Source organism: Aeromonas sp. sif2433 (genome assembly GCF_019218705.1).
Lineage (GTDB): Bacteria > Pseudomonadota > Gammaproteobacteria > Enterobacterales > Aeromonadaceae > Aeromonas > Aeromonas encheleia.
In genome coordinates this window covers 57,672-115,342 of record NZ_JAHUXD010000011.1, presented here as the reverse complement: position 1 = coordinate 115,342, position 57,671 = coordinate 57,672, and the positions used below count along the sequence as shown (strand labels likewise).

Annotated in this window: 46 protein-coding genes, 12 tRNA genes and 1 riboswitch (2 of these 59 cut by a window edge); of the genes, 19 read left to right on the top strand and 39 right to left on the bottom strand. The window is 62.8% G+C overall.

Translation table 11 applies throughout. From position 1 onward, the window contains the following. Together KW825_RS16775 and KW825_RS16770 are read left to right on the top strand one after the other, a co-directional pair. Window positions 1-405 carry the final stretch of a methyltransferase gene (locus KW825_RS16775; protein ID WP_218290507.1) on the top strand. Its footprint begins 678 nt before the window's first position, so 405 of the gene's 1,083 nt are visible here — the last part of the coding sequence; its start codon lies beyond the left edge, outside the window; its stop codon occupies window positions 403-405. Window positions 406-451: 46 nt separating this feature from the next. Then, window positions 452-667, top strand: a complete 216-nt coding sequence (locus tag KW825_RS16770; protein ID WP_218329850.1) for a hypothetical protein — start codon at window positions 452-454, stop codon at window positions 665-667. 43 nt (window positions 668-710) lie between these two features. On the opposite strand, the gene KW825_RS16765 is transcribed toward KW825_RS16770, so the two are convergent. The 12 genes from KW825_RS16765 to KW825_RS16710 all read right to left on the bottom strand — a co-directional run bounded on the left by KW825_RS16765 (window position 711) and on the right by KW825_RS16710 (window position 16,249). Continuing rightward, the gene (locus KW825_RS16765) at window positions 711-1,460 is read right to left on the bottom strand and encodes a DNA/RNA non-specific endonuclease (protein WP_218329849.1); all 750 of its coding nucleotides are present in this window, start codon (window positions 1,458-1,460) and stop codon (window positions 711-713) included. A 240-nt stretch (window positions 1,461-1,700) separates the two neighbouring features. Continuing rightward, complete coding sequence (locus KW825_RS16760) at window positions 1,701-2,678, bottom strand: cytochrome-c peroxidase (RefSeq protein ID WP_218329848.1); 978 nt, start codon at window positions 2,676-2,678, stop codon at window positions 1,701-1,703. 520 nt (window positions 2,679-3,198) lie between these two features. Continuing rightward, a complete protein-coding gene (locus tag KW825_RS16755) occupies window positions 3,199-4,107 on the bottom strand; it encodes a pseudouridine-5'-phosphate glycosidase (RefSeq protein WP_218329847.1) in 909 nt (302 codons plus the stop codon). Continuing rightward, window positions 4,101-5,192, bottom strand: coding sequence for a PfkB family carbohydrate kinase (locus KW825_RS16750; RefSeq protein WP_218290503.1), 1,092 nt, complete (start codon window positions 5,190-5,192; stop codon window positions 4,101-4,103). Before KW825_RS16750 ends, KW825_RS16755 begins: the two co-directional genes overlap by 7 nt. Window positions 5,193-5,335: 143 nt before the next feature. Beyond that, entirely contained in the window at window positions 5,336-5,758 is a 423-nt protein-coding gene (gene nirD / locus KW825_RS16745) for a nitrite reductase small subunit NirD (protein WP_242377288.1), read from the bottom strand. Beyond that, complete coding sequence (gene nirB / locus KW825_RS16740; RefSeq protein WP_371315821.1) at window positions 5,755-8,289, bottom strand: nitrite reductase large subunit NirB; 2,535 nt, start codon at window positions 8,287-8,289, stop codon at window positions 5,755-5,757. Before nirB ends, nirD begins: the two co-directional genes overlap by 4 nt. 152 nt (window positions 8,290-8,441) lie before the next feature. Continuing rightward, a complete protein-coding gene (locus KW825_RS16735) occupies window positions 8,442-9,263 on the bottom strand; it encodes an ABC transporter ATP-binding protein (protein ID WP_218329846.1) in 822 nt (273 codons plus the stop codon). A gap of 219 nt (window positions 9,264-9,482) precedes the next feature. Next, window positions 9,483-10,442, bottom strand: a complete 960-nt coding sequence (locus tag KW825_RS16730; RefSeq protein ID WP_218329845.1) for an ABC transporter permease — start codon at window positions 10,440-10,442, stop codon at window positions 9,483-9,485. A 14-nt stretch (window positions 10,443-10,456) separates the two neighbouring features. After that, window positions 10,457-11,812 (bottom strand): CmpA/NrtA family ABC transporter substrate-binding protein, encoded by a 1,356-nt coding sequence (locus tag KW825_RS16725; RefSeq protein WP_256353905.1) that lies wholly within the window; start codon window positions 11,810-11,812, stop codon window positions 10,457-10,459. A gap of 288 nt (window positions 11,813-12,100) precedes the next feature. Continuing rightward, complete coding sequence (locus tag KW825_RS16720; protein WP_218329844.1) at window positions 12,101-12,685, bottom strand: ANTAR domain-containing response regulator; 585 nt, start codon at window positions 12,683-12,685, stop codon at window positions 12,101-12,103. A gap of 140 nt (window positions 12,686-12,825) precedes the next feature. Beyond that, window positions 12,826-13,584: a uroporphyrinogen-III C-methyltransferase gene (gene cobA, locus KW825_RS16715; protein WP_218329843.1), complete on the bottom strand. Its 759-nt coding sequence runs from the start codon at window positions 13,582-13,584 to the stop codon at window positions 12,826-12,828. Between the two features lie 22 nt (window positions 13,585-13,606). Next, window positions 13,607-16,249: a molybdopterin-dependent oxidoreductase gene (locus KW825_RS16710; RefSeq protein WP_218329842.1), complete on the bottom strand. Its 2,643-nt coding sequence runs from the start codon at window positions 16,247-16,249 to the stop codon at window positions 13,607-13,609. 318 nt (window positions 16,250-16,567) lie between these two features. On the opposite strand from KW825_RS16710, the gene KW825_RS16705 reads away from it, so the two are divergent. After that, window positions 16,568-17,083, top strand: coding sequence for an RNA methyltransferase (locus KW825_RS16705; RefSeq protein WP_218329841.1), 516 nt, complete (start codon window positions 16,568-16,570; stop codon window positions 17,081-17,083). A gap of 166 nt (window positions 17,084-17,249) precedes the next feature. On the opposite strand, the gene KW825_RS16700 is transcribed toward KW825_RS16705, so the two are convergent. Continuing rightward, window positions 17,250-17,990, bottom strand: coding sequence for a hypothetical protein (locus KW825_RS16700; RefSeq protein WP_218290497.1), 741 nt, complete (start codon window positions 17,988-17,990; stop codon window positions 17,250-17,252). A 203-nt stretch (window positions 17,991-18,193) separates the two neighbouring features. Between KW825_RS16700 and KW825_RS16695 the strand changes: the two genes are divergently transcribed. After that, window positions 18,194-18,625 (top strand): universal stress protein, encoded by a 432-nt coding sequence (locus KW825_RS16695; protein ID WP_218329840.1) that lies wholly within the window; start codon window positions 18,194-18,196, stop codon window positions 18,623-18,625. Window positions 18,626-18,686: 61 nt separating this feature from the next. Here the strand turns inward: KW825_RS16695 and KW825_RS16690 are convergent, their stop codons facing one another. The 6 genes from KW825_RS16690 to gpt form a co-directional block, all read right to left on the bottom strand. Next, a complete protein-coding gene (locus KW825_RS16690; protein WP_218329839.1) occupies window positions 18,687-19,322 on the bottom strand; it encodes a murein L,D-transpeptidase catalytic domain family protein in 636 nt (211 codons plus the stop codon). A 155-nt stretch (window positions 19,323-19,477) separates the two neighbouring features. After that, a complete protein-coding gene (locus KW825_RS16685) occupies window positions 19,478-20,731 on the bottom strand; it encodes a glutamate-5-semialdehyde dehydrogenase (RefSeq protein WP_218329838.1) in 1,254 nt (417 codons plus the stop codon). Window positions 20,732-20,842: 111 nt separating this feature from the next. Beyond that, a complete protein-coding gene (proB, locus tag KW825_RS16680; protein WP_042651702.1) occupies window positions 20,843-21,946 on the bottom strand; it encodes a glutamate 5-kinase in 1,104 nt (367 codons plus the stop codon). Between the two features lie 125 nt (window positions 21,947-22,071). After that, entirely contained in the window at window positions 22,072-22,464 is a 393-nt protein-coding gene (gene crl / locus KW825_RS16675; RefSeq protein WP_042651701.1) for a sigma factor-binding protein Crl, read from the bottom strand. A 62-nt stretch (window positions 22,465-22,526) separates the two neighbouring features. Beyond that, window positions 22,527-23,795 (bottom strand): esterase FrsA, encoded by a 1,269-nt coding sequence (gene frsA, locus KW825_RS16670; RefSeq protein WP_218329837.1) that lies wholly within the window; start codon window positions 23,793-23,795, stop codon window positions 22,527-22,529. A 172-nt stretch (window positions 23,796-23,967) separates the two neighbouring features. Then, the gene (gene gpt, locus KW825_RS16665; RefSeq protein ID WP_042651699.1) at window positions 23,968-24,435 is read right to left on the bottom strand and encodes a xanthine phosphoribosyltransferase; all 468 of its coding nucleotides are present in this window, start codon (window positions 24,433-24,435) and stop codon (window positions 23,968-23,970) included. 939 nt (window positions 24,436-25,374) lie between these two features. Here gpt and KW825_RS16660 point away from each other — a divergent pair. Continuing rightward, a complete protein-coding gene (locus KW825_RS16660; RefSeq protein ID WP_218329836.1) occupies window positions 25,375-26,826 on the top strand; it encodes an aminoacyl-histidine dipeptidase in 1,452 nt (483 codons plus the stop codon). A 600-nt stretch (window positions 26,827-27,426) separates the two neighbouring features. Here the strand turns inward: KW825_RS16660 and KW825_RS16655 are convergent. The 5 genes from KW825_RS16655 to KW825_RS16635 form a co-directional block, all read right to left on the bottom strand. Next, complete coding sequence (locus KW825_RS16655) at window positions 27,427-28,428, bottom strand: ABC transporter ATP-binding protein (protein ID WP_218329835.1); 1,002 nt, start codon at window positions 28,426-28,428, stop codon at window positions 27,427-27,429. After that, window positions 28,425-29,444: an ABC transporter ATP-binding protein gene (locus tag KW825_RS16650; protein WP_218329834.1), complete on the bottom strand. Its 1,020-nt coding sequence runs from the start codon at window positions 29,442-29,444 to the stop codon at window positions 28,425-28,427. The genes KW825_RS16655 and KW825_RS16650 overlap by 4 nt, the downstream gene beginning before the upstream one ends. Next, window positions 29,431-31,248 (bottom strand): extracellular solute-binding protein, encoded by a 1,818-nt coding sequence (locus tag KW825_RS16645; RefSeq protein WP_218329833.1) that lies wholly within the window; start codon window positions 31,246-31,248, stop codon window positions 29,431-29,433. The genes KW825_RS16650 and KW825_RS16645 overlap by 14 nt, the downstream gene beginning before the upstream one ends. Window positions 31,249-31,341: 93 nt before the next feature. Next, a complete protein-coding gene (locus KW825_RS16640) occupies window positions 31,342-32,385 on the bottom strand; it encodes an ABC transporter permease (protein WP_218329832.1) in 1,044 nt (347 codons plus the stop codon). 106 nt (window positions 32,386-32,491) lie between these two features. Then, entirely contained in the window at window positions 32,492-33,517 is a 1,026-nt protein-coding gene (locus KW825_RS16635) for an ABC transporter permease subunit (protein ID WP_218329831.1), read from the bottom strand. Between the two features lie 741 nt (window positions 33,518-34,258). On the opposite strand from KW825_RS16635, the gene KW825_RS16630 reads away from it, so the two are divergent. The 7 genes from KW825_RS16630 (at window position 34,259) to KW825_RS16600 (ending at window position 42,014) form a co-directional block, all read left to right on the top strand. Next, window positions 34,259-36,865 carry a TonB-dependent siderophore receptor gene (locus KW825_RS16630; RefSeq protein ID WP_218329830.1) on the top strand — a complete coding sequence of 869 codons (2,607 nt, stop codon included), beginning with the start codon at window positions 34,259-34,261 and terminating at the stop codon, window positions 36,863-36,865. Window positions 36,866-36,969: 104 nt separating this feature from the next. Further along, complete coding sequence (locus KW825_RS16625; RefSeq protein WP_042651693.1) at window positions 36,970-37,734, top strand: DUF3450 domain-containing protein; 765 nt, start codon at window positions 36,970-36,972, stop codon at window positions 37,732-37,734. Then, window positions 37,731-39,104, top strand: a complete 1,374-nt coding sequence (locus tag KW825_RS16620) for a MotA/TolQ/ExbB proton channel family protein (RefSeq protein ID WP_218329829.1) — start codon at window positions 37,731-37,733, stop codon at window positions 39,102-39,104. Before KW825_RS16625 ends, KW825_RS16620 begins: the two co-directional genes overlap by 4 nt. 10 nt (window positions 39,105-39,114) lie before the next feature. Next, window positions 39,115-39,642, top strand: a complete 528-nt coding sequence (locus KW825_RS16615) for a MotA/TolQ/ExbB proton channel family protein (RefSeq protein WP_042651691.1) — start codon at window positions 39,115-39,117, stop codon at window positions 39,640-39,642. Between the two features lie 65 nt (window positions 39,643-39,707). Further along, window positions 39,708-40,115: a biopolymer transporter ExbD gene (locus KW825_RS16610; RefSeq protein WP_042651690.1), complete on the top strand. Its 408-nt coding sequence runs from the start codon at window positions 39,708-39,710 to the stop codon at window positions 40,113-40,115. Window positions 40,116-40,131: 16 nt separating this feature from the next. Further along, window positions 40,132-40,767, top strand: coding sequence for an energy transducer TonB (locus KW825_RS16605; protein WP_042651689.1), 636 nt, complete (start codon window positions 40,132-40,134; stop codon window positions 40,765-40,767). An 11-nt stretch (window positions 40,768-40,778) separates the two neighbouring features. Further along, complete coding sequence (locus KW825_RS16600; RefSeq protein ID WP_218329828.1) at window positions 40,779-42,014, top strand: lipopolysaccharide assembly protein LapB; 1,236 nt, start codon at window positions 40,779-40,781, stop codon at window positions 42,012-42,014. A gap of 241 nt (window positions 42,015-42,255) precedes the next feature. Here KW825_RS16600 and KW825_RS16595 read toward each other — a convergent pair whose 3' ends face one another. Next, on the bottom strand, window positions 42,256-45,258 hold the full coding sequence (locus KW825_RS16595) for a glycosyl hydrolase family 18 protein (protein WP_218329865.1): 3,003 nt from the start codon (window positions 45,256-45,258) through the stop codon (window positions 42,256-42,258). Between the two features lie 147 nt (window positions 45,259-45,405). Then, a riboswitch (cyclic di-GMP riboswitch) is annotated at window positions 45,406-45,489 on the bottom strand. A gap of 294 nt (window positions 45,490-45,783) precedes the next feature. Between KW825_RS16595 and KW825_RS16590 the strand changes: the two genes are divergently transcribed. Beyond that, complete coding sequence (locus KW825_RS16590; protein ID WP_218329827.1) at window positions 45,784-47,922, top strand: ExeM/NucH family extracellular endonuclease; 2,139 nt, start codon at window positions 45,784-45,786, stop codon at window positions 47,920-47,922. A 125-nt stretch (window positions 47,923-48,047) separates the two neighbouring features. Here KW825_RS16590 and KW825_RS16585 read toward each other — a convergent pair. The 6 genes from KW825_RS16585 to gltX form a co-directional block, all read right to left on the bottom strand. Further along, a tRNA-Ala gene (locus KW825_RS16585) sits at window positions 48,048-48,123 on the bottom strand. Between the two features lie 60 nt (window positions 48,124-48,183). Beyond that, window positions 48,184-48,259 (bottom strand) — tRNA-Ala (locus KW825_RS16580). A 72-nt stretch (window positions 48,260-48,331) separates the two neighbouring features. Next, a tRNA-Ala gene (locus tag KW825_RS16575) sits at window positions 48,332-48,407 on the bottom strand. A 66-nt stretch (window positions 48,408-48,473) separates the two neighbouring features. Beyond that, window positions 48,474-48,549: transfer RNA gene (locus tag KW825_RS16570), tRNA-Ala, on the bottom strand. A gap of 28 nt (window positions 48,550-48,577) precedes the next feature. After that, window positions 48,578-48,653 (bottom strand) — tRNA-Ala (locus KW825_RS16565). Between the two features lie 235 nt (window positions 48,654-48,888). Continuing rightward, a complete protein-coding gene (gene gltX / locus KW825_RS16560; protein ID WP_218329826.1) occupies window positions 48,889-50,304 on the bottom strand; it encodes a glutamate--tRNA ligase in 1,416 nt (471 codons plus the stop codon). Window positions 50,305-50,555: 251 nt separating this feature from the next. On the opposite strand from gltX, the gene KW825_RS16555 reads away from it, so the two are divergent. The 3 genes from KW825_RS16555 to KW825_RS16545 all read left to right on the top strand — a co-directional run bounded on the left by KW825_RS16555 (window position 50,556) and on the right by KW825_RS16545 (window position 53,909). Beyond that, on the top strand, window positions 50,556-52,658 hold the full coding sequence (locus tag KW825_RS16555) for a methyl-accepting chemotaxis protein (protein WP_218329825.1): 2,103 nt from the start codon (window positions 50,556-50,558) through the stop codon (window positions 52,656-52,658). Window positions 52,659-52,757: 99 nt separating this feature from the next. Continuing rightward, the gene (locus KW825_RS16550; protein WP_218329824.1) at window positions 52,758-53,426 is read left to right on the top strand and encodes a LysM-like peptidoglycan-binding domain-containing protein; all 669 of its coding nucleotides are present in this window, start codon (window positions 52,758-52,760) and stop codon (window positions 53,424-53,426) included. A gap of 273 nt (window positions 53,427-53,699) precedes the next feature. Beyond that, complete coding sequence (locus KW825_RS16545; protein ID WP_042651683.1) at window positions 53,700-53,909, top strand: cold-shock protein; 210 nt, start codon at window positions 53,700-53,702, stop codon at window positions 53,907-53,909. A 304-nt stretch (window positions 53,910-54,213) separates the two neighbouring features. Here KW825_RS16545 and KW825_RS16540 read toward each other — a convergent pair. The 8 genes from KW825_RS16540 to orn all read right to left on the bottom strand — a co-directional run bounded on the left by KW825_RS16540 (window position 54,214) and on the right by orn (window position 55,634). After that, window positions 54,214-54,289, bottom strand: a tRNA-Gly gene (locus tag KW825_RS16540). Window positions 54,290-54,313: 24 nt separating this feature from the next. Beyond that, window positions 54,314-54,389 (bottom strand) — tRNA-Gly (locus KW825_RS16535). A 24-nt stretch (window positions 54,390-54,413) separates the two neighbouring features. Next, window positions 54,414-54,489 (bottom strand) — tRNA-Gly (locus KW825_RS16530). A gap of 24 nt (window positions 54,490-54,513) precedes the next feature. Then, a tRNA-Gly gene (locus KW825_RS16525) sits at window positions 54,514-54,589 on the bottom strand. A 37-nt stretch (window positions 54,590-54,626) separates the two neighbouring features. Beyond that, window positions 54,627-54,702 (bottom strand) — tRNA-Gly (locus KW825_RS16520). Window positions 54,703-54,735: 33 nt separating this feature from the next. Continuing rightward, window positions 54,736-54,811: transfer RNA gene (locus KW825_RS16515), tRNA-Gly, on the bottom strand. Window positions 54,812-54,835: 24 nt separating this feature from the next. Further along, window positions 54,836-54,911, bottom strand: a tRNA-Gly gene (locus KW825_RS16510). Between the two features lie 177 nt (window positions 54,912-55,088). Continuing rightward, window positions 55,089-55,634 carry an oligoribonuclease gene (gene orn, locus KW825_RS16505; RefSeq protein WP_042651682.1) on the bottom strand — a complete coding sequence of 182 codons (546 nt, stop codon included), beginning with the start codon at window positions 55,632-55,634 and terminating at the stop codon, window positions 55,089-55,091. A 91-nt stretch (window positions 55,635-55,725) separates the two neighbouring features. Between orn and rsgA the strand changes: the two genes are divergently transcribed. The 3 genes in view from rsgA to KW825_RS16490 are tightly spaced (at most 27 nt apart) and all read left to right on the top strand, a layout consistent with a single transcriptional unit that may run on beyond the window. Then, on the top strand, window positions 55,726-56,760 hold the full coding sequence (gene rsgA, locus KW825_RS16500) for a small ribosomal subunit biogenesis GTPase RsgA (protein ID WP_218329823.1): 1,035 nt from the start codon (window positions 55,726-55,728) through the stop codon (window positions 56,758-56,760). A gap of 27 nt (window positions 56,761-56,787) precedes the next feature. Continuing rightward, complete coding sequence (asd, locus tag KW825_RS16495; protein ID WP_218329822.1) at window positions 56,788-57,660, top strand: archaetidylserine decarboxylase; 873 nt, start codon at window positions 56,788-56,790, stop codon at window positions 57,658-57,660. Then, window positions 57,657-57,671, top strand: the beginning of a protein-coding gene (locus KW825_RS16490; protein ID WP_042651680.1) for a VF530 family DNA-binding protein. Its footprint extends 255 nt past the window's final position; 15 of the gene's 270 nt are visible here — the first part of the coding sequence; its start codon is at window positions 57,657-57,659; the stop codon falls past the right edge of the window. The genes asd and KW825_RS16490 overlap by 4 nt, the downstream gene beginning before the upstream one ends.

Sequence of the window (57,671 nt, the reverse complement as noted above, 5' to 3'; positions counted from 1 at the left end):
GGGCTGGCGGAGCGGGTCGACGGCCATGCCGTCAACATGCTCGACGCCGACGGGCCGCTGCCGGGTGAGGCAGACATCTGGTGGATGAGCCAGTTCCTCGACTGCTTCAGCCACCCGCAGATAGTCGCCATCCTCAAACGCATTCGCCGCCACATGAAGCCAGGGGCCAGGGTCTGCATCCTCGAGCTGTTCTGGGACAGGCAGAGCTTCGAGGCCGCCAGTTTCTGTCTCAACGCCACCTCCCTCTACTTCACCGCCATCGCCAACGGCGACAGCCGCTTCTACCACTCCAAGCAGATGTACCAGTGCCTGCGCGAGGCGGGTTTCCACGTGGAGGCCGAGCACGAGATCCCGGGGCCCGGCCACACCCTGCTGGTTGCCCATCCGCTGCCCAGCTGGCCATAATGTCCCATCGGAATGGCAGCATCGATGACACGAGAAGGAGTACGGCATGATGCGTAACTGGATGGCACCGCTGGCACTTTGCCTGGCCCTTGGCGCCCTGACCGGCGGCTGTGCCGACATCAAGGAGGCGGGCCGGACTGTGGGGCACACCACCCGCGATGTGACCCGCGAGATTGGCCACACCACCCGGGACGTGACCCGGGAGATCGGCCACGGCACCCGGGACACCGTCAAGAAGGTGGGCGATGAGATCAGTAAATGACAACAGGGGCCTTGGCCCCTGTTGTGTTAGCTGCGACTGACCATCACCACATCGCCATCAGCTGGGATTCCATGGCCTCCTCCGGCTCATCCGGCAGCTCGGCGAAGAGGTCCAGCCCGGTCTGCTCCTCCACCGCGTCCACCGTCACTATGTAGTCCGCAAGCCGGCTGGCCGACACGTTCTCCTGGGGCAGGATGAAGGCGATGGCCTCCCGATTGGCCACGTCCATCACCACCCGGTAATAGGCATGGGGCACGGCGACGCCGTTGCCGATGGCGGCATCCGAGTTGGTGAAGATGGGACCGGTGATCACCTGGACCTCCTCATAGGCGATGGCCCACTGGCGGGTCTTCTCCTCCAGGATGCGCCAGGCCCCCTGATTGAGCGCCGGCAACTGCGGCGTCATGTTGGTCAGCAGGAAGCTCTGCTTCATGGTGGTGGCGCTGGTGCGCATGTCCGCCGCCGGCGCCTGATGACCCCTGTCATAGCCGGAACCCTTGTAGTCCGCCAGGGTGGCGCGGAACTGCACCGGCACCTCCTTATCTTCGGCGAAGGCATCCTTGCGCGGCACCTGACCCTGGGCGCTGGCCGCCGTCATCCGATAAGAGACCCAGTCAGAGACCTTGGTGTCGTAGTTGTAGCCAGCGGCATAGCCTTCCCGGCACAGCAGCTGACTGGATTGACTGGGGACTCCCAGGGTGACGTGATCCTTGCACTGGAATCCCGCCGCCAGGGTCGGGAAAGCGCTGAGAGTAAATCCGATAGACAGAACTAACTTATTAATATTATTCATTATTATGCCACTCCTTGTGTTAGGCGGAGTGATTTGACACCAGGTCGGAGGAGTCAGGCAATCGGCTAGTTTGCGAGCATGTCGTAAATGTGAAGATGACTGCAATTCGGCCAAAAACCTGCGGACAGCTGGGGGATTGTCATCCCCCTGTCATTGTGCTGAACGGGACATTTTTCCCGTTTAATCAATTGGATATGCCCATGAAAAGCGGGGCGCCCGGCCCCGCTCTGGTGATGTCCCTCAGCTCTTGACCTGAGGCCGCGGGGTATCGGCTCGGGACGGCGGCAGTATGGGCAACACTATCTGCGGCTGATCCCCGGTCAGGCTCTTGAGGAAGTCGGTCATGTCGTCGGCCTCCTGCTCGCTCAGACGCTGACCCAGCTGGATGTCGGCCATGATCTGCACCGCCTCCTTCAGATCCCAGACCGCCCCATCGTGGAAGTAGGGATAGGTCAGCGCTATGTTGCGCAGGGTCGGCACCTTGAACCAGCCGATGAACTGCTGCTCGCCGGTCACGCCACCGCGGCCCTGGGCCGGGTTGCTGGTCTGGTAGTGCTTGACCAGCCCCATCTTCTGATAGGAGTTGCCGCCGATGGCGACCCCGTTGTGACAGGCGGTGCAGCCCTTCTCCTTGAACAGCTGGTACCCCTTCAGCTGCCGCGCCGTCAGCGCCTTGCCGTCCCCTTTCAGCCAGCGATCGAAGGGGGCATTGGGGGTGATCAGGGTCTCCTCGAAGGCGGCGATGGCATCGGTCACCTCGTCGATGCCAAAGTCCGCTTTGCCGTAGACCGCATCGAAGCGGGCGCGGTATTCGGGCAGGGTGTGCAGGGTCTCGACCGCCAGCTTGTGGGTGAAGGCCATCTCCAGCGGGTTGGCGATGGGGCCCGCCGCCTGCTCCTTCAGATCCTTGGCACGGCCATCCCAGAACTGCACGAAGTTGAGGCTGGAGTTGAGCACGGTCGGCGAGTTGATCGGCCCCTCCTTCCACTGGTGGCCGAGGGAGCTGACCTGGTTGTCCACCCCGCCGGTCGCCAGGTTGTGGCAGGAGTTGCAGGAGATGGCGTTGGACCTTGACAGCCTCGGCTCGAAGAACAGCATCTTGCCCAACTCGACTTTCTCCGGCGAGCCCGGCTTGACGGCCTCGATCGGTTGCACCGGCTCGGTGGCCCACCCCATCCCGGGCAAGACCAGTGCCAGCAGCAGACAATATTTATTCATTTCTCTCTCTCCCTTGAGTCCGCGAACAATCGCAGCCTCAGCCTGACCGGGAAAGGTTGCGCATTATTTGCTCAGGATCAAATGGGATAGATAAAAACCACATTAAAAACAATGGATTGATATATTTTTGACGGACTGATGGCGGGGACTTGCGAGGTAAAAACAGCCAAATTCTGATGTATGAATTATCAACAGACAGAGCCTGAATGACAGCCTATTAATTAGATTGGGGTCATTGAATAAAGCGATTATTAAATATGCAGCAATGATCGAACATTAATTAGGTTTATTTAACATGCATTATTAAATGCTCGAGATAATACCTTATCAATAATGCCTCGGTGGCGCCGACCACCCTCGCCCCTATTTCGGGTTATCCCTCGCAGGTTATTCGCTGGTAAAGGCGACAGGTGGCCGGGTTTATTTATCCAGACCAGCAGGCTGCCGCCCTCCACCAGGCATAGCGGCGCACAATAGCAAAGAGGGCCAGAAGGCCCTCTTGTTCATGCATGACTTCGCCTTACAGGCTGGCGGCGATACGCGCCCCTAGGGCGGCGTTGTTCAGCACCAGCTGGATATTGGCCGCCAGCGAGTTGCCGCCGGTCAGCTCGCACACCCGCGCCAGCAGGAAGGGGGTAGACTCCTTGCCCTTGACGCCCTGCTCGTCCGCCTCGCGCAGCGCCTGCGCGATCGCCGCGTCTATGTCGGCCTTGGGCATGGCAAACTCGGTCGGGATCGGGTTGGTCACCACGGCGCCGCCGGCCAGCCCCAGCTCCCATTTCAGGCGCAGCGCCTGTGCGATCGCAGCCGGGGTATCGAGGCGGTAATCCACCTTGAAGCCACTCTCGCGGGTGTAGAAGGCGGGCAGCTCCTCGGTCTGGTAGCCGATGACCGGCACCCCCTGGGTCTCCAGATACTCCAGGGTCAGGCCGATGTCGAGTATCGACTTGGCACCGGCGCAGACCACGGCCACCGGGGTCTGGGCAAATTCCTGCAGATCCGCCGAGATGTCGAACGTCTCCTGAGCACCGCGGTGCACACCGCCGATGCCGCCGGTGGCGAACACCCGGATGCCGGCCATGGCGGCGATGATCATGGTGGAGGCCACGGTCGTCGCCCCCAGCCCCTTGTTCGCCAGCACGAAGGGGATGTCCCGGCGGCTGCACTTGATGGCGGCATGACCGGCCCGACCCAGCGCCTCCAGCGCCCCCGCATCCAGACCCACCTTGAGGCGGCCATCCAGGATGGCGATGGTGGCCGGCACGGCGCCGTTATCGCGCACCACCTGCTCCACCTGGCGCGCCGTCTCCACGTTCTGCGGATAGGGCATGCCGTGGGAGATGATGGTGGACTCCAGCGCCACTACCGGTTTGCCGGCGGCCAGGGCCGCGGCCACTTCTGGTTGGATATCGAGATAAGCGTTCAACATGGGTACTCCTCCAGCATGCGTTCAACGGCGGCCTTGGATAGGCCGGAAAAGACGGTATCGGAACAATTGACGGTGAGGGCGGCGCAGCCGAGGGCGAAACGGGTGGTCTCGGCCATGTCAGCCTCCAGCAACCAGGCGTGGGCCAGCCCTGCCATGAAGGCATCGCCGCCGCCGGTCACGTTGACGACCGGGCTGCCGAGCACGGGCAGATGGCCCTGGCACTCCCCGTCGCTATAGAAAATCCCCTGATCGCCGAGGCTCAGGAACAGCCGTTGCACCCCGGCGCGGTGGAACCAGGCCGCCGCCATGGGCCAGCTCTCGGGGCCGGCGATGCGGAAGCCGCACAGCTGCTCGGCCTCGCTGCGATTGGGTTTGAGGGTGTGGATGCGGTGCAGCCAGGGGCGGATCTTCTCCACCTTGGCCACCGAGACGGTGTCGACGAAGATGATGTGCTCCCCTTGGCGCTCGAACAGCCAGTCGAGGGTGTGGGTGGCGAGGTTGGTGTCGAGCACCCAGAGCCGGGCCGCGCCGAGGAAGCCGCTGAGCTGGCTGAGCCTTGCCGGGGTGAGTTCGTCGATGATCGCCATGTCGTTGACGGCGCAGCTCATCTCGCCGCTGCCATCGTGCAGGCTGAGGTAACAGGAGGTCGCCTGCCCTTCCAGCACCAGCACCTGGCGCACGTCGACGCCGGCACGCTGGCTCACCTCCAGCAGGTGGTGACCGTACTGATCGTTGCCCACCGCGGTCAGCAACCGGGTATCGGTGCCGAGCCGCGCCAGGTTCTCGGCGATGTTGCGCCCCACCCCGCCGGCCGAGGTGCGGACCTTGCCGGGGTTGGAGTCACCGATGCGCAGGTTGTCGTGGCTGCAGCCGCAGATATCCATGTTGGCGCCGCCGATCACCACGGCGTAGGGACCCTCGCGCAGCACATAGCCACGCCCCTGCACATAGCCCTGGCGCATCAGGCTGGAGATGTGGCTCGCCAGCGCCGAGCGGCTGATGCCGAGCCTGTCTGCCAGATCCTGTTGGGCAATCATGGGATCCTGGCGCAGCAGGGCGAGGATCTCTTGTTCACGTTCCGTCATAGACAAACATCCAGTTACAAACGTTTGTCCATTATTTCCGAAAAACGTTTTCCCGCCATCCTCTCGTGCAAGAAATGTCGGGTCAGCCACAAAAAATCACCGGGCCTGGCCCGGTGATCCTCCATGACAGGATCCGGCACCGATCAGCTCAGCAGCACCCAGACCGCCCCCTCACTCTGCATCACCGGCCAGCAGGCCACCCGCAGCGCCGGATCGTCGAGGCAGCGGCCATCGGCCAGGGCATAGCGCTGCTTGTAGAGCGGCGAGGCCACCACGGGCTCGCCGCCGCAATCCCCCACCAGGCCGCGCCCCAACACCGCCACCCCGGCCCGCGGATCCACGTCATCCAGCGCATAGACCCGCTCACCGAGGCGAAACAGCGCCAGCGCCCGCCCCTCCAGCCAGGCGCTGCGGCCCCCCTGCTCCGGCAAGGCCGAGAGCGCGCACACCCGCAGCCACTGGCCATGTTCACTGTGCAACCTGTCTTCCCCGAGCTCATTCATAGCCACACCTCGCAGTTGCCCACCCTGTTCGGGATCTAACAAGGCTTCCATCCCCTCGCTCATATCAGCTCCTTGATACTGATTGCCGGCACCCACTGGCCCCGCTCCGCCCGGCGGGGAGGCGTGCTCCCCTCCGGCTGGTTGACGAAGGCCTCGAACAGCTTCAGCTTGTCCGGATCCGCCAGCGTGCTCTTCCACTCGCACTGCCAGCTGCCGACGATCTCACCCATCATGGCCTCCAGCTCGGTCCCAATGCCGAGCCTGTCGTCTATGATGACTGACTTGAGGTAGTCGAGCCCCCCCTCCATGCCCTCCATCCAGACCGAGGTGCGCTGCAGCCGATCGCCGGTGCGCACGTAGAACATCAGCAGCCGGTCTATGTAGCGGATCAGGGTCTGCTCATCGAGGTCGATGGCGAACAGATCGGCGTGGCGCGGCCGCATGCCGCCGTTGCCGCACACATAGAGGTTCCAGCCGCGCTCGGTGGCGATGACGCCTATGTCCTTGCTCTGGGCCTCGGCGCACTCCCGGGTGCAGCCGGAGACCGCGAACTTCAGCTTGTGGGGCGCCCGCAGCCCCTTGTAACGGTTTTCCAGGGTCTGGGTCAGGCTCATGGAGTCCTGCACCCCGTAGCGACACCAGGTCGAGCCGACGCAGGACTTCACGGTGCGCACCGACTTGCCATAGGCCTGGCCTGTCTCGAAGCCCGCCGCCACCAGCTCGCCCCAGATGGCGGGCAGCTGATCGACCCGGGCACCGAACAGGTCGATGCGCTGGCCGCCGGTGATCTTGGTGTAGAGCCCGTACTTGCGCGCCACCTCCCCTATGGTGATGAGCCCCTGCGGGGTGATCTCGCCCCCGGGGATGCGCGGCACCACCGAGTAGGTGCCGTCCTTTTGCAGGTTGGCGAGGAAGGTATCGTTGCTGTCTTGCAGGCCACGCAGCGGTTTCTCCAGCACGTGCTCGTTCCACAGGGACGCCAGGATGGAACCGACCGTCGGCCGGCAGATGTCGCAACCCAGGCCATGACCGTGCTTGTCACGCAGCGCCTCGAAGCTCTTCAGCTCGCCGACCCTGGCCAGGTGATAGAGCTCCTGGCGACCGTAGGCGAAGTGCTCGCACAGCCCCTTGTCCGCCTCTACCCCGATTTCGCTCAGGGTCTGCTCCACCACCTGCTTGAGCAGGTTGCTGCAGCCGCCGCAGCCGGTACCCGCCTTGGTGCAACTCTTGATCGCCGCCAGCTCGTGATTGCCCGCCTTGACCGCCGCCACCACGGCCCCCTTGCTGACGTTATGGCAGGAGCAGAGGATGGCGCTGTCCGGCAGCACCAGAGGCGCGGGGGCGCCGCCCGCTTCCCCCACCAGCAGGGAGAGCGGCGGCTGGGGCAGCGCCATGCCGTTCTGGTAGTACTGCAACAGCCGCTCGTAGTCGGCCCCGTCCCCCACCAGAATGGCGCCGAGCAGGCGGCCCCCCTCGCCGTCGGTCACCAGCTTCTTGTAGACCCCGTTGACCCTGTCCAGCAGCAACAGCTCCTGGGCCCCGGCGGTGCTGGCGTGGGCATCGCCGATGGAGCCCACATCCACCCCCATCAGCTTGAGCTTGGTGGACATGTCCGCCCCGGCGAAGCGGGCATCGCCGCCGCACAGGCTGGCCACGGCGGCGCGGGCCATCTGGTAGCCGGGGGCCACCAGCCCGAAGATCCGGCCCTGCCAGAGCGCACACTCGCCGATGGCCAGCACGGCGGGATCCGAGCTATGGCAGCCGTCGTCGATGCAGATGCCGCCACGCTCGCCCAGGGTCAGCCCGGCCTGGCGCGCCAGCCCGTCGGCGGGGCGGATCCCCGCCGAGAACAGGATCACGTCCGTCTCCAGGTGACTGCCATCCTTGAATACCAGCCGGTGGCGGGCCTGCTCCCCGTCCTCGATGCACTCGGTGGCCCGCTCCACCAGCACCTCGACCCCGAGCGCCCGGATCTTGTCCCGCAGCACGGCGCCGCCGCTCTCGTCGAGCTGTACCGGCATCAGCCGCGGGGCGAACTCCACTACCTGGGTCTTGAGGCCGAGCAGACGCAGCGCATTGGCGGCCTCCAGCCCGAGCAGGCCGCCGCCGATCACCACGCCGCTGCGCGCCTGGGCGCAGGCATCGCGGATGGCGGCGAGATCCCCCAGGGTGCGGTAGACGAAGCAGCCCTCACGCCGATGGCCGGGGATGGGCGGCACGAAGGGCACCGAGCCGGTCGCCAGCACCAGCCGGTCGTAGGGGAAGCGCTCGCCATCGGCCAGGGTCAGGGTGCGGGTCTCCCGGTCCAGCGCCTCCACCTCGGCTCCCAGCCGCAGCGCTATGCCCTGCGCCTCATACCAGGCGGGATCCGCCAGCTGCAGCGCCTGTGGCGCCTTGCCGCCAAACACCTCCGACAGGTGCACCCTGTCATAGGCGGAGTCCGGCTCGGCCCCGAATACGGTCACCTCGAAGCGCGCCAGGCCGCCAGCCGCCGCCAGCTGCTCGACGAAGTGGTGGCCCACCATGCCGTTGCCGATCACCAGCAGACGTTGTTTCTCGCCCCTCTCGGGCGATTCGACGAAGTGGTGGTCCATCTCATCATCCATGCCGTTGCCGATGACCAGCAGACGTTGCTTCTCAACCCTGCCGGGGGATTCGACGACCTGGTGATCGATCAAATCCATGCCCTTGCCCACCAGCAATCTTTGTTTGTGATCCATGTGTCTCTTCCTTGAATTCTGGGAGTTCAGGCCCGCAGCTTGCTGCGCACCAGCTCGGCCGCCTTGAGCGGGGTCACCTTGCGCTGCTTCTCGTAGAGGAAGCGCAGCACCTGCTGGCGCAGCCTGTGATACTGGGGGTCGTCCGCCAGGGCAACCCTGTCTCTGGGCCTTGGCAGGTCCACGGTCAGGATCTCCCCGACGGTGGCACTGGGGCCATTGGTCATCATGCAGATGCGATCGGAGAGCAGCACCGCCTCGTCCACGTCGTGGGTGATCATGATGACGGTGTTGCCGAGCTCGGCCTGGATGGCCATCAGCGCATCCTGCAGATGGGCCCGGGTCAGGGCGTCGAGGGCACCGAACGGCTCGTCCATCAGCAGCACCTTGGGGGAGAGCGACAACGCGCGGGCGATGCCGACCCGCTGCTTCATGCCCCCCGACAGCTCGTGGGGCATCTTCTGGCTGGCGTGATCCATCTGCACCAGCGACAGGTAGTAATCGACCCGCTCCGCCACCGCCCGCCGATCCGGCTCCACCTGCCGGGCGGCCAGCGCCACGTTCTGCTGGACGCTGAGCCAGGGCAGCAGCGCATGGTTCTGGAACACCATGGCCCGCTCCGGCCCGGGCCCCACCACCTCGCGCCCGTCCAGGATGATGCCCCCGGTGGTGGGATCCAGCAGCCCGGCCACCAGGTTGAGCACTGTACTCTTGCCACAGCCGGAGTGACCGATGAGGGAGACGAACTCCCCCTGCTCGATGCGCAGGTTGACCCGGCTGAGGGCCTCGAAGCGGCCCCGCTCAGTCTCGAACGAAACGCCGACATCGCTGATCTGCAGATAACTTTTCATTGGCGGTTCTCCTGCCTGAATATGTGATTCGTCTCTAGTGCAACCCTTGACGCTTGTCCTGAAGCGGGACCACTGCTGCACAAGTCCCTAACGCAACACCTGCCGCTTGCCCTGAAGCAGAACCACTGCCGCCAGGCCCGGCTCTCCCTCTGTTGCCGACACGGCCCTAACGCAATGCCTGCCGCTTATCCTGCAGCGGGGCCACTGCTGCACAAGTTCCTAACGCAATGCCTGGCGTTTATCCCAGGAGAGCCACTGCTGCAGGGCCAGCATGCCCCTGTCCAGACCGCAGCCGATGAGGCCTATGGTGACCACGGCCACCATGATGCGGGCCAGGGAGGCCGAGCCGCCGCTCTGGAACTCGTCCCACACGAACTTGCCGAGCCCCGGGTTCTGGGCCAGCATCTCGGCCGCGATCAGCACCATCCAGGCCACCCCGAGGGAGAGCCGCAGCCCGGTGAAGATCATGGGCAGGGCGCCGGGCAACACGATGCGGCGCACGTGGGTCCAGAAGGAGAGCCGCAACACCCGGCTGACGTTGTGCAGGTCGCTGTCCAGCCCCGCCACCCCGACCGCGGTGTTGATCAGGGTCGGCCAGAGGGAGCAGAGGGTCACCGTCAGCGCAGAGGTGACGAAGGACTTGGCGAGCCAGGGCGCTGGGCTGGCGTAGAGCGCGCTCACCACCAGGGTGATGAGGGGCAGCCAGGCCAGCGGCGACACCGGCTTGAGCAGCTGGATCACCGGGTTGGCGGCACGATAGAGCCCCTGGTTCATGCCGAGCAGCAGGCCGCACGGGATGGCGATCAGGCTGGCCAGCCCGAAGCCGCACAGCACTGTGAGCAGGCTGGTGGCGATCTGATCGAAGAAGGTGGGGCGCCCGGTATAGGGGCGCAGCTTCACCTCGGCCGCCGGATCCTGCGCCAGCCGCTCGGCGTTGCGCAGCTGCTGGCGCTCGAGGAAGGCGGCCGCCTTCTCCCGCTGTGCCAGATGCTCCTGCCCCAGGGACCAGAGCTGGGTCAGGGTCGCCACCGGCCCGGGCAGGGTGCCCAGGCTGGTCTGCACCTGGCTCGCCCCCCACTGCCAGAGGCCGAGGAACAGCAGCACGCCGAGCAGGGGCTGCACCAGGGGTTTCCAATCAATGGCTTTCCAATTGATGAGTTGCCACTTGTGTCGTTTCATCGGAATCTCCTTGCTCATTGCACCCGCTCATCGCCCTTGAGGCCGATGGCAAACTGTTGCAGGTAGGCGTTGGGATGACGCCCGTCGTAGATCAAGCCGTCGATGAAGCCATCCTGGGGACCGCGATAACCCTGCTCGCTGGCAAAATCGGGGAAGTCACTCGCCTTTAACTTGCCCTCGGCGATGAGCGCCTCGGCCGCCTGGTGGTAGACCTCGGGTCGATAGACGGCCCTGGCGACCTGCTCGAACCAGGCATCCGGTTTCCCCTGCGGGATCTGGCCCCAGCGCCGCATCTGGGTCAGGTACCAGATGGCATCGGAGTAGAAGGGGTAAGTTGCCTGATGGCGGAAGAAGACGTTGAAGTCCGGCAGCTGGCGCACGTCCCCCTTGGCGTACTCGAAGGTGCCCACCATGGAGCCGGCGATCACCGCCTCGTCGGCCCCCACGTATTCCGGCCTCGCCAGCAATTTTGCCGCCTCGCGCCTGTTGCCGTTCTGCTCGGCATCCAGCCACCAGGCCGCCCGCAGCAGTGCCTTCACCAGCCGGATGTGGGTGTTGGGATGGCGCTCGGCCCAGCTACGGGTGACGCCGAATACCTTCTCCGGGTTGTTGCGCCAGATCTCGTAATCGGTGATGACGGGCACCCCTATCCCCCTGGCGACCGCCTGCTGGTTCCAGGGCTCCCCCACGCTGTAGCCGGCTATGGTGCCCGCCTCCAGGGTGGCGGGCATCTGCGGCGGCGGCGTGACCGACAGCAGCACCTCCGCCTGGAGCTGGCCCGAGCTGTCACCCTGATCGGGGGCATAGAAGCCGGGGTGGAGCCCGCCGGCCGCCAGCCAGTATCTGAGTTCGTAGTTGTGGGGGGAGACGGGGAACACCATCCCCATGTTGAACGGCTTGCCCGCCTGCCGGTATTGGGCCACCACGGGTTTGAGCGCCGCCGCACTCACCGGCGCCGGCACCTGACCCGTCACCGGCTTGGGCAGATGGGGCTGCATGGCGGCCCACACCGGGTTGGCGACAGTGATGCCGTTGCCGTTGAGATCCATGGCGAAGGCCGTCACCAGCTCGGCCTGAGTGCCGATGCCGATGTGGGCGGCCAGCGGCTGACCCGCCAGCATCTGGGCGCCGTCCAGCTCGCCGTCGATCACCCGATCCAGCAGCACCTTCCAGTTCGCCTGCGCCTCCAGGGTGACGTAGAGCCCCTCGTCCTCGAAGTAGCCGCGCTCATAGGCCACCGCCAGCGGCGCCATGTCGGTCAGCTTGATGAAGCCGAGCTTGAGCTCCTCCTGCTCGGGAGCCCCCACCGCCAGCGCCGGCAGCGACAACATCGCCAGCAGCAGGGCCGCACATCCTTGTCTCTTGTTCATTCGCCTTCCTCGCTCAGATCCAGTCATGGGCGGTCATCCCTCTGCGCCGTTGCAGGGTCGCGACCAAAAAAAAGCCTCACCGATCCGGGATCGGTGAGGCCTCTTTGCCCTGTTGCGAGTGACGGGCCCGTGGGCGCCGTCACTCCTTGTCTGCTGGGTAATTCACTTTCCATGCCAGCTTGGCCAGGCCACTGAAAACGGGCCTGTCCCGTCCCTTTCTTCCTGCTTTGCCTCCTCATTTGCCTCAATAAGGCGCAACTGCACCAAAACGGTTGCTCCGCGAGGGCATCAAACGGGCAGGGCCAGCAACAACTGCCGCGCCAGCTCCCCCAGGCTCAGGTGGCGGCTCATGGCGGTGCTGCGCATCAGCCGGTAGGCCTGCTCCTCGTCCAGCCCCTGATGGCGCATCAGCCGCCCCTTGGCCTGCTCGACCAGCCGCCTCTCCTCCAGCTTCTGGCGCAGCTCGGCTTCGGTTTGCGCCAGCGCCTGCACCATGGCCAGCTGACTGCGGGCCAGCCGCAGCCACTGCTCGACCGGCTCCCGCTCGCCACACGGATGCGGCACCAGCAGCACCCCCTGCTGCAACAGGGCGATCTGGGGCTCGGCGCCGAGTCGCTCGCAAAACAGCAGGCGCGGCACCCCGGGCCAGAGAGAGAGGCCGAGCCGCACCTCGGCACCGAACTGGCGACTGCTGATGAGCAGGGCATCCCCCTGCCCGTCCGGGGTCAACAGCTGGCGGCTGTCCAGGATCTGCGGCTGATGGCCGTAGTGGCTGACCAGCAGGGCCAGGCGGTTGGCCTGACCCGGCTCGTCGGCGTGGATCAGCAGGCGGGAAGGGGGGCCGGCACGGCCCCCGGGGGGAAGAGTGGTCATGGCGCTCCTTGCCAACGGCTAGCGCAGCTTGTCTGTCGCTGCTTGTTCACCGCAGATGACGCAACATGAAGGCCAACTATTTGAATATACCCCCTTTTTATCCATCTGGAGGTAGTGGGGGTAGGGGCCGAGACGGCGGCTCAGGCCACCCGATCCAGCGCCTGGGTCAGCAGGGCGTTCAGCTCGGAGCGCAGACTCACCACCTCCCCCATGATCATCAGCACGGGACTCTGGCCGAGCAGCGCCAGCGCCGCCTCCCCCAGTGCAGCCAGCCGGGTCTCATGCACCCGCTGTTGCGGGCTGCAACCGGCCACCACCAGCGCCACCGGCAGATCCGGCGAGGCGCCGGCCGCCAGCAGTCCCTGCCGGATCCGGGCCGCCCGCTCCAGCCCCATGTAGAACACCAGGGTGTGGCCGGCCCGGGTCAGCCCCTGCCAGCCCTGGTAGTCGCGCTCGTCCATCAGATGACCCGTCACCAGGGTCAGGGAGCGCGCCAATCCCCGGTGGGTCAGGGGGATCAGGCTGCTGGCGGCGCAACCCAGCGCCGCCGTGATGCCGGGCACCAGCTCGGCTTCGATGCCGTGGCGGGCCAGGTGCAGCGCCTCCTCCCCGCCGCGGCCGAACACCAGGGGATCACCCCCTTTGAGCCGCACCACCCGCTTGCCGGTGCGGGCCAGCGCCAGCAACAGGGCGTTGATCTGCGCCTGGCTCGGGCTAGGCTCGCCGCAGCGCTTGCCCACGTCGAAACGGGCCGCGCCCTGGGGAATGCGGGCCAGGATCTCGCTCCCCACCAGCCGGTCATAGATCACCACCTCCGCCGCCTCCAGCCGTTGCAGGGCGCGCAGGGTCAACAATTCGAGCGGGCCTGGACCGGCCCCTACCAGACTGACATGGCTCATCTCACACTCCTTGTGCCCCGTCTTAAGCGGAGGCGATAAAAACATGTTTAATCAACAGTTTGTCGATCTCGGGCAGACAGGTGCCGCAGTTGCTGCCACAGCCGAGCAAGGCCTGCAGCCCCGCCAGCTCGCTCACCCCCTGCCGGGTGATGGCGTCGACGATGCGTCCCTCCGACACCCGCAGGCAGGAGCAGACCAGCCGGCTCTCCCCGGCCAGGGCAGCGCTCAGGGTCTGGCTCAGGGCCCCCGCCTGCAAGGGCGTGCCGAGCAGGCTCGCCAGCAGGGAGACCTTGAGATCCGGCCATCGCTCGCCCACCAGCAGGATGCCGTCGATGCGATCCTGCACCAGCGCCACCGCGAGCCAACCCTGTGCGAGTGGCAGCCGCAGCCAGCGCCCCGTCGCCCCCAGCCGCTGCCACAGCGCCGCCGGACTCTCTGACCAGGAGGCCAGCAGGGTGCAGTTGCCCTCGGGCAGGGGGCGTTTGGCCCACCAGTCCACCGCCTCTCCCCAGGGCTGCTGGCCCAGCCAGAGCCCCTGCCAGCGGGTTTGCTGCGGCTCGGCCATCACCCGTCCCTGCTTGAACATGGGCTGGCCCGAGAGGGGATCCACCACGGCGGCGATGAGGCGATTGACCGCCCCCTGGCTGCACTGGCTGTCGGTCCAGTGCATGGGCAGGAAGGCCTCCCCCTCCCGCAACCCCTCATCCACCCCGATCAGCAGCCGCGCCTCGCCCAGCCCGTTGTAGAGGCGCACCAGCTCCCCCTCGGCCAGTCCGAGCGCCAGCAAGCTGGCGGCCCCCACCCGCAGCTTGGGCCAGGGCTCCGCCTCCTGCAGGCGGAGTACATGGCCGGTGCGGGTCATGGTGTGCCACTGATCCCGCAGCCGGCCCGAGTTGAGCAACAAGGAGAGGCCCGCCGGCTGCAGCACCGCTTTTGGCTCGGCAACGGCGACAGGTTCGGGGGGAAAGTGCTGGGCCAGGGGCAACAGACGGGCCCGTCCATCCGGGGTGGGGAAGCGCCCATCCTCGAACAGACGGGCACGGCCCTTGGGCCAGGCGGCGTTGACCGGCCAGCTCAGGGGCTCCAGCGCCTCGAACTCGGCGCGGCTGAGGCGGGCCAGCCCCGAGATGTCGAACTGGCGGGCCCCTTCGTTCTCGAAGCCGGACAGGGCGGCGTGCTCGCCGAAGATCTCGTGCTCATGCTCATAGGCGAAGCCCTCGCCAAAGCCGAGCCGGCGGGCCAGCTGGGTCAGCGCCCACCAGTCGGGCCTGGCCTCTCCCGGCAGGGGCAGGAAGGCGCGCTGGCGGCTGATGGTGCGCTCCGAGTTGGTAACCGTGCCCCCCTTCTCGCCCCAGGCGGCGGCGGGCAGCAACAAATGGGCCAGCCGCGCCGTGTCGGTGTCGGCGGTCACCTCGGAGACCACCAGCAGCTCGCAGCGGGCCAGCGCCTCGCGCACCCGGTTGCCATCGGGCAGGGAGACCGCCGGGTTGGTGCCGAGCACCCAGAGCGCGCGTATCTCCCCCCGCGCCACCGCCTCGAACAGCGCCACCGCCTTGTGGCCCGGGCCGCGCACCATGGTCGGGCTCTGCCAGAAGCGCTGCACCCGGTCGCACTCGGCCTCGCCAAAGCCCATGTGGGCCGCCAACTGGGTCGCCAGCCCGCCCACCTCGCGCCCGCCCATGGCATTCGGCTGCCCGGTCATGGAGAAGGGGGCCGCCCCCGGCTTGCCGATGCGCCCGCACAGCAGGTGGGCGTTGATGATGGCGTTGGCCTTGTCCACCCCCTGGTTGGACTGGTTGATCCCCTGGCAGAACAGGGTGACGGTGCGGGGGGTGCGGGCAAACAGCCGATAGAAGCCGAGCAGATCCCCCGGCGCCAGGTCGCAGCTCTGGGCCACCGCCTCCAGCTGCCAGGCCGGATCGTCCAGCGCCGCCGCCAGCTCGCCAAAGCCGCTCACATGGCGCGCCACGTAATCCTTGTCCCAGCCATCGTGATCGAGCAGATAGCGGCAGAGCCCGTTCCACAGCGCCACGTCGCTGCCGGGCCTGAGCGCCAAGTGCAGATCCCCCTGCTCCGCCGTCATGGTGCGACGGGGATCCAGCACCACCAGCTTGAGCTCGGGCCGCCGCGCCCGCGCCTGTTGCAGGCGGCGAAACAGCACGGGATGGGTCCAGGCGGTGTTGGCGCCGGTGAGCACCACCAGATCCGCCAGCTCGAGATCCTCATAGCAGGCAGGCACCAGATCCTCGCCGAAGGCGCGCTGATGGGCCGCCACCGCCGACGACATGCAGAGCCGGGAGTTGGTATCCACGTTGGCGCTGCCGAGATAGCCCTTCATCAGCTTGTTGGCGACGTAGTAATCCTCTGTGGTGAGCTGACCCGACAGATAGATGCCGATGGCCGCTGGCCCGGATTCGGCCAATATGGTGGCGAAACGGTCGGCCAGGGTATCGAGCGCCTGGTCCCAGCCGATGCGCTGTCCCTGCCAGCGCGGATAGAGCAGGCGGTCGGGGAAGTCCAGACTCTCCAGCAGGCTGGCCCCCTTGACGCAGAGGGCGCCAGCGTTGGCCGGATGCCGTTCATCCCCCTGCAGTTGCCACTCATCGCCCTCCCGGCTCAGCCGGATGCCGCAGCCCACTCCACAATAGGCACAGGTGGTCTTCATTCCCTCGCTCCTTGTCGCCCGGCAGCCTCGCGGGTTGCCTTCCTTGCCCTGGCCCATGAAAAAGGCGTCCGCCCCCCAATGGGGACGGACGCCTTTGTCCGGCTGAGCCTCGATCATCTTGTCATGACGGATGACTGCAAAGCCTGCGCCAAGATGCGAGGCGCCCCGCCAGTGCGGCCACCGCCGCCGGGTTGCGCCGGGACGGTGCAGCTGCCCTCTTGTTGGGCCCCGCCAGGCAAAAACAGGCTCCCGCCCGACGACACTCATGGGCAAAGTGCGAGCCGGGGGTATAATGCGGCCGCCACAGAGGAGAGAGAGATGAAAGAGTCGGATTACGAGGGCGCTAAACGGGTCGATACAGCCTCAGCGGAGCATGCCGCGCCCGCTTATTGCTGCATCGGGCTGGTCAATCCCAAGTCGCCGGAGAACGTAGGGGCCGTGATGCGGGCCGCCGGCTGCTACGGGGCGGACGAGGTCTACTACACCGGCAGCCGCTTCGAGCTGGCGCGCCGCTTCGCCACCGACACCAAGCAGATGGTGGAGAAGATCCCGCTGCTCGGGGTCGAGGAGCTGCTGGCGTTCGTACCCGAAGGCTGCACCCCTGTGCTGGTGGATCTGATCGAGGGGGCCACCTCGCTGCCGGACTATGTGCACCCGGAGCGCGCATTCTACATCTTCGGCCCGGAGGACGGCACCCTGGATCCCGCCCGCTACGAGGCGGTGAAGGAGGTGATCTATGTGCCGACAAGAGGCTGCATGAACCTGGCCGCCTCGGTCAACGTGATCCTCTACGATCGACTGGCTAAGCGCCTGCGGGCCGGGCTGACAGAGTAAAGCTGCGATCTATGCGACCACACATAAAGGCTGCATAAACCTGGCCGCCTCGGTCAACGAGATCCTCTACGATCGGCTGGCCAAGCGCCTGCGGGCGGGACTGGGGGAGTAAGCCGGCGGTCAATATCACCACGCAAGCTGGGATGCATGGGCCTGGCCTTGCTGCCTACTTGGCTACCCTCGCCTCCTGCTCCTTGATAAAGGCGTGGTAGTAGTCATAGAGCTGGTTGTTGCGATAGATCTCGGCCAGGGTGCCGCCGCCAAGCAGCCGCCTCATGCCGGGATCCCAGTGCTGGCGCAGCTGCTGCCCACGCTCGGTGTCGGCGAAGATGGGATAGGTGGGCACCCAGCGCAGGAAGATCCTGCTCATGTCGGACGGGAGCTCCCCCTTCGGATAGAGCACGCCGGCGGTCAGATAGTAGCGGTAACGCTCCTTCGCCAGGAGCTGCATGGCCAGGGCGTGATCGTCGATCTCGTGCCAGCGCATGGGCACGGGAATAAACTTGTCAAAGGCCCAGCCCCGCAGCCACAGCACATCCTGACCCTGCAGGCTCACCTCGCCGGCCCAGAGCGGCAGCCACTTCTTCAGCATCAGCACAGTCACATCATCGGCCGAGGCCGGATAACTCGGCTGGTGTACCCCCTGCACCTCCCCCAGATAGACCCCCATCGCCATGTCGCCCCCCTTCTGCGCGACCACCGCCAGCGCCCGCTTGTAGGGCACTATGTGGGGATGGATGCGATAGCCTTCCGGCTCATAGATGGCACGCACTATGTCCAGATAGACACCACGGCCATCGTTCTGGCAGAAGCCGGGCCAGTCGTCGCAATAGACATGAATGACATCGGCCCGGGCGGACCAGGGGAGCAGCAGGCAGCACAACAAAAGCAGCAGCGGACGAACCATGTACCTGTATTTCCTCGGTGGCGGGTCTGTCAGCGGGGCCCACAGACAAAGGGCATGTTCAAGCCTTATCACATCATAGGAAGTGATCCTGGCGGATCACCTCTTTTTCCTGATTTTGCGAGCGGGTCGAGGGTAATTACCTCCTTGATGGGTATCATGAACAATAAGATTCATTAGCAACCCAATCAGAGGAGAGCCTTCTTATGCCTACCATCAAATCCTTGCTCTGCCCCGTCGATTTCTCCGAGATGTCCAAGGCCGTGCTCGACTACGCGGTCTTCATGGCCCAGAGCCATCAGGCCGAGCTCAGGCTGGTCCATGTGGTGGATCAGCTGCACGGTTTCGACAGCTACAAGATACTGCACATGACGGCCATCGAGATCACCCACGAGATGGAGCGTCAGGCCAAGACCCAGCTCAAGGAGCTGGTCGCCGATCTGGCCGTGCCCGCCACCTTCGAGGTCCGCTTCGGCCGTGCCGCCGATGAGATCGTCATCCAGGCGAAAGAGGACAAGGTTGACCTGGTGGTCATGGGCAGCCACGGCCGCTCCGGCATCAGCCACCTGCTGGTGGGCAGCGTCGCCGAGTCCGTGGTGCGTCACGCCCCCTGCCCGGTGCTGGTGGTGCGTAAATAACACTGCCGCCAACCGACATCCGAAGGCCGGCGCTCGCTGGCCTTCTTGCTATGGGGCCAACTCAGCCATGGGCGTAGATGACGCTTCCCTCCTTGATGATGTTGATGATGGCCCGCGACTGCTCCCTCGGCAGCGCGGGACAACCCCAGCTGCGGCCCAGCTTGTCGAACTTGAGCAGATGGCGTGGGCTGGCATAGTCAGCCCCGTGCACGACGATGGCGCGCTTGCGGGCGTTGCTGTTCTGACCGGGGCTCAGCCCATCGAGGCGCAGCGAGTAACCGTGCTTGCCCTGATAGGTCTCGGCGGTGCGATAGACCCCGAGGGAACTCTGCCGGGAATTGAGCTGATTGGAGAACTGGCGCGCGGCCAGCTCCCCCGAATTGCGACCGTGGCTGACCCAGGTGTGGTAGAGCAGCTTGTGGCGTTTCACATCGATCACAAACAGCCGGCGCTGGGTCGAGGGTTTGCTGTAGTCGATGATGGTGAGAATGGCCTTGCGCTTGTGACGCACATCTTGATAGCCCAGCAGGGCCTTGCGAAACACCTGCTTGTCGAGCTTGCCCGCCAGACCCAGCTGACGATAGAGATCCTGATCCCAACTGGCATGGCCGGCGCCGCTGAAACAGAGCGCCCCCAGCAGCAGCGGCAGGCTCAGCCAGAGCGCGCCTAGCCGCGTCATCCAATTTGTTCGCTTCATCCTTGAAGTCGCTCCCGTTCTTGCTGGTAGCCCAGGGGGCAAAATAGCGCCACACCTCGCAGGATAGTTATATGCAAGCCCCTGATAGGGCGCAATAAAAAAGCATAAAAATGCCGACATGGGTCGGCATCTTCACACGGGGTCAGGGGGCGCACTCAGGCACGACTCAGGTAGTCCGCCAGTCCCACCCATTTGTAGCTGGTGAGCTCGGTCAGCCCCATGGGGCCACGGGCGTGCAGCATCTGGGTCGACACCGCCACCTCGGCGCCGAGGCCAAACTGGCCACCGTCGGTGAAGCGGGTGGAGGCGTTGACATAGACAGCTGCCGAGCCGGCACCGTTGACGAAGCGCTCGGCATTGGCCAGATCGTTGGTCAGGATGGCGTCGGAGTGACCGGCATTGTGCTCGCGCATGTGCGCCAGCGCCTCGTTCACATCGGCCACCAGCTTGACCCCCAGAGTCAGCCCCAGCCACTCGGTATCGAAGTCTTCCGGGCCGGCGGCGCGCACGTTGTCAGCCCCCGCCAGCAGCGGCATGGCCTCGGGGCTGGCGACCAGGGTCACCTTGCGCTCGTTCATTAACTTGACCAGTTGCGGCAGCAATCGGGCGGCAACCCGCTCGTGCACCAGCAGGCTATCGAGGGAGTTGCAGGCGGAGGGGCGCTGCACCTTGGCGTTGTCGATTACGGCGAGGGAGCGCAGCAGATCGGCGCTCTCGTCCACGAAGATGTGGCTGATGCCGAAGCCACCGATGATGACGGGGATGGAGCTGTTCTCCTTGCACATCTTGTGCAGGCCGGCGCCACCACGGGGGATGATCATGTCCACATAACGGTCGAGGCGCAGCAACTCCCCCACCAGCGCCCGATCCGGGTTGTCGATGTATTGCACGGCCCCGGTCGGCAGGCCGGAAGCCGCCAGTGCGTGCTGGATCACCCGCACCAGCTCCAGGTTGGAGTGGAAGGTCTCACGACCGCCGCGCAGTATGCTGGCGTTGCCGGTCTTGAGGCAGAGGCTGGCGATGTCGATGGTGACGTTGGGACGCGCCTCGTAGATGACACCGATGACACCGATGGGCACCCGACGGCGGGAGAGGCGCAGGCCGTTCTCCAGCACCCGGCTGTCGATCTCGGCGCCGACCGGATCGTCGAGCACTATCACTTTGCGCACATCCGCCACTATCCCGGCCAGCCGCTCGGGGTTGAGCAGCAGCCGATCCAGCATGGCCTCAGCCAGGCCGGCCTCGCGGCCCGCCGCTATGTCCTTGGCGTTGGCGGCCAGGATCTGCTCGCTACGCGCCTCCAGTTCATCGGCGATGGCGGCCAGCGCCCGGTTCTTCTGCGCCGTGCTGATGGTGGCAAGTTGATAGGCGGCTTCGCGCGCCGCCTGCCCCATTTTCTCCAGACTCATGATTTGGTCCCTATCTGGGTGCAGCCTTGCAGCAGCACCATGTCGTCTCTGTGAATGGCCACGGCGACATGGCCGTAGCCCAATGCTGCAGGTTTATCTGATCCGGCCGCCTTACAGCAGCACCATGTCGTCTCTGTGGATGGCCACGGCGCCATAGCCGTAGCCCAGTACCTGCTCTATCTGATCCGAGTGCACGCCGCGCAACTTGTCCAGCTCCAGGTGATCGTAGCGGCAGATGCCGCGCGCCAGCTCGCGCCCCTTCGGATCCAGGATGCGCACCACATCGCCCCGCACGAAGTCGCCCCTCACCGCTATGATGCCCTTGGGCAGCAGGCTGGAGCCCTTGTCCTGCATGGCAGCGACGGCGCCCTGATCCACCTGGACCTCGCCGTGAGGGGGAGGGCCTGCCAGGATCCAGCTCTTGCGCCCTTCCAGCGGCGAGGCCAGCGCCGGGAACAGGGTGCCGACCCGCTCGCCCTTGGCGAGGCGACCTATCACCTCGGGGATCTGGCCGGTGGCGATCACCACCTTGACGCCGGCCCGGCGCGCCACGTCGGCCGCCTGCAGCTTGGTCGCCATGCCGCCGGTGCCGAGCCCGCTGACGCTGTCACCCGCCAGCTTGCGCAGGGTGTCGTCTATGGTCTGCACCTCTTCGATGAGCTGGGCATCGGGGTTGGTACGCGGATCGGCGGTGAAGAGCCCCTTCTGATCAGTCAGCAGGATCAGCAGGTCGGCATCCGCCAGGATGGCGGCGCGGGCGGAGAGGTTGTCGTTATCCCCCACCTTGATCTCGGCGGTCGCCACCGCATCGTTCTCGTTGATGACAGGGATGATGTGATGATCCAGCAGGGTACGCAGGGTATCGCGGGCATTGAGGTAGCGCTCCCTGTCCTCCAGATCGGCGCGGGTCAGCAGCATCTGGCCGATGTGCAGCCCGTAGAGGTTGAACAGGTCCTGCCACACCCGGATGAGCTGGGTCTGACCGACCGCCGCCAGCATCTGCTTGTTGGGCAGGGTCGGCGCCAGCGGGGGGTGGCCCAGATGCTCACGCCCGGCGGCGATGGCCCCCGAGGTGACTACCACGACGCGATGGCCGTGACGGTGCAGCGCCGCACACTGTCTGACCAGCTCCACCATATGGGCACGGTTGAGCCGGGCAGATCCCCCGGTGAGCACGCTGGTGCCCAGTTTGACGACTATGGTTCTGTTTTCCATGGGAACAAGGAGGTTAAAAAAGTAAGGGATCCTTTATACCCACGGCCTCGCAGCCCTGCAAGGCAATTAAACGCCGTTGAAAAGGAAGGGGCCCTGCGAGTCAAGGCCCGCAGGGCCGCGGCAGATCAGGCGGCGGTCACGCTCAGCTCGTTGGTCACCTGCTCGGCAGGGGTCAACTGGCACTCAAGTGCCGTCAGCTTGGCGCTGATGAGTTTGTAGAAGTGGTTGAGGGTGCGCTCGACTTCGACCTGGTGCTTCTTGGGCAGCGGCTTGTTGAGCCACTCCCCGTCCGCATTGTAGAAGCCGAACTGGTAGTGATAGCTGAAGCTGTGATCCTGCTGCTCCAGCACCAGCCACCAGCCCCAGAATTCCCGCTTGTCCGGCGCCGGCTTGGCGCTGATGCAGACGGAGAGGCAGTCGAAACGATAACGCCCCTCCTCACACAGGTCTTCCCGTAAATAGGGGCCAATGGCCGCGAATTGCCGCAGCAATCGCTTGTAGGTCACTCTTTCCGACATGCTAACCTCCCTGTTGAACAAGCCATATCATCACGCGATGATGTTACATTTTTACTTCTGTATCATGTACATAAATGCTGTTTGAGCCAGTCTACCGTCTCTTTCAGCGCCGCGTCGTACACCTCAAGCAGAGGCTGTTTGTCGAAGACCACCGCCTTGCCATTACGGCTGGCGGCAGCCAGGGCCCGCACATCCTGCTCCGGGCAAATGAAATCTCGCTTGTGGCCGATGCTCAAGATCGGCACCGAGGTGCGGCTCCCCAGCAGACCCTGGGTCTTGAGGGAAAAGACTTGGCACTTGGTGCGCAACAGATCCCACTGCGCCGCATCGGCGCCCAGCCGGTTCGCCAGGCCATCACGCATCATGCGTGGGCAGCGGGCAAACATCTCCTGATTGGTAAATACCTGATTGATGCCGGCGCCGATGCAGACCACTGTCCTGAGCTTGAACGGCTCGACGAAGGCCAGCCGCGCCGCCACATTGCCCGCCAGACGGAATCCCACCATGGCGATCCGCTGGTGATCAACCCAGGCCACCTCGGAGAGGTGATTGAGCACCGCCTGATGCAGGCGGCTGGTGTCCTGCACCAGCGGCCAATGCTCGGCGTAGCCGATGCCCGGCATGTCCAGCGACAGCATGCCGATGCCGTGGGGCTCGAGGCACTTGAAATAGAAGTTGAGAAAATCGACCTGCAGCGAGTCGATGCCGCCGCTGACGATGACCAGGGGCACAGGCTTGTCGGTGGTGGGCAGGTGCAGATAGCCCTGGATGGTCTTGCCCCGGAACGGCACCTGCAGCTCCTTGAGCGGCACCTTGAACAGCCGGCCCGCCTCGCGGTACGCCATGTTGCCAAGCAACTGGGCCTGATCCGCCAGCTCGTCATTCTTCAGATGGGGATAGCTGGCGATGGAGTAGTAACGCACCGCCTTGAGCAGGTTCTTCAAGGCGCCGGCCGTGTCGCCCTGGGTCACCAGCTCACGCCCCTGATTGAAGTAGTGGCCAGCCAGCTGGCTCCACTCGTAGACCCAGTTGCCGGGCACATAGCCCTTGATGGTATCCAGATAGCGCTCGTGACTGCGCTCCCCCTGCCCCATGGCGATGCGGGCAAGGGTCTGCTCCACTTCGACCGGGTTGGCCCCCTGCCAGGCCCAGGCCGGCCGACGCAGCAAGCGGTACCAGTGGGGCGAGAGGGCGCCGTCGATGAAGCTCTCGGCCAGGGAGCTGTCCTGCTCTTCTACCGGACTGGAGTTGGATATCTCGGAGGTCTCCAATACCTTTTTGATCCGGGTGAATAGCTTTTCCGTCAGGTTGGTATCGTTGTTTGGTTCCAAAATCGTGGCTCTTCTGTCTCAGGCAATGGCCCATCTTAACCACTTTTCGCACCGGGCAGCCATAGCATAAAAGAACAGGGCCCCAAACAGGGGCCCTTTGAAACCTTTTCACTTCATCGCGAGCAAAGCGGCAGCCATCAAGGCGGCCTCTTTCCCGGATGCGGTGTGGCTCTTACTCTTCGTCGCAGATCGGATTGGCGAATTCCAGCGCCATGTCCCATGGCTGCTCAATCCAGGTATCCTGCGGGATGGCGACTTCGAAGTCATCCACCAGCGGCTCGCCCATCGGCTTGGCGAAGATGGTGATGAACTTGGCCTTGGGATAGAGGTCACGGATCGCCTTGGCGGTGCCACCGGTATCCACCAGATCATCCACCACCAGCCAGCCTTCGCCGTCACCGGCGGTAGTGGCGCCCTTGACGACCACCAGCTCACGCTGGTTGTTGTGGTCATAGCTGGAGATGCAGAGGGTTTCGACATTGCGAATGCCAAGTTCACGGGCCATCAGCGCGGCAGGCACCAGACCACCACGGCTGACCGCGATGATCCCCTTCCACTGGCTGACAGGCAGCTGACGACGGGCCAGACGGCGCGCTTCACGTTGCAGGTTGTCCCACGACACGTAGAATTTTTTTGGCATGTTATCGATCTCGAAGAGTTATATAAAACAATTACTTAAGACGTAAAAATTCGTGCTGACACACGATATTCAGTAAATTCTGGTGCCCCTTCCCACCGAATTTGGCTTGCACTTTGACTGCCTGGGGATAAACCCTCGGCAGCAGACACTGATGCAATGGAAGCAGGACGGGCATAGCTGGCGGTCATCGCGATCGGAATGAAGACCGCAGACCGGCTGTTGGGGCGGTATGATAGCATCGTTTGCGGATAAAATGACTGGCAAACGTATGCGAAAAACAGGAAAAGTCGGTCATCTCCCACCCCGTCGGCCCTCATCTGGCGATCACCCGCGGCCAGAATGATACTCATTCGAGGAGCAAACCCCGAATTTCAGGTAAAAAAATAGCAGGGGGAGGAACGAGACCTCACACACCTGCTGTTTGTCGATTCGGTCGTCAGCCTGGCTGAGGATCCGCCTTAACGACGGCTGGCGTAGGGATTCGGATAGTTGAAACCCTGGGTATAGAGAGACTGGGCAAACCAATAGGTTGAATTGCTGCCTGACATATTTAAAACTCCTGATTGCTTAACAAGTTACGTACCTTTATGCGGGTTCAGATCCTTGAACAGACACTCGGTTCCGTGGAGGCGCACTTGCTTTGCTTCGGTTCCCTGGAGGCATTCGTTGTCATCCTGACAAGTGGTTGACCCACGGCGGTTAATTTACCACCCGGCGCCGAAAACACAATATTTTTGTGACGCCCATCACAAAAATAAGGTTGTGCTGGCCCATCTCGATAATGCAGGCATGTCCGCCATTTATGGTGCCTTTATCAGCACAAGCAGACCGCTATTTGCGCTGTTTGCTCACATTTTTGTGTGATTGGCTGTATTATCGTAGCCCTCTTCCCCGGCCCCCTGGGCCCGGTCATTTTCCGTGCTGGTAAGGAGTCCTGACGTGGCACAGCTTAGTTCTCTCTCTCCCCAATTGATTTGGCAGTTCTTCGAGCAGATCTGCTCCATCCCCCATCCCTCCAAGCACGAAGCCCGCTTAAGCGCCTGGATAGTGCAGTGGGCCCAGGGGGAAGGCCTGGCGGTCAAGCAAGACGCCGTGGGCAACATCATCATCAAAAAGCCGGCCACGCCGGGCATGGAAAACCGCAAGGCCGTGGTGCTGCAGGCCCACATCGACATGGTGCCCCAGGCCAATGCCGATACCCAGCATGACTTCGCGACCGATCCCATCGATGCCTACATAGATGGCGACTGGGTCACCGCCCGCGGTACCACCCTCGGCGCCGACAACGGCATGGGCATGGCCGGCTGTCTGGCCGTGCTGGCCGACAAGACCATCAAGCACGGTCCGCTGGAAGTGCTGCTGACCACCGACGAGGAGACCGGCATGACCGGCGCGTTCGGGCTGGAAGCGGGCTGGCTGGAAGGCGAGATCCTGCTCAACACCGACTCCGAGGAGGATGGCGAGGTCTACATGGGCTGCGCCGGTGGGGTGGATGCCAATATCCGCTTCCCGCTGGAGCTAGTTGCCGCCACCGAGGGTGAAGGCTTCGAGCTGCAGGTGAAGGGGCTGCGTGGCGGTCACTCCGGGGTCGACATCCACCGCGGTCGTGGCAACGCCAACAAGCTGCTGGTGCGCCTGCTCAAGGCCGCCGAGCCGCTGGGAGTGCGCCTTGCCGAGATAAGCGGCGGCACCCTGCGCAACGCCATCCCCCGTGAGGCCCGCGCCAAGCTGCTGGTGCCCACCGCCAGCGTCAACGAGTTCAAGGCCCTGGTCGACCGCTATGCCGGCATCTATCAGAGCGAGCTGGCCGCCACCGAGGCCAACCTGACCCTGCTGCTCAATGCCCAGGACAAGCCGGCCAAGCTGCTGAGCGAGTCCCTGCAGGCCCGCCTGCTGGACTCCCTGATGGCCTGCCCGAACGGCGTCATCCGCATGAGCGATGCCATCCCGGGCGTCACCGAGACCTCCACCAACCTCGGCGTCATCAAGACCCTCGAGGGCGAAGTCTACGTGCAGTGCCTGATCCGCTCCCTCATCGACTCCGGTCGCGAGAACGTCGAGCAGATGACCAGCTCCCTGTTCAGGCTGGCCGGCGCCAGCTGCGAATTCACAGGCGCCTACCCGGGCTGGGCACCGAACGTCGACTCTCCCGTGATGGCGCTGGTACGCAACAGCTACCAGACCCTGTTCGGCGAGATGCCCAACGTCATGGTGATCCACGCCGGTCTGGAGTGCGGCCTGTTCAAGAGCGCCTACCCGGATTGGGACATGGTCTCCTTCGGCCCGACCATCCGCGGCGCCCACTCCCCTGACGAGAAGGTGCACATCCCGGCGGTCGAGCGTTTCTGGCAGTTGCTGGTGCACGTGCTGGAGCAGATCCCGGCCAAGTAAGGCGCATCATCGCAGCCATTCATGCCCCGCCCGGTGCGGGGCATTTTATTGCCTCCTTCTCCTCATCCCCCGCCTCAATCTCGCCTCTCATACCCCACGACAACCGCTCCCGGCCCCTTGAAACCGTCTCCATAAGCGGCGCTGGATATGAAAACCCTTTCCATGAGTTATGTAAATTTACTACACAAAAAGTTGATCCAGCTCACATTAGGCCATAGGATCGAATTGTGACCCAGGTCACATACAACAATGAGATAACAGAGCGATGAGGTGAATATATGTTTGAGAATCTGGCAGTACTGTTCCACCTTAAGGGTGCAACCAGCAAGAAGGGCGCAGAAGAGAAAGACACCTATGCACCTTCAACCCGTCAATATTACTTCCGTTATGGCGCCTGATAGAGTCTGGCCGGAAGAGAAAGTAGTAAAATTACAAAATAACGCAATCCACACAACAGCCATCCCCTCGAGGGAGCTGTCCTGCCCGGGCCAGATGTTCCACGGCCAAACCTGAACGCCACAACCATGAAGATGGGGCCCACGGGCCCCATTTTTTATTGCTCCTCTCCCGTGCCATCTGGTTGCGATGCAGGCACCGGCATCATACCGCCTTTCCCAAGGGCACCGCCTCCGTCACCGGCAGGGGGAAATGACAGGCCACCTGATGGGCAGCACCATCGCAGATCCGCAGCTCAGGCGAGGTGCCGTGACACAGCTCGGTGGCATAGGGGCAGCGTTGGTGAAAATGGCAGCCGCTGGGGGGCGAGATGGGGGACGGCACATCGCCGGTCAGCAGGATACGCTGGTTGCGACGGCGGGGATCCGGCACCGGAATAGCCGAGATGAGCGCCTGGGTATAGGGGTGGCGCGGGTGCAGATAGAGTTGCTGCGCCTCCGCCAGCTCGACGATCCGGCCAAGATACATGACGGCGATCCGATCCGAGATGTGCTTCACCACCGACAGATCGTGGGCGATGAAGATGATGGCCAGGTTCATCTCCCGCTGCAGGCTGAGCAGCAGGTTGACTATCTGGGACTGCACCGACACGTCCAGCGCCGACACCGCCTCGTCACACACCAGCAGCTTGGGCTTTAGGGCGATGGCCCTGGCGATGCCGATGCGCTGGCGCTGGCCCCCCGAAAACTCGTGAGGGTAGCGATCCACCGCACTCTTCGGCAGGCCCACCTTGTCCAGCAGCTCCAGCACCCACTCGCGCCGCTGCTCAGTGCTGCCCTTGCCGTGGATGATGAAGGGCTCCTCCAGGATCTGGCCGACCGTGTGGCGACTGTTGAGGGATTCCGCAGGATCCTGGAATACGATCTGCATCTCCTGGCGCAGGGAGCGCATCTCCCGGGCGGACAACTTGGTGATGTCCCGCCCCTCGAAGCTGATCTGGCCCGCCGTCGGCTCAAACAGCTTGAGCAGGGAGCGACCCAGGGTGGACTTGCCGCAGCCGGACTCTCCCACCAGCCCCAGGGTCTCGCCCTGCTTCAGATCGAAGCTGATGCCGTCCACCGCATAGACGGTGTATTTCTTGCGGAGGAAGCCACCGCCGAGCTGGAAGTGCTGCTTCAGATCCCGCACAGACAACAACGCAGTCATATCAACTCCTTCCAGTGATGGCAGGCGACCCCGTGTCGCTCGGTCAGCTGCTCGGTCGCCGGGATGACCCTCACGCACAGCTCGGTGGCGTGCGGGCAGCGGTTGGAGAAACGGCAGCCCGCCGGCATCTCGTGCAGGGCGGGCACCTGGCCCTTGATGGTCTTGAGCAGGCTCTTGGGCACGTCTTCGAGGCGCGGGATCGAGGCCATCAGACCATGAGTATAGGGATGGCGCGGATGGTCAAACAGCTCGTAGATGTCGGCCCGCTCCACCGCACGGCCGGCGTACATCACCACCACCTCGTCGCACAGCTCCGCCACCACCCCGAGATCGTGGGTGATGAAGATGATGGCCATGCCGGTCTGGGCCTGCAGCGCCTTCATCAGATCCAGGATCTGGGCCTGGATGGTCACATCCAGCGCCGTGGTCGGCTCGTCACAGATCAGCAGATCCGGCTCGCAGGCGAGCGCCATGGCGATCATCACCCGCTGGCGCATGCCGCCGGAGAGGTTGTGCGGATAGACGCTGAAGCGCCGCTCCGGCTCCGGGATCCCCACCCGCTGCAGCATGGCGATGGCGGCCCCCTTGCGCTGGGCCTTGCCATAGTCGGGCCTGTGCAGGCTGAACACCTCCATCAGCTGATCCCCGACCGTCTGCACCGGGTTGAGGGCCGTCATCGGCTCCTGGAAGATCATGGAGATACGGTTGCCGCGCACCTTGTACATCTGATCCGGCGGCAGCGACAGCAGCTCCTCCCCCTGAAAGCGGATCGAGCCGGCCACCACCTGACCGTGAGGCTTGGGCAGCAGCCCCATGATGGCGAGGGCGGTGACGCTCTTGCCGCAGCCGGACTCGCCGACGATGCCTAGCGTCTGGCCCGCCTTCACCGAGAAGCTGACGCCGTCGAGCACCTTGATCTTGCCGTCATCGACGCTGAACTCCACCTCGAGATCGCGCACCTCGAGGATGGGGGCCTGGGTATCGGGCATGGCCTCCCCCTTCTCAATGATGCGCATAGGTCTTGTCGAGCAGGTTGATGGGGGTCAGCGCCTCGTCGGCGTCCTTCGCCTGCAGCGTCTGCTCCTTCAGCTTGGGATCGATCCAGAGCAGGCCACCGCTGCTGTGGGGGTAGCCGTCCATCGGCCAGTAGAGCAGATCCGGCGTGTTCTTGGTGGCAGGCACCTCGGGCAGCATCACATAGCGCCAGCTGCTGGCCCGCACGTAGTTGAGCTGCACCCCGGGCACGAAGATGGCGAGATCATGGATGCGCTGCTGGATCTGGCGGGAGAGCTCGGCCCGTTTGGCGGTGTCAAACTCGATGCCATAGGCATCGATCAGGGCGTCCAGCTGCTTGTCGGCGACGTTGAACAGGTTGTTGGTCTGCGGCTTGTTGGCATTGTCTGAGTGGAAGGATTCCCAATATTGCGGATAGAGACCACCACCGGCCCAGCCGAGCCAGGCCGCCTCGTGTTTCTTCTCCAGCATCACCTTGAAGCCGGTGGCGCCATCCACCAGGTTGAGCTCCAGATCCAGGCCCGCCTTCTTGGCCTCCTCTTTCAGCACGGTCAGCCGCTTGGAGTGCTCCTGGCTGGTATAGGTGAGCGCCAGGGTGAGCCGCTCGCCCTTGTCATTTTGCAAGATGCCATCCGGCCCCGGCTTGCCATAGCCACCCTTGGCGAAGTACTCCCGCGCCTTGCTGATGTCATAGGCCCGCTCGGGCAGCTTGATGTCGGTGAATTCGCCAAAGCCCGAGCCGAAGGTGGTGGCCCGGTCGTAGTCGCCGCGCAGCACCGTCTCTATCATCTTGTCGAGATTCATGGCGTGCTGGATGCCGAGCCGCACGTTCAGATCCGCCAGCTTGGGGTTAGCGATGTTGAGGTGCAGCCCCTGGCCGCCCTGCTTGGTGTCGGTCATGGCCATCACCTTCTGCACATAACCCTTCTTGTACTCGGGGGTCACGGCCTTCTCATGCCACCAGTTCGGCAGGATCATCTCGAAGGTGTCGAACTCCCCCTTCAGGAAGTGGCGGAAGGCGATGTTGTGATCGCGGATCACCTGCACCTTGATGGTCTCGACGTTGAATCTGTGCTGGTTGTAGCGATCGTGCTGGGCCCACCACTCCTTCTGTTTGCTGAAGGTGACCGACTTGCCCTTCTTCACATCCGTCATGACGTAGGGGCCCGTGGTCGGCACCAGGGCCCAGTTGTACTGCTTCACCCAGTTGGGAGTCAGCTTGTAGTAGTGCTTGGGCTGGGGCCACAGCTCAGTGGTGTTGAGCAGGTCCAGCTTGGCCTTGCGGGTCCCCGCCTTGACCATGATGGTGTGTTCATCGACCTTCTCCACCGCGATCACTTCCGTGGTGTAGTAGTTGTTGAACCAGGGCCCCTTGATGTCCTTGGAGCGCATCATCTCGTAGCCAAAGGTGTAGTCATCGGCGGTGACCGGCTTGCCGTCTGACCACTTGGCCCGGGGATCCAGCTTGAAGTAGACGGTCTGGCTGTCTGGCGCTATCGCCCAGGCGCTCGCCAGCGAGGGGATGGGGTTGCCGGTGTTGGGATGAAAGCTGATCAGCCGCAGCTGGTTATCCTGGATGTAGGAGCGGAACGAGCCGTTGGAATCGGGGCCGACGGTGCGAAACGTCAGCGGGAAGCTGTCGATAAAGAGGTTGAGGGTGCCACCGGGCAGCGCTTTGGGGGAGGCGAACACCGGATCTGTGTCGTTGGTCTCCCACTTGAGATCCGCAGGCAGGCTGGCGGCCCATACCCAGGAGCCGTTCACCAACAGGAAAATAGCACCTATCCATTTGATTTTATTGTTCATGTTTGACTTCCTGGTCATTCCCCTGCTGTGGGGGGGCTTATTGATAACGGATACGATTCGAACGCCTTTCGAGCAGGCCTGGCGCCTGCCCTGTCACTGATAACGGGTAAACTTGCGCGGGTCGAACGCCTCGCGGATGGCCTCACCGATGAAGGAGACCATGATCAGCACCAGACTCACCGCCGCCACCACAGAGCTGACGATCCAGATGGCATCCAGGTTGTTGATGCCCTGGGAGAGCAGCTCGCCCCAGCTCGGGGTCGGCGGCGCCAACCCGAAGCCCAGATAATCCAGCGCGGTCAGGGTGGAGATGTTGCCCACCACGGCGAAGGGCGCCAGGGTGACGATCATCATCAGGGTGTTGGGCAGTATGTGGTGGAAGATGATGCGCTTGGTGGTGGCCCCCTGGGCCCGCGCCGCCATTACATAGTCCCGCGCCCGCTCCTTGTAGGTGAGGGTGCGCATGTACCAGGTGATCCCCATCCAGCCGAACAGCACGTTGATGCCGACAAAGAGGCCGAAGTTCGGCTTGGCCAGCGACACCAGGATCATGATGACGTAGAGGAAGGGTACCTGGGACCAGATCTCGATGAAGCGTTGCAGAATGAGGTCAAACCGCCCGCCGAGGAAGCCCATCATGCAGCCGATGCTGACCCCGATGAGGTAGCTCGCCACCAGGGCGATGAAGGCAAAGCCGATGGCGATGCGAAAGCCATACACCAGACGGGCCAGCACGTCGCGACCGCTGGTGTCTGTCCCCAGGAAGTGGCGCTCCGCCAGGCTGGGGGCGTAGGGCGGGTAGACATCCTGCTTGAAGTCCTGTTCATAGGGGTTCCAGGGCACCGGCGGTAGCAGCACCCAGCCTCCCTTGGCCTCTTGCTCAAGCTTGGCCTGCAGCTGGCGGTAGTTGGTCTCGTACTCGTAATCCAGCCCGAAGTGCTGGCCGGGGATCACGTCACCATAGGTGGGGAAGTAGAGCTCCCCCTGATAGTTCACCATCAGCGCCCGGCTGTTGACCAAGAGCTCCGCCAGCAGGGAGAGCACCACCAGGGTGGTGAAGATGACGAAGGAGTAGTAGCCGCGCTTGATCGACTTGAATCGCTTGAGTTTTTTCAGGGTGACCGGGTTCAGGTTCATGTTTATTCTCCAAACCGCACGCGGGGATCGACCAGTGCAACGCAGATGTCGGAGACGATATGCGTCGACATCGGCATCGACATGACAAGAGGGTTCATGTTCACGCTCACTCTCCAAACCGCACGCGGGGATCGACAAAGGCGACACAGATGTCGGAGAGGATATTGCCCACCAGCATCAGCATGGAGGTGATGGCCAGGATCCCCATGACGGTGGGATAGTCCCGCTCGACGATGGCCTCATAGCCGAGCAGGCCTATGCCGTCGATGTTGAAGATGGTCTCGATGAGGAAGGAGCCGCCGAAGAAGACGGTGAGCACGCTGCCGAGATGGCTGGCGATGGGGATCAGGCTGTTGCGCATGGCGTGATGGGTGACCGCCTTGCCAAACGGCAGCCCCTTGGCCACCGCCGTGCGCACGTAGTCCGCCGACAGGTTCTCCATCAGGCTGTTCTTCATGGTCATGGTGAGGATGGCGAAATCCCCGATGGCATAGGCGATGAGTGGCAACAGCGCATGGGCGAAGAGGGTGCGGATCTGATCCCAGCTGCTCTCCATGGAATCAAACTCGTCCCCCGGGAAGCCCCCCATGGGCAGCCACTCCAGGTGGAAGGCAAATACCGTGATGAGGAAGATCCCCACCACGTAGGCGGGCAGCGCATAGGCCATGTAGATGAGCATGGAGCTGAGGGAATCAAAGCGGCTGTTATGCCTTAACGCCTTGGCGACCCCGAGCGGGATGGAGACCGCATAGCTGAGCAGGAAGGTCGCCAACCCAAAGAAGGCGGTGACCGGCAGCCTCTGCTTGATGAGATCCCACACAGGCTCGTAATAGCGGGTCGACTCCCCCAGATCCAGCACTGCCAGTTTCTGCAGCCACTCCCAGTAGGCGATCAGCATGGGCTTGTCCAGACCGTAGAACGCCTTGAGCTCCTCGATCTGTTCATCGGACAGCGCCTGCGCCCCCTTGCTGCCGCTGGAGCGACCTGTCTCGTTTTGGGATACCTGCGCCTGCAGCAGCATGCGCTCGACCGGGCCGCCCGGCACGAAACGGGTGATGGTGAAGACGAGCAGGGTGATACCGAGGAACGTCGGGATGATCAAAAGCATCCGACGTAAGAAATACGACAGCATGGTGGGTTAAACCTCGTCCTTGTTGTTCTTGTATGGCCATTCTATTCCGATGAACGGCCTGTCCTTCCTGGCATTACTCACTGAATTGGCTGTTATTGGCAGACAATCCCGCTCGGTCACTGTAAAAGCTCTGCAACAAAAATCAAGTAAAACGAAGACCTGCCACCCTCATCGATGCCAACAGTGAAAATAACTGTCGTCTTTTCCTTAAAAACCCAACTTCAAGATAAAAAACTGCTACGCCTTCCTGTTTAAATAGTTTTTAATTATTAAAAACAAATTAAGCAATGTGAGATTTAAAGAAAAAAATAGATAAAAAACAAACGGATGAATTTAAATCACCGCCTTTTACCATTTACCCGTAAGAAGAGGAGCGGATCTCGCCAGCACCGCCCTGAACAGAAACATGACCGCGGACTCAAACAGATTTAAATGCTGAAAAAGTGCCAAGTCACGATATACAACTCAGGGCGACAGGGGGCTTATCGATAAGTTCAAAAATAACCAATAAAATTGAAACACTCGAATTTAACATCGCTTTCACATCGCCATAGGTTATTTAGTCAGAATAAAATCCCAAAATAAACGCACCAATAAAACATAGTCATCTTATTACCACCTCCCTCCCCGTTCGTACCGCCTCATTTGACGTCCATCCCCAAAGCTTGATAAGCCTTACGCACCGCTCCAACGAGGGCGGTAAAGGAAGCAAACAATAAACAATCAGGAAGGATACTAGCGATGCTTAGGAAAAGCAGACTCTCTGCTGCCGTAGCGTTTGCCTTGGCGAGCGCGGCAGTTGTGGCCACCCCTGTCTCGGCCGAAGAGACCCAAAACGTAGAAAAACTGCAAAAAATCAAGGTCACCGGCTCCCGGATCTCCCGCGTCGAGGTGGAAGGCTCCACCCCCGTTGTCTCCATCACCAAGGCCAAGATCGAGCAGTCGGGTCAGCAGACCGTCGCAGATTATCTGAAACAGGCCTCTTACAACTCCTTCGGTGGCGTCTCCCCGGCATCCGGCAGCTCTGCCCAGTCCCAATCCACCGTCGGCCTGCGCGGCCTGGGCTCAGAACGTACCCTGGTGCTGTTGAACGGCAAGCGGGTGGCGGGCTCCCCCACCATGGGCGGCACCTCCATCAACCTGAACACCATACCGATGGCGGCCGTTGAGCGGGTGGAAGTCAACCTGGATGGCGGCTCGGCCATTTACGGCTCCGACGCCATCGGCGGTGTCATCAACGTAGTGCTGAAAGAGGGCTATGAGGGGCTGACCTTCCAGGGCCGTCTCGGCTCGCCGACCGAGCCGGGCGGCGATGAGGCCAGCGGCTCCGTCGTGGCCGGCGTCAATGGCGAGAAAGGCTCGCTGATGGCGGTCTACGAGCACGACAAGAAAGACATCGTCTATGCCCGGGATCGTGACTACCTGGCCAAGCAGGGCAACGATTCTCCCAGCCCCTATGGCCGCAACGTGGAGGGGATCACCGGCCTCGACGCCAACGGCGATCCCATCTGGAAATACGGTCCGCTGGCGGGCGCCACCAACGCCGATGGCAGTTGCAAGGAGCCCTTCGTCGGCTTCGAGGACGGCTGTAACTTCAACTATGGTCAGGTCGCGGCCACCACCGCCTCCCGCAGCCGCGATACCCTGTATGTGAACGGTCGCTACCACATCAACGACAACGTCGACTTCGTGCCGCAGATCATCGGCTCCCGGGTCGAGAGTTTCGGCCGCTACGCCCCCGCCGCCGGCGCCTTCGCCATAGACCCGTCCAATCCGAAGAATGCCCAGTTCTTCACCGACAACGGCCTGGATGCCGCCGCGACCCAGGGTCTGGGTGAGGCCGCCTACGCCTACTACCGCTTCACCAACGTCGGTCCCCGTGACAACTATGTCACCGACATGACCGGCAGCCTGAACCTCGGCTTCGAAGGCACTGTCACCACCGAATCCGTGGGTGACATGCAGTGGAACGCCGGTTACATGTACTCCAAGACCGACAACAAGGAGAACGGCACAGGTTACGTGCTGCAATCCGCCGCCCAGCAGGCCATCGCCGATGGCAAGTTCGTGAAGGGCGAGTTTGATGCCTCCAGTACCAAGGCGATGTCTGCCGATGTCAGCCGCCGCTCCACCATGGACTTCTACCAGTGGTACGCCGGGGTGCAGTGGGACATGGGCGCGCTGCCGGCCGGGCCGGTCAGCTGGTATGCGGGCGCCGAGTACAACGACTGGGTCTATGCCGACAAGTACGATGCCCAGTCAGAAGCGGGCAACATCATCGGTTCCGCTGGCAACTCCTCCGGTGGGGTGCGCGACGTGACCGCCGCCTACATCGAGTCGCTGGTGCCCATCACCGAGCAGGTCGAGCTGAACCTGGCCGGTCGCTTCGATGACTACAGCGACTTCGGCAGCGCCTTCTCGCCCAAGGCGAGCCTGCGTTACCAGCCGCTGGATAACCTGATGCTGCGCGGCTCCTGGTCCCGCTCCTTCCGCGCCCCCAGCCTGAGCGATCTCTATTCGGCAGACTCTCAATCTGCCGACTGGGCCAAGGACTATGTCTACTGCGAGGCCAACGGCATCTCCGCGGCGGACTGCCCGAACCGCCAGTACGACACGACCCGCACCGCCAACGAGGAGCTGAAGGAAGAGACCGCGGACACCTGGAACTTCGGCGTGGCCTACAGCCCGGTGGATGACCTGAACCTCTCCCTGGACTACTACACCATCAAGATCACCGACGTGATCCAGCTGAACTCCCTGCAGTCCCTCATCTATGACGAGCTGAACACCGGCAGCTCCAGCAGCATCACCCGCAACAGCCAGGGCAAGATAGGCAACGCCATCGCCCCCATGGTCAACCTGGGGGATCTGAACACCAGCGGTCTGGATCTCAAGCTGGATTACCGCTACGACCTGACCTCCGCCACCATCCGTTATGACCTGGGCGGCACCTACATCCTGGATTACAAGGAAGGTCTGTACGCCGGCGGCCCCGTCATCGACAAGATCGGCCAGAACGGCATGCCGCAGATGCGCTTCAGCTCCGGTGTCGGTGTCAACGTGCCCCAGTGGTGGAACATGGATAGCTACCTGAGCGCGAACTACATCGACTCCCAGAGCCAGGACTACATCGCCGATACCGGTGAGGAAGTCGGCCACATCGCGTCCCAGACCACCTGGAACCTGAACGTCGGCGTGGATGCCCCCTGGAACGGCAAGATCCAGGTCGGGGTGAAGAACATGTTCAACGCGGGCCCGTCCCTCGAGAGCGATGGCTTCACCTATGACGATGAGCTCTACAGCATCGACGGTCGCATCTACTACCTCGACTACGCCCAGAAGTTCTAATCCACCAAGCAAGCGACAGGCCGGCCCGTTTCGGGTCGGCTTTGCCCAACGTTCCAAGGAAGTTACGGAGATAGGGTAATCCTATGAAAAAAAGGACTATTACAATGAAGAAAGCGCTCCTCGGCAGCCTGGTTTCGGCTGCCTTGCTGACCAGCTTCAACCTGAGTGCCGCCTCTGCCGGTCAGGCAGTGGACGCTCAAGCCGCCACCGACAATGCATCCAAAGTATCCCAGCAGAAGATCGACAACTATGCCGAGTCTGCCGAGTCTGCCCTGGCGCAGTACAAGGCCGCCCTGCGTCAGGTCGACAGCCTGCGCACCTACAACGAGCAGGTGGGCAAGATGGTCGACTCCCAGGCCACCGAGCTGACCTCGATGCAGCGCCAGATAGCCCAGATCGATCAGACCAGCACCGAGGTCGTCCCCCTGATGCTGAAGATGATCGACTCCCTCGATCAGTTCGTCTCCCTGGATCTGCCGTTCCAGAAGGTTGAGCGGGAGGACCGCGTGGCGGCCCTGACCGATCTGATGAACCGGGCCGATGTCACCATCTCCGAGAAGTACCGCAAGATCCTGGAGGCCTACCAGATCGAGGAGGGCTTCAGCCGCACCATAGAGGCCTACAAGGCCAGCCTGGACAAGGATGGCGCCGAGAAGACCTACGAGTTCCTGCGCGTCGGCCGCATCGCCCTGCTCTATCAGTCCCCGGATGGCAACGAGACCGGCATCTGGAACAAGAAGACCCGTCAGTGGGAGGAGTTGCCCCAGGAGTATCGCAGTGCAGTAGAACAGGGCTTGCGTATCGCCAAGAAGCAGGCGCCACCCGCGCTCATCAAGCTGCCGGTTCAAACTGCGGAGAAAGCATCATGAAAGGAATCAAACTCGCCATTGCCTCCCTGATCGCGGGAGCCACTCTGATCACCCTGCCGGTGACCGCCGCCGAGAAACCGGTGGACCTGAACGCCCTGCTGAGCCAGGTCAAGGCCGCCAGCACCAGCGAATCCCAACTCAACAAGGAGCGGGAGGCCCGCTTCCTGGCCGACAAGAATGAACAAGTGGCGCTGCTGGCCAAGGCCAAGGCCGAACTCGCCGCCGAGACCGCCAAGGGCGAGCAGCTCAAGGCCACCTTCGACCTCAACGACAAGCAGCTGACCGAGCTGACCGAGACCCTGCGCCAGCGTTCCGGCAACATGGGCGAGATGTTCGGCGTGCTGCGCCAGTTCGCCGGTGAGTTCAAGGGGATCTTCAACGCCTCCGCCCGCCGGGTCGAACACCCGGAGCAGGCGGCGCTGCTGACCCGCCTGGCCGAGAGCAAGGAGCTGCCCTCCAGCGACGATCTGAGCGCCTTCTGGACCATCACCCTCAGCCGCATGGTCGATGGGGGCAAGGTGAGCCAGATGCAGGGGACCGTGGTGTACGGGGAAGGCAATCAGGCCGAGAAGACGGTCACCCAGATCGGGGAGTTCAACACCGTCTCCGAGGGCAAGTACCTCACCTTCGTGCCGGAGACCGGCAAGTTCGAACAGCTGCCCCGCCAGCCGGACAAGGCAGTGCTGGAGCCCATCGCCAAGTTTGAGCAGGGCAATGGCGCCGTCGAGCCGGTCTTCATCGATCCGTCCCGCGGCGTGATCCTCTCCCTGCTGGTGCAGTCGCCGACCTTCAAGGAACGCGTCGATCAGGGCGGTGAGGTGGGCTACGTCATCATGGTACTCGGCGTGCTCGGTACCCTGCTGGCCCTGTTCTGTGGCGCCCGTCTGTCGATGATCGGCTCCTCCATGCGCAAGCAGCTGAAGTCCGATCAGATCGTCAAGGGCAACCCCATCGGCGAGATGCTGGGGGCCTATCAGGCTCATCGCGGTGACAACATCGAGGATCTGGAATCCAAGCTGGACGAGATCATCCTGCGCAACGTGCCCAAGTTCGAGAAGGGCATCAGCATCATCAAGCTGATCGCCTCGGTGGCCCCGCTGCTGGGTCTGCTGGGGACTGTGGTCGGGATGATCGCCACCTTCCAGGCCATCACCCTGTTCGGTACCGGCGATCCCAAGCTGATGGCGGGCGGCATCTCCGAGGCCCTGGTCACCACCATGCAGGGTCTGGTGGTCGCGGTGCCCATGCTGTTCCTCTACACCATAGTGCAGACCCAGAGCCGTCGTCTCATCCAGATACTGGAAGAGCAGAGCGCCGGTTTTGTCGCCCGTTATCAGGAACGTCTGCACGCCGCCAAAGCCGCAGCCTAAGGAGTCACCCATGTGGTTCTGGTTGATTGAAGAAGTCGAGTCGGTCCGCCGGTTTCTGGGATTGGGGGGCGATGTACTGGTCGCCCTGTTCTTCCTGACGCTGCTGATGTGGGCCCTGCTGCTGGAGCGCTGGTTCTACTTCATGGCGGTCTATCCCCAACAGGTGAAGCAGACCAAGGCCAGCTGGATGGCCCGCGGCGATCACCTCTCCTGGTCTGCCAGGCAGATCCGGCGCGAGCTGGTCTCGCGGGTCGCCATGGCGGTGGACAAGGGGATGCCGGTCATCAAGGTGTTGATCGCGCTCTGTCCGCTGATGGGACTGCTGGGCACCGTGGTCGGCATGGTGCAGGTGTTCGACACCCTCGCCATCACCGGCACCGGCTCCCCCAGGGCGATGGCCTCGGGCATCTCCAAGGCGACGGTACCGACCATGGCGGGCATGATTGCCGCCCTTTCCGGCCTGTTTTTTGTCAACCAGCTCGATCACAAAGCCAAGCTGGCGGTCGAGAAGCTGGAAGACAACCTGAAACACGGTTAATGCAGGATGCATTCCCCCGGCACGGCATCGCCGACCGGGGGCACAGTTACGCAAGGAGTTTTGCCATGAGAAAACGTCACAGCGACAGCGGTGCTGAAGAGGCGGCCATCGATCTGACCCCCATGCTGGACATAGTGTTCATCATGCTGATCTTCTTCATCGTCACCACCTCGTTCGTCAAGGAGTCCGGGGTGGAGATCAACCGCCCGAGCGCCAGCACGGCCGAGACGGTGAAGAAGGGGAACATCATGGTCGCGGTGCGCGAGAACGGTCAGGTCTGGGTCGACAAGCGCTCCGTCGAGGTGGGGGCCGTGCGCGCCAACATCGAGCGGCTGCGGGCCGAGAACCCTGAGAGCGCCGTGGTGATCCAGGCCGATACCGAATCCCGTTCGGGTCTGGTGGTCCAGGTCATGGATCAGATCCGCATGGCCGGTGTCCAGAGCATCTCCATCGCTGCCAACAAGAGCAGCTGATGCTGGAGAGAGACTTATGAGATACCTGATATCGTTAGCGGTCTCCTGTGTGGTGGTGTTCTTCCTGTTCCTGGGAATGAACAAGCTGATCACACCGGATCACCGGGAGCTGGTAGAGAGGGATGACGTCACCATGACCGACTTCATTCGCCTCAAGCCTCAGGAGACCCTGCAAGAGAAACAGCGCGAGCTGCCCAAGCCGCCGCCCCCGGATCGCCCGCCTCCCCCGCCCGAGATGGAGGTGGCCAGCACGGATCGGCCGCAGATGGAAAGCTCGTCGATGGACATGCCCAAGCTCGACATCCCGGTCAACATCGGCGGCGGCAACGCCCTCGGTGCCTACAGCACCGGCGGCGGGGGTGGCGGGACCGGCGGCAACAACGGCGCCATCCCGCTGGCGACCTTCGAGCCCATGATGCCGCGCAAGGCGGCCCTGGCCGGCCTCGCGACGGGCAAGGTGCTGGTGGAGTTCACCGTGACCGAGCGTGGCACCGTCAGCAACATCCGCATCGTCAAGGAAGAGCCGCGCAGCTATGACCTTGGCAAGGCCGCACGTCAGACCATTACCAAGTGGACGTTCAAGCCGGCCATGATCGATGGCAAACCGCAAGCCAGTCGCATGCAGCAAGAAATCGAGTTTGCGACCAACTAAGGAAGGTGGCGATGAAGAAGTTACACACCCTGATCCTCGCCCCGGTTGCCATGGCGGTACTGCTCAGTACCGCCAGTTGGGCCGCCGAGCAGCCCGCCTTGTCCGATCGCGCCTACCGCGCGGTCAACAAGGCGCAGGCGTTGATCACCGAGAAGAAATACGGCGAGGCGAATGCCAAGCTGCAGGAGGCGCTGTCCGGGGTCGGCGAGCGGGTCTACGACAAGGGCGTGATCCTGCAGACCCTAGGCTTCGTGGCGGCGCAGCAGGAGAAGTACGGTCAGGCGACCAAGTACTTCGCCGATGCCATCGCCACCGGCGGCCTGCCGCAGCCGGTGGCGCAGCAGGTGCGCTACAACCTGGCCCAGCTCTACATGGCGGAGGGCAACTTCAAGGCCTCCATCAGCACCATGAACCAGTGGTTCGCGAGCCTCGGCAAGGATGAGAAACCGACCCCGCACGCCTACATCACCCTGGCCAACGCCCATGTGCAGCTCAAGCAGTATCGAGAGGCCATTCCGGCGGTGGACACTGCGATCAAGCTGTCGGCGGGCAAGGCGCCCGAGTCCTGGTACCTGCTGAAGATGGCGGCCCACTACGAGCTGAAACAGTACAAGCCGGCGACCGAGGTGCTGACCGCTCTGGTCGACAGGTACCCAGAAAAGAAGAAGTACTGGACCCAGCTCTCGGCCATGCAGATGCAGGCGGGCAACGATGGCAAGGCGCTGGCGGCGCTGGAATCGGCCTACCACCTCGGCATGCTGACCGAGCCGGCCGAGTTGCAGCGCCTCGCCAACTACCTGGCCTTCTCCGGCATCCCCCATCGCGCCGCCCGCGTGATGGAGAAGGCCATGAAGGAGGGCGTCATCGAGGGCAACGCGGCCAACTACAAGGCGCTGGCCAACTACTGGCATCAGGCCAAGGAGCTGGATCCGGCCATCGATACCCTGGCCAAGTCCTACCAGCTGGCGCCCAATGCCGAGCTGCAGCTGAAGATGGCGCGCATGATGATCCAGAGCAAACGCTACCAGGATCTGGTGGCCCTTGCCGCCAAGCCGGCGGCGAATGCCAACGGTGAACAGCGCGCCGATCTGAAGTTCCTGACCGGGGTCGCCTACTTCGAGCAGCAGAAGCCGAAGGAGGCACTGAACGCCTTCACCCAGGCGGCTCAGAACGGCAACGTCAGCGGCCGCGCCTCACCCTGGATCAACTTCCTGAAAGAACAACAAGGCGGCGCCATCACGCAATAAACCAGGTCGCAGATTGACCCCGGCCACTCGCGGCAGAACGGGAGCCCTCCCCGTCCGCTGCACATAACAAGGGGTTCGCCCCGCAGATTGCCTTGGTGGCAATTGGCCGCTCTTCGGAGCGGTCTTTTTTATGCTCGCGCTCTCCTTCCTTTATATCTGCCATAAAAAAATCCGGAGCCTGAGCTCCGGATTGGTTCGTATCGATGCGGGCGGCGCCGTGACGTCGCCCGCAATACCAGACTCAGTAGTTACACACCAGCTTCCAGCTGCCGTCGCCGGCCTTGGGTTCGCTGCTGGTCCACCAGTTCGCCTGCCAGACCGCCTTGCCATTGGTCAGGCGATCGTTGGCGTTGGCGTGGTCCCCTTGCGGCCAGCTCGGGTAAGCCGGATAGCTCGCCGGGTTGACGCTCTGGGCGCTGCAGCTGGTACCGCCGGTGCCACCATCGCCACCGCCGCTGCCCAGCACCGCCTCGGCCAGGGCCGGGAAGTCAGCCTTGAGGCCTATGGTCTGACTGCCGCTGACGAGACGAATGCCACTTGGCACGCCTGCGGCTGGCAGGTAGTAGGTCATGGCCACTTCCACATCCGTGCCCGGTGCCCAGGCCTTCCAGCTTGGCAGCGTCATGGCCACCTTGTGGAAGTCCTTCTCGCTCGCGATGCCATCGGAGTTCTGGTTGCCACCGCTCTCGACCACTTTCAGGCCCATGCCGCTCTGATCCGTGATGGTGTCAGAGGTGGAGGTCGGCACCAGGAACTCGATGCGGGTCCCGCCCGGTATGGTCTGGGTCGACTTGTTGGTCAGTTTAAGCGTCGGGTTGATCGGGTAGTTGGAATCCCCCTCCTTGAAGCCGGTCAGGCTGACGCCTATGTCGAGCTGCGCCGCCGGGGCAGGCAGATCGTTCTGCTTCAGATTGGGCTGGCTCGCCGTCCTGAACTTGTCGTACGCCAGGCCGGTGAGGGTGCTGCCCATGACATATTCGTTCTTGGCCGGATCGAACGCGTAATCCCCCGCCATCTCCCAGAACATCACGCCCCCCAGGCCGCGCTTGACGATGTAGTCCAGCTTCTTGCCCATGGACTCTTCATCTTCGGTGGAGAGGAACACCTTCTTCTCCTCGTTCCAGAGCCAGGGCGCCTGCGCCTTGTCATCGTAGTAACGCACGTACTTGCCCTGGATCACGTCGGCCGGGTTGTTGGGATCCAGACCCCAGGCCTGACCGTAGCTCGGCAGGGTGGTGATGCCGAGGCTGGCCGCGTGCTCCAGGTTCTTGGCATGCCACATGGGCACGGCGCCGGCGCCGACCTCGTTGCCGTTCTTGTCCAGATCGTGCCAGATGTTGTCGATGCCGACAGCGCCGTTGCCGCAGGGGATGGTGCTGCCACCGGTGCCCGGCTGGCAATTGCTCTGGCTCGGCAGGGCCGCCTTGCCGTTGAGACCATGGGTACCGCCGGTGACCCCTTGCCAGCCACGGGTGTAGTAAGGCACCCCTATGTTGATCTTGCCGGCCGCCAGGGCGCCACGGAAGTAGTGGGCCGACCAGGCCGCGTTCAGATAACCGATGGCGCCGTACTGGGCCTGGCTATAGACGCCCCACTGGGCCAGCTCCGGATCCGCCTTGTTGTCGAACAGCGCGGCGTTGTGGGCCACGAAGTTGTTCCAGGCGCCGTGGAAGTCATAGGTCATCAGGTTGACGTAATCCAGATACTGGGTGACCTGGAAGTTCTCCATGCCGCGCAGCAGATAGGCCGACGCCGGTGAGGCTATGGTCAGCATGTACTTGCGGCCATCCTCGGTGCCGGCGCTGTCGAGCCGGCTGCGCAGGGTCTTCATCAGGACTTCGTAGTTGGCAAACAGCTTGGCCCGGCACTGGTTGGAGAGCGGGAAGTCGTTGGGGTTGCCCGCATCCTTCATGGAGGTGGGGTACTCGTAGTCCACGTCCACCCCGTCGAAGCCGTACTGGCGGATGAAGCCCACCGCCGAGTCGGCGAAGGCGTTGATGCCGGCGGTGTTGACCGAGCAGTCGCCCTTGGTGGTGGCGGTATAGAAGCCACGAGTATCGGCCCAGCCGCCCACCGAGATCAGGGTCTTCACGTCCGGATACTGCTTCTTGTATTTCGACAGCAGGTTGAGGTGACCCTTGTAGGCAAACTCCGGATCCATCTCGGCGCCCGGCACCCCCTCCCAGGTCAGCTTGGTGGCGGCGTCGTCCACCTTGATCAGGTGGCTCTGCTCATCCACCGCCGCGAAGGCGTAGTTGATGTGGGTGATCTTGTCCCAGGGAATGTCGCTCACCAGGTAGGCGGGCAGGCCGTTCTTGCCGGTGCGCCAGGAGGTGAAGTAACCGATGACCCGGCGGGCATGGTCATCCCCCATGCACTCGCTGCCATCGGCGCGGTAGATCTGGCGAATGTCGCAGGAGAGGTTGCCACCCGTGGGCGGCAGCGCGGCCTCTTCCACGGTGACATCGATCTGGGCCGACTCACCGACCAGGTTGGCCTTGTCGGTCGCCACCAGTTTGAGGCCGGCGACCCCCTTGCTCTGGGGCGTCCAGTTCAGCTGCCAGGGGGCGCTACTGTCTTCGCCCACCTTCTGGCCATTCACATAGAGCTCGACCCTGGCCACATCGTTGTTGGCATCGGTCACATCGGCCGTGACCGTGGCGACCCGGCCCAGGGTCAGCCTGCCGCCGGCGGCCGGGCTGCTGATGCTCACCTTGGGCGCTTCTGGGGCCACCACGGCGCTGACGGCGAAGCTGACATCTGCCTCGCTCAGCAGCTTGCCATCCTTGTCCAGGGCGCGGGACTTGAGCTGATGGGGGCCGACGCCGCTCGCCACCCAGCTTGCCGACCAGGGGGCCGCGCTGCTCAGTGCGACCTGGGTGCCATCGATCAGGTACTCCACCTTGACCAGGGCGCTGCTGTCACCGCTCAGGGTTACCGCCAGGGCCACAGGCGCCCCCTCGTTGAAAGCGTTACCAACGGCGGGCGAGCTTATCGCGAGCCCGAGGCCCGGCGCCGTGCCGCCATCGCTGAAGGGTTTCCAGGCATCGGCCCAGACGGTACCCACCCCGGGCGCATAGTGATAGGGCGAAGCGCCACACCAGCCGGAGTAGGGAAATTCCTTGCACTCATAGAGGTTGCCGACGTTGCTGACGACATCGCCAGCCTTGTAGGCGGTGCCGGACTGATAGGCGGGATAGGCGGCTTGCGCCCAGGCGGGCATGGCCGCAAGGGCGACCAGCATGGCGAGCCTGCTGGGCCTTAGGGTCTGTTGCATATTGTTATCATCCTTGTTTTATCTTGGCTTTTAAGACCGGGCAAAGCGCAATAGCAACAGGTGAGAAAGGGTCGACAACAGGCCATGGACGGGGCCACATCCCCTCATGTCACCCTGGGTAACCCCGCTGTCTGGCCAGTATCCGGCAGATCGGAGGCTTTGCGTCCCGGCATCACTGCCGGTTTGCCCTTTATCTGGGTTCCGTGAGGAACAGGGCGAGTATAGGAAGCAAGTGGCCGAGTCTCAATCTTCATTCTCGAAGAAAAATATGTAAACGCCGCCAGGCCCACCACGTCCTCCCACACAGTCGGTGACACTTTTATCATTAATTTCATAATGTTAGCCACGTCATAAAAACGAAACAGGCCTCTTTTGCCTCCCCATAATGTGCGTTGGCTCACTGGTATGATGTGCCAGAAATGTGACAATGCGCGCCCTTGGCCAAGGCGCCAAGGCTATGGAAACACTGGCAAAAATAAAAAAGGAATACCCATGAAAGGAACACCTACCCTGCTGTCGCTGGCCGTGGGGCTCGCGCTCGCGTCCCCCTCAATCCATGCCGCCGGCTTCAGCTGCCCGGCCGACAACGCCCTCACCCCCATCCCCGCCATTCAGGGCAGTGGCGACAAGAGCCCGCTGATCCCGGACGATCTGTTTGAAAGCCCCCAGACGGTGGCCGTCAAGGCGGTGGTCAGCGCCCTCGGCGAGAGCCTGAACAAGGGCTTCTACCTGCAGGATCTCCAGGGCGATGGCAACCCCCAGAGCTCGGACGGCATCTTCGTCTTCCTGAGTGACATCAACAAGTATCCCGCCATCCAGCCGGGGGCCGAGGTCTGTCTGGAAGCCAAGGTGGCGGAATACTACGGCCATACCCAGCTCAAGCCAGTCCTGGATAGCAAGGTCCCGCGCCTGCAGGTGCTGGCGCAGGGCAGCGCCCCCGCCGCCGTGCCGCTGCGGGTGCTGGAGGGTGAGACCCTGGCCCGGGCGCTGGAGCGTCACGAGGGGATGCGGGTGCGGCTCGATGCCGACAGCGCGCTCAAGGTCAGCCGCAACTTCAGCTACGACTACGCCGCCCGGCGCAACAACCTGGTGCTCGCCCATCAGGCCCCGCTGATGAAACCGACCCAGCTGCACGTGGCGGGCAGCAGCGAGGCCAAGGCACTGGCACAGGCCAATGCGGGCAACCGGGTATTCCTCGAATCCGACTTCAAGGCCGCCGACGGCAAGCTGCCCTGGCTGCCCGCCTGGGAGCCGGAGCAGGGTTACCTGCGCATCGGCGATGCCCCGGTCAACCTGGAGGCCCTGGTGGGTTACAGCTATGACGAGTACCGGCTGATAGTGCCGAAGGGGCAGACCATCACGGCCGGCGATCTGCTGCGCACCGACGAGAACGATCGCCAGAGTGCCCCGACTCGGGTCGCCGGCACCGATCTGCGGGTCGGCAGCTTCAACGTGCTCAACTACTTCACCAGCCACTCCAGCGTGGGCGGTGCCCTCAACGTGCTGTGCCAGGATCAGGCGGATGCGGACAGCGCCAAGGGTTGCAACCGGGGCGCCAAGAACCTGGAAGATTTCCAGCAGCAGCGCATCAAGATAGTCAACGCCATCACCGAGATGGACGCCGATCTGCTCGGCCTGATGGAGATGGAGAACAACGGCTTTGACGAGCACTCCGCCATCAGCGATCTGGTCACGCATCTGAACGCCCAGCAGAAGGATGCCAGCCAGCACTACGCCTTCGTCAGCCTGCCCAAGGCGCTGCTCGGCGAGGAGCGCTACTTCGGTGGCGACGCCATCATGGTGGCCATGCTCTATCGCCCGGCCAAGCTGGCCCCGAACGGGGAAGCCGGTGTGATTCAACTGCCGCAGCAGCGTTACATCCTGGGCGGCGTCGCCAAGAGCGCCGGTCAGCGCGATTCCCTGGTGCAGAGCTTCACGGTGGCGGGCAGCAAGGATCCCCTGACGCTGGTGGTCAATCACCTGAAATCCAAGGGTTCTGGCTGCTTTGAGAACGGGGACGGCAAGACCGAACCCGCCGATCTGCAGGGCAAGTGCACCGAGTTTCGGGTGAGTGCGGCCAAGGTGCTGGGCGAGGCGGTGAACAAGCTGCCGGGCCAGGTGCTGCTGGTGGGCGACTTCAACTCCTACGCCAAGGAAGACCCGATCCGGGTGCTGACCGACTACGATGCGGCCAAGGCGGATCGCAAGATCCGCTCCGCCTCCCACACCTTCGTCGGCGAGCAGCCCTACGAGCAGCTCGGCCAGGAGGTGAGCAAGAGCTATGGCCTGGTCGATGTGAACGTCAAGTTCAACCAGGAGAAGGCCATCTCCTACAGCTACGAGGCCGAGCTCGGCACCCTGGACTACGCCCTCGCCAACCCAGCGCTGGCCAAGAAGGTGGTGGCCGTCGCCGACTGGCACATCAACTCGTTCGAGAGCAACCTGTTCGAGTACGGCCGTGGCTTCACCGGCGACATGATCAAGTCCGACAACCCGTTCAGCGCCTCCGACCACGACCCCATCATCGTCGACCTCAAGCTGCAGGAGCCAAGCAATGGTAGCGGGGGTGGCGCCATGGGTGCCCTGCTGCTGGCGCTGTTGCCGCTGGCCTGGCGCCGTCGCCACGGCTGATGACTTGCCATAGCCACCAAGCCCGCAGCCGATGCGGGCTTTTTTGTCGACGAGAATTGGGGGGTAAAAAGGAAAGTTGAGCCAAAACAAAAAGGCCACCGTGATAACGGTGGCCTTCTGGTATTTGGTGGAGCTACGCGGGATCGAACCGCGGACCTCTTGCATGCCATGCAAGCGCTCTCCCAGCTGAGCTATAACCCCAAATTCTCTACTCTTTAGACAATCGGTTCTGGCGGCCGGCTGCCCTTTACTGCAAATAATTGGTGGAGCTACGCGGGATCGAACCGCGGACCTCTTGCATGCCATGCAAGCGCTCTCCCAGCTGAGCTATAACCCCAAATTCTTTACTCTTTAGACAACCGGTTCTGGCGGCCGGTTGCCCTAACTCTGGTATTCAAATATCAAATAGTGGTGGAGCTACGCGGGATCGAACCGCGGACCTCTTGCATGCCATGCAAGCGCTCTCCCAGCTGAGCTATAACCCCACAAAGGTCGGCCTGGGTGATACACACCGCACTGCCCTGGGTACTTCATTTCTACAATCAGGAACCTGGTGGAGCTACGCGGGATCGAACCGCGGACCTCTTGCATGCCATGCAAGCGCTCTCCCAGCTGAGCTATAACCCCTTGGATTCCAGATTGTCCGAGAAGAATTTGGTGGAGCTACGCGGGATCGAACCGCGGACCTCTTGCATGCCATGCAAGCGCTCTCCCAGCTGAGCTATAACCCCAACTCACCTCGGCGCTACCAAAGTTATCTCTGGCAACGGAGGCGCATGATAGGCATCACCCGCTTTGCTGTCAACCCAAAAATAACACCGACTGGAGCGTTTAGTCAAAATTCAGACAGTTAGCTGTTTTTACCGCCAACAAGATGGCTATCTCACTGTTTTATGTCACAAATCTACTTGTCTGCCAAAAACAAAGGGCCCCGTTCGGGAGCCCTTTGTTGTCAACGACTGGCGCTTATTCGGCGGCCATGCGTGCTTCGATATAGGCCAAGGCGCGATCGATGCGTGCCAGCACCCGCTCCTTGCCCACCAGCGCCATCACGGCGTCGATGGCGGGGGACTGACCCAGCCCGGTCACGGCGACGCGCAGCGGCATGCCGACTTTGCCCATGCCCTGACCCAGCTCGGCGGCAGTGGCTTCGATCAGCTCGTGCAGCGCCTCCGTGGTCCAGGTCTCCATCGCGGCCAGCTTGGCCTTGGCCAGGATCAGCGGCTCTGCGGCCACACCGCGCAGGTGCTTCTTGGCGGCGGCTTCGTCGAGCGCCTCGTACTCTTCGAACAGATAGCGGCTCTGGGCGGCCATCTCCACCAGGGTGTTGCAGCGCTCGGCCAGCAGGGTCACCACCTCGGCCAGAGTCGGGCCTGTGCTGGTGTCGATGTGCTGCGCGGTCATGTGCCATTCCAGATACTTGGCGACGTGGACCGGGTCCTGGCTGCGCATGTAGTGGTTGTTCAGCCACAGCAGCTTGTCGGTGTTGAAGGCGGAGGCGGACTTGGAGATGGCATCCAGGCTGAACAGCTTGATCATCTCGTCCAGGCTGAAGATCTCCTGATCGCCGTGGGACCAGCCCAGACGCACCAGGTAGTTCAGCAGCGCTTCCGGCAGGTAACCGTCGTCGCGATACTGCATCACGGACACGGCGCCGTGGCGCTTGGAGAGCTTGGCGCCGTCGTCACCCAGGATCATGGAGACGTGAGCAAACTCCGGCACCGGGGCGTTCAGGGCCTTGTAGATGTTGATCTGGCGCGGGGTGTTGTTGATGTGATCTTCACCACGGACCACGTGGGTGATCTCCATGTCCCAGTCATCCACCACCACGCAGAAGTTGTAGGTCGGCGCGCCGTCGGTACGACGGATGATCAGGTCATCGAGCTCGGTGTTGGCAAACTCGATGCGGCCACGCACGTGGTCGTCGAATACCACAGAGCCTTCGGTGGGGTTGCGGAAGCGGATCACGTGGGGCGCATCGGCCGGGTGATCGTGCGCCTTGTCGCGGCACTTGCCGTCATAGCGGGGCTTCTCGCCGCTCGCCATCTGGCCTTCACGCAGCGCTTCCAGGCGCTCCTTGGAGCAGAAGCACTTGTAGGCGCGGCCGTCGGCCAGCATCTCGTCGATCAGCGCGTTGTAGCGATCGAAACGCTTGGTCTGGTAGTAAGGACCCTCATCCCAGTTCAGCTCCAGCCATTCCATGCCCTCAATGATGGCGTCGATGGCCTCCTGAGTGGAACGTTCCAGATCGGTATCCTCGATACGCAGCACAAACTCGCCACCCTGGCTTTTCGCATAGAGCCAGGAGTAGAGCGCGGTACGGGCACCGCCGACATGCAGAAAGCCGGTCGGGCTGGGAGCAAAACGGGTTTTGACTTTCATCTTTAAGCCTTGTGTAGAGGGCCTTGGGCCAATTCATTAAAAAAACCGTCGCATTTTAGCACTCAGAATCACGGATGGGAAAACCATGCAACAGCAGGGGCCTAAATAGGCAAGGATCCGGCCATGCCCCCATTCTTTGAGTGGGATCGCAAAACCTCCCCTCTTTTTCCGCTTTGCTGGGCAACATCGCTGGAGAAGTCTCCCGCCCTGCCGATAAATCCGTCAACTATCTACGTTACAAGGAACGCAAGATGCAGTTTCGTTCTATCCAGAATCGCATCCTGGTGATGGCGGGGATCGCCATGACCACGGCGCTGGTCATCCTGATCCTGCTCAATCAATACTCGGGCAAACAGACCCAGCAGCTGACCATCAGCTCCAGTCGTGCCGCGCTGCAGCAGGAGGCCTGGCAGAAGGTGAGTGCCAACGCCCGTGCCGAAGCCGCCACCATCACCCAGCTGCTGCAAAAGGGGCTCTCCTACACCCAGCAGATGGCCGGTACCCTCGCCCTGCAGCAGCAGGGCAAGCTGCCGCTGGATCGCCAGCAGGCCACCGATCTGCTCAAGGCGCAGCTCGCGCTGGAGCCACAACTGTACGGCGCCTTCGCCGGCTTCGAGCCGAACGGCTTCGACGGCCAGGACGCCGCCTTCGCCGGTCAGAGTGCGCTGGGCAGCGACAGCAAGGGGCGTTTCGTGCCCTACTTCTACCGTGACAAGGAGCAGATAGGCACCGACCTGCTGCTCTCCATCGAGAAGAGCGATGCCGACGAATTCGGCAACCCGGCCAACGACTACTACGCCTGCCCGAAACGGGAGGGGCGCTCCTGCCTCATCGATCCCTTCAAGGTGGATATCAACGGCCAGCAGGTGCTGGTGAGCACCATCACCACCCCCATCATGGTGGCGGGCCAGTTCAGGGGGATAGCCGCGCTGGATCTGGCGGTGGACTCCATCAGCCGGCAGGCCCAGTCCCTCAACAGCAACATCTATGACGGCAAGGGCGAGACCCTGATCGTCAGCGCCGCCGGGGTCATCACCGGCACCAGCGGCGATGCCAGCCTGCTCGGCAGCCGCGCCGACAAGCTGCTTGGCAACCAGTGGCAGCAATATCTGAAGCCGGAGGTGCAGCGTCAGGAGCTGGACGAATCTTTCCGCATCTCGGTGCCCATCATGGTGCCGGGCATGAGCCGCAACTGGGCCATCATAGTCACCCTGCCCTATCAGGTGGTACTGGCCGGTGCCGACCAGCTGGAGAGCCAGCTCAACGACATGAGCCGGGCCGCCATGACCCAGCAGCTGATCGGCGCCCTGCTGGTGCTGGTGTTGGCGCTGGCCACCATGCTGGTGATCGCCCGCAGCATCACGGGCCCCATTCGGCAGATGGTCAGCCTGGTGGATGACATCGCCGATGGCGAGGGGGATCTCACCAAGCGCCTCAACACCCAGTCCAAAGACGAACTGGGGGCACTGGCCCGCGGCATCAACCGCTTCATCGACAAGCTGCAGGTATTGCTTGGGGATGTGCAGAAGACCGCCAGCGAGGTGAACCGCCACGCCGGTGACACCGACAGGATCGCCGGCCAGACCGATACCAATTTGCAGCATCACCAGGCGGAGATGGAGCAGATGCTGACCGCGGTGCAGGAGATGTCCTATGTCAGCCAGGAGGTCGCCACCCACGCCAACAACACCGCCGACTCGGCCAAGCAGGCCCAGAGCGCGGCGGATCAGGGCAAGGTGCGCTTCCAGCAGGTGATCCAGTCCATGCACAGGGTCGCCGCCGAGGCGGGCAAGGGGGCCGAGGTGGTCGAGGGGCTGGCCCACGACAGCGAGCAGATCACCAGCATACTCACCGTGATCCAGGGCATCGCCGATCAGACCAACCTGCTGGCCCTCAACGCCGCCATCGAGGCGGCCCGGGCCGGCGAGCAGGGCCGCGGCTTCGCGGTGGTCGCCGACGAGGTTCGCAAGCTGGCCGGCAACACCCAGCAGGCGGTGCAGAATACCCAGGAGTTGATCGAGAAGATCCGCCACAGCTCGACCAACGCGGTCAACGCCATCCAGCAGAGCCAGCAGCTGACCCATCAGGCGGTGGGGGAAGCGGATCTGGCGGAGGCGGCGCTCGGCAGCATCTACCAGGCCATCTCCACCATCAACGACATGACCTACCAGATCGCCTCCGCCGCCGAGGAGCAGAGCTCGGTTGCCGAGACAGTCTCCGGCAATCTGTCAAAAACCAACGCACTGGCCAACGACATCGCCCAGGATGCGACTCAGACGGCCAAAGCCAGCCAGGCCTTGCGCCAGGCGGCGGAGCGTTTACAGCAATTGCTGGGACAATTTCGTCTCAGCTGATAATTTTCATGCTCTGGACTCTCCCCCTCGGGGGCGAGTCCGTTTACCATAGACGGCATATTTGCCTGATGGCAGGCAATGTAGTGAGAGGTAAATGCCGTGCCCACCCCGGACCGTCGCCCACGTGGCCATAACAGACGTGCCCAGCAGCGTCGCCAAGACGAATCACAAGGATCCCTGCTCCATCGTATCAATGCCGCCACCCTGCCCCTGCGTCAACGCCTCGGCCAGGGCATGAGTGGTTTTGGTCAACGCAACAAGGACACCCAGAAGGGTTCATTCAAGCTGACCAGCCCGCTGCCGCGCAAAAACACCATAGGCCTGCTGGTGCTGGTGCCCATCTGGCTGCTGCTGCTGGCCTGGGAGCCTGCGCCCTCGGCGCCCCGCGTGGCCCCTTCCGGCTCGCTCGCTGTGCCGCTGGCCGTGCCGACCCAGGCGCTGACCGTGGGCAGCGCCGCCAGCGGGGGAGCGGTGCAAGCCGCCAAGCCGGTCGAGGAGAAGGTGAACGGCAGCTGGCTGCAACACGATGTGCAGGCCGGAGAGACCCTCTACTCCATCTTCCGCAAGTTCGAGCTGCCGGGCGCCGAGCTGAGCCGGCTGATCGCCATCGAGGGGCCGGATCGCCCGCTGACCCGACTGCAATCGGGCAAGTCGGTGTTCATCCTGGTGGACACAGGCCGCCGCATCCAGCGGGTCGAGATCCGCTCCTTCGGTCAGGTGAGTTACCGCTACGACCGGCAGGGTGAAGGGTTTGCCCTCAAGGAGTGATACAACGGGAGGCTGATGAGCCTCCCGTTTTTTTGAGCGAACCCATGAAACAAGCCGCTGACTTCGCAATAGTTTTAGCTTGCTCAAAAAATGAAAAGTGCCAAATTGACAAGGGATCGGGCTTCAGTACAATCGTTTGTGCTTTCGACAGGGATTGTACTGCATGCTACTGGGACAAATTGACGTAGTCAGTCATGGGTAGGCCCCTGCATCCTAGGCAAATGCTGCCCAACAAGGCGTTAGTTTCATTTTGTTATAGATAGGACTTACCACATGTCTGACATTCGCACCGGCCAAGTAAAATGGTTCAATGAGACCAAGGGCTTTGGCTTCATCGAGCAATCCCAGGGACCGGACGTTTTCGTTCACTTCTCCTCCATCCAGAGCACAGGTTTCAAGACCCTGGCTGAAGGTCAAAAAGTCCAGTTCACCGTGACCGATGGCAAGAAAGGCCCTCAGGCTGAGAACGTGACTCTGCTCTAAGCCGCACCCGTGAGCTCGCAGGAGGAGATCGACTCCTCCTATTTTTTTGCCCGCCATTTACCTCCCTCTCCCCGCGCCAACCAAGGCACGCCCTCCAATCGACAAGCGCCCTGCCATACCGGCACAATGCATAGACTGTGACTCTGGCGAGGCCAGCACGCACATGATGTCCCAGCTGATCAAATACAGGCGAAAGAGACCGATACGGCGGAATATGTTTGGGAAAATGGGAAAATAAAAAGGTGATATAGAGGCATGCAGTTGAACTGCGATATCGAAGGGATGGGGCACTACGAAGAGAGATTGGAGCGGGAAACGAGACTCGAACTCGCGACCCCGACCTTGGCAAGGTCGTGCTCTACCAACTGAGCTATTCCCGCAACAGGATGTCATCTGCACATGATTGGAGCGGGAAACGAGACTCGAACTCGCGACCCCGACCTTGGCAAGGTCGTGCTCTACCAACTGAGCTATTCCCGCAACGGAATATCATCTGCAAACTTTTGGAGCGGGAAACGAGACTCGAACTCGCGACCCCGACCTTGGCAAGGTCGTGCTCTACCAACTGAGCTATTCCCGCAACAGAATGTCATCTGCACATGATTGGAGCGGGAAACGAGACTCGAACTCGCGACCCCGACCTTGGCAAGGTCGTGCTCTACCAACTGAGCTATTCCCGCATCGGAATATCATCTGCAGCACTTCATAAAATAAGCTTGGAGCGGGAAACGAGACTCGAACTCGCGACCCCGACCTTGGCAAGGTCGTGCTCTACCAACTGAGCTATTCCCGCAACATTGGTTGTCTTTCAGGCTGTGCTGATGATTGGAGCGGGAAACGAGACTCGAACTCGCGACCCCGACCTTGGCAAGGTCGTGCTCTACCAACTGAGCTATTCCCGCATCGGAATATCATCTGCAAACTTTTGGAGCGGGAAACGAGACTCGAACTCGCGACCCCGACCTTGGCAAGGTCGTGCTCTACCAACTGAGCTATTCCCGCAACTGCCTTAAAACGGCCGTACAGCATTTGGTTGCTTGCGCTACTGTACGGGAGCCGAATTATAAGAGCAGTCATTCCAATTGCAAGGGCTTTTTTGTCACTGTGCAGTCGTTCGCTCAAAAGCTGGTCGAACTGTCGATTTTAGCGACCGGACGGCGCCAACCCCTTGCCGGCAACTCAGATTTTGAAGACGTGACCACGGTAGAACTGCAGCTCGGCGATGGACTCACGGATGTCATCCAGCGCCATGTGGGTGCCGCGCTTGGTGAACTGATCCAGCAGCTCCGGCTGCCAGCGGCGCACCAGCTCCTTGATGGTGCTGACGTCGACGTTGCGGTAATGGAAGAAGGCTTCCAGCTCGCCCATGTGCTTGACCATGAAGCGGCGATCCTGGCCTATGCTGTTGCCGCACAGCGGGCTGGTGCGCTCCGGCACCCACTGACGGATAAACGCGAGCGTCTCGGCCACGGCGCGCGCCTCGTCATGTTCACTCGCCTTGACCCTGGCCACCAGGCCGCTCTTGGTGTGGGTGTTGACGTTCCACTCGTCCATCTTGGCGAGCTCTGCCTCGCTCTGGTGAATGGCGATGACAGGCCCTTCTGCCAGCACGTTCAGATCCTTGTCGGTGACGATGGTGGCGATCTCCAGTACCACGTTTTGCTCGGGGTCCAGACCCGTCATCTCCATGTCGATCCATACCAGGTTCTGCGCGCTGACTGTCATGATTACTCTCTCAGTTAGGAGGAATGGCGGAATTTTGCCGATTTGCATGTATCATACTGGCTTTGGATCTGTTCATAAACTGGCGAATCGAGTGGCAAAGAAAGCAAAACTCAATCTGGGTCAACAAAGACGCGTCCAGGCCAACCGCGAGCGGCGGCTGCAAAAAGATCACAGCACGGTCGTGGATGACACCCTGTTTGGCCCGGCCATCGAGGGCATGGTGATCAGCCGTTTCGGTCAGCATGCGGACGTGGAGGCGAGTGACGGCACCATCCACCGCAGCAACCTGCGTCGCAGCAGCATCAGCAGCCTGGTGTGCGGTGACAAGGTAGTCTGGCGTCCCGGCCTCAATGCTGCGACCGCGGGCGTCATCGAGGCGGTACACCCGCGTCACTCGGTGCTGACCCGACCGGACTTCTACGACGGGGTCAAACCCATCGCCGCCAACATCGACCAGATCATCATCGTCTCGGCGGTGGTACCCGAGTTCTCCACCAACATCGTCGACCGCTATCTGGTGGCCGCCGAAGACGTGGAGATCCAGCCGCTCATCGTGCTGAACAAGGTCGACATGCTCGACGCCGCCGCCCGCGCGCGCATCGAGCTGCAGCTCGCCCCCTATCGCAGGCTCGGCTACCAGGTGATCCTGGTGAGTTGCGAGAGCGGCGAAGGGCTGGACGAACTCAAGGCCCAGTTCGAGGGCAAGATCAGCATCTTCGTCGGCCAGTCCGGGGTGGGCAAGTCCTCCCTGACCAATGCCCTGATGCCCGGGCTGGGTGTGCTCACCGGCGAGATCTCCGAGAACTCGGGGCTAGGTACCCACACCACCACCACGGCGCGGCTCTACCACTTCCCGAGCGGCGGCGATCTGATCGACTCCCCCGGGATCCGCGAGTTCGCACTCTGGCACCTGGAAGCCGATCGCATCACCTGGTGTTTCGTCGAGTTTCGTGACTACCTGGGTGGTTGCCGATTCCGCGACTGCACCCACAAGGACGATCCCGGCTGCGCCCTGCGCGCGGCGGTCGACAGTGGCGCCATCAGCGCCGATCGCTTCCACAACTATCACCGCATCCTGGAAACCATGCAGGAAGCCCGCCACGGTCGGCAACAAGCCCGGCTGTGACCCATTCAACTTATTTCGATGAAGATCATGAGCATCACTGACAACCTGAAAATTGCCGGTCAATATTGCCTGCCCAAACATGCCGTCTCCCGCCTGGTAGGCAAGCTGGCGGCCGCCGAGGCCGGAAAGCTCACCACCAGGGTGATAGAGGCGTTCATCAAGCAGTACCAGGTCGACATGAGCGAGGCGTTGCACGAGAGTCCCGCCCACTACCCGAGCTTCAACGCCTTCTTCACCCGTGAGCTCAAGCCGGGGATACGCCCGCTGGTGGAAGATGCAATGACCCTGGCCCTGCCGGTGGATGGCACCGTCAGCCAGCTCGGCCCCATCCAGCAAGGCCGCATCATCCAGGCCAAGGGCCACGACTACAGCGCCCGCGAGCTGCTGGGGGGCTTTGAGGATCTGGTGGCGCCGTTCAAGGATGGGGATTTTGCCACCATCTATCTGGCGCCCAAGGATTACCACCGCATCCACATGCCGCTGGACGGCGTGCTGGAGAGCATGGTGTTCGTGCCGGGGGATCTCTTCTCCGTCAACCCGCTCACCGCCGACAACGTGCCAAACCTGTTCGCCCGCAACGAACGGGTGGTCGCCACCTTCCGCACCCCCCATGGTCCCATGGCGCTGGTGCTGGTTGGCGCCACCATAGTCGCCAGCATCGAGACCATCTGGGCCGGCAACATAGCGCCGACCAAACAGAAGGAAGTGGTGCGCTGGGACTACAGTGGCGAGCAAGCCATCACCCTGCAGAAAGGGGCCGAGATGGGCCTGTTCAAGCTCGGCAGCACAGTGGTCTGCCTGTTTGGCCCTGGCATGCTGGCCGGTTTCGAGCCGCACCTGGCCAACGGCGTGACCACCCGCATGGGTCAACCCTTTGCCAAGCTGGCGGCCAAGCCATGAGCGACCAACCC

Bases quoted from the DNA above. Each gene is read 5' to 3' on its own strand.
- KW825_RS16770 (WP_218329850.1), top strand. From the start codon at position 452: ATGATGCGTAACTGGATGGCACCGCTGGCACTTTGCCTGGCCCTTGGC.
- KW825_RS16765 (WP_218329849.1), bottom strand. From the start codon at position 1,460: ATGAATAATATTAATAAGTTAGTTCTGTCTATCGGATTTACTCTCAGC.
- KW825_RS16760 (WP_218329848.1), bottom strand. From the start codon at position 2,678: ATGAATAAATATTGTCTGCTGCTGGCACTGGTCTTGCCCGGGATGGGG.
- KW825_RS16755 (WP_218329847.1), bottom strand. From the start codon at position 4,107: ATGTTGAACGCTTATCTCGATATCCAACCAGAAGTGGCCGCGGCCCTG.
- KW825_RS16750 (WP_218290503.1), bottom strand. From the start codon at position 5,192: ATGACGGAACGTGAACAAGAGATCCTCGCCCTGCTGCGCCAGGATCCC.
- nirD (WP_242377288.1), bottom strand. From the start codon at position 5,758: ATGAGCGAGGGGATGGAAGCCTTGTTAGATCCCGAACAGGGTGGGCAA.
- nirB (WP_371315821.1), bottom strand. From the start codon at position 8,289: ATGGACCACCACTTCGTCGAATCGCCCGAGAGGGGCGAGAAACAACGT.
- KW825_RS16735 (WP_218329846.1), bottom strand. From the start codon at position 9,263: ATGAAAAGTTATCTGCAGATCAGCGATGTCGGCGTTTCGTTCGAGACT.
- KW825_RS16730 (WP_218329845.1), bottom strand. From the start codon at position 10,442: ATGAAACGACACAAGTGGCAACTCATCAATTGGAAAGCCATTGATTGG.
- KW825_RS16725 (WP_256353905.1), bottom strand. From the start codon at position 11,812: ATGAACAAGAGACAAGGATGTGCGGCCCTGCTGCTGGCGATGTTGTCG.
- KW825_RS16720 (WP_218329844.1), bottom strand. From the start codon at position 12,685: ATGACCACTCTTCCCCCCGGGGGCCGTGCCGGCCCCCCTTCCCGCCTG.
- cobA (WP_218329843.1), bottom strand. From the start codon at position 13,584: ATGAGCCATGTCAGTCTGGTAGGGGCCGGTCCAGGCCCGCTCGAATTG.
- KW825_RS16710 (WP_218329842.1), bottom strand. From the start codon at position 16,249: ATGAAGACCACCTGTGCCTATTGTGGAGTGGGCTGCGGCATCCGGCTG.
- KW825_RS16705 (WP_218329841.1), top strand. From the start codon at position 16,568: ATGAAAGAGTCGGATTACGAGGGCGCTAAACGGGTCGATACAGCCTCA.
- KW825_RS16700 (WP_218290497.1), bottom strand. From the start codon at position 17,990: ATGGTTCGTCCGCTGCTGCTTTTGTTGTGCTGCCTGCTGCTCCCCTGG.
- KW825_RS16695 (WP_218329840.1), top strand. From the start codon at position 18,194: ATGCCTACCATCAAATCCTTGCTCTGCCCCGTCGATTTCTCCGAGATG.
- KW825_RS16690 (WP_218329839.1), bottom strand. From the start codon at position 19,322: ATGAAGCGAACAAATTGGATGACGCGGCTAGGCGCGCTCTGGCTGAGC.
- KW825_RS16685 (WP_218329838.1), bottom strand. From the start codon at position 20,731: ATGAGTCTGGAGAAAATGGGGCAGGCGGCGCGCGAAGCCGCCTATCAA.
- proB (WP_042651702.1), bottom strand. From the start codon at position 21,946: ATGGAAAACAGAACCATAGTCGTCAAACTGGGCACCAGCGTGCTCACC.
- crl (WP_042651701.1), bottom strand. From the start codon at position 22,464: ATGTCGGAAAGAGTGACCTACAAGCGATTGCTGCGGCAATTCGCGGCC.
- gpt (WP_042651699.1), bottom strand. From the start codon at position 24,435: ATGCCAAAAAAATTCTACGTGTCGTGGGACAACCTGCAACGTGAAGCG.
- KW825_RS16655 (WP_218329835.1), bottom strand. From the start codon at position 28,428: ATGACTGCGTTGTTGTCTGTGCGGGATCTGAAGCAGCACTTCCAGCTC.
- KW825_RS16650 (WP_218329834.1), bottom strand. From the start codon at position 29,444: ATGCGCATCATTGAGAAGGGGGAGGCCATGCCCGATACCCAGGCCCCC.
- KW825_RS16645 (WP_218329833.1), bottom strand. From the start codon at position 31,248: ATGAACAATAAAATCAAATGGATAGGTGCTATTTTCCTGTTGGTGAAC.
- KW825_RS16640 (WP_218329832.1), bottom strand. From the start codon at position 32,385: ATGAACCTGAACCCGGTCACCCTGAAAAAACTCAAGCGATTCAAGTCG.
- KW825_RS16635 (WP_218329831.1), bottom strand. From the start codon at position 33,517: ATGCTGTCGTATTTCTTACGTCGGATGCTTTTGATCATCCCGACGTTC.
- KW825_RS16630 (WP_218329830.1), top strand. From the start codon at position 34,259: ATGCTTAGGAAAAGCAGACTCTCTGCTGCCGTAGCGTTTGCCTTGGCG.
- KW825_RS16625 (WP_042651693.1), top strand. From the start codon at position 36,970: ATGAAGAAAGCGCTCCTCGGCAGCCTGGTTTCGGCTGCCTTGCTGACC.
- KW825_RS16620 (WP_218329829.1), top strand. From the start codon at position 37,731: ATGAAAGGAATCAAACTCGCCATTGCCTCCCTGATCGCGGGAGCCACT.
- KW825_RS16615 (WP_042651691.1), top strand. From the start codon at position 39,115: ATGTGGTTCTGGTTGATTGAAGAAGTCGAGTCGGTCCGCCGGTTTCTG.
- KW825_RS16610 (WP_042651690.1), top strand. From the start codon at position 39,708: ATGAGAAAACGTCACAGCGACAGCGGTGCTGAAGAGGCGGCCATCGAT.
- KW825_RS16605 (WP_042651689.1), top strand. From the start codon at position 40,132: ATGAGATACCTGATATCGTTAGCGGTCTCCTGTGTGGTGGTGTTCTTC.
- KW825_RS16600 (WP_218329828.1), top strand. From the start codon at position 40,779: ATGAAGAAGTTACACACCCTGATCCTCGCCCCGGTTGCCATGGCGGTA.
- KW825_RS16595 (WP_218329865.1), bottom strand. From the start codon at position 45,258: ATGCTGGTCGCCCTTGCGGCCATGCCCGCCTGGGCGCAAGCCGCCTAT.
- KW825_RS16590 (WP_218329827.1), top strand. From the start codon at position 45,784: ATGAAAGGAACACCTACCCTGCTGTCGCTGGCCGTGGGGCTCGCGCTC.
- gltX (WP_218329826.1), bottom strand. From the start codon at position 50,304: ATGAAAGTCAAAACCCGTTTTGCTCCCAGCCCGACCGGCTTTCTGCAT.
- KW825_RS16555 (WP_218329825.1), top strand. From the start codon at position 50,556: ATGCAGTTTCGTTCTATCCAGAATCGCATCCTGGTGATGGCGGGGATC.
- KW825_RS16545 (WP_042651683.1), top strand. From the start codon at position 53,700: ATGTCTGACATTCGCACCGGCCAAGTAAAATGGTTCAATGAGACCAAG.
- orn (WP_042651682.1), bottom strand. From the start codon at position 55,634: ATGACAGTCAGCGCGCAGAACCTGGTATGGATCGACATGGAGATGACG.
- asd (WP_218329822.1), top strand. From the start codon at position 56,788: ATGAGCATCACTGACAACCTGAAAATTGCCGGTCAATATTGCCTGCCC.